Annotated in this window: 57 protein-coding genes, 1 tRNA gene and 1 pseudogene (1 of these 59 only partly in view); 43 read left to right on the top strand and 16 right to left on the bottom strand. The window is 72.2% G+C overall.

Annotation, left to right across the window (positions count from 1 at the left end):
* Positions 1-1144, top strand: partial view of a cellulose binding domain-containing protein gene (locus tag ACFVU9_RS09880; RefSeq protein WP_387591780.1) — the 3' portion only. 437 nt of this gene lie to the left of the window's left edge; 1144 of the gene's 1581 nt are visible here — the last part of the coding sequence; its start codon lies beyond the left edge, outside the window; its stop codon occupies positions 1142-1144.
* Positions 1145-1317: 173 nt separating this feature from the next.
* Entirely contained in the window at positions 1318-2715 is a 1398-nt protein-coding gene (locus tag ACFVU9_RS09875; RefSeq protein ID WP_387591777.1) for a glycosyltransferase 87 family protein, read from the top strand.
* 107 nt (positions 2716-2822) lie between these two features.
* Here ACFVU9_RS09875 and ACFVU9_RS09870 read toward each other — a convergent pair whose 3' ends face one another.
* Positions 2823-3239, bottom strand: a complete 417-nt coding sequence (locus ACFVU9_RS09870) for an SsgA family sporulation/cell division regulator (protein WP_380435124.1) — start codon at positions 3237-3239, stop codon at positions 2823-2825.
* Positions 3240-3651: 412 nt separating this feature from the next.
* Here ACFVU9_RS09870 and ACFVU9_RS09865 point away from each other — a divergent pair, with 412 nt between their 5' ends.
* Together ACFVU9_RS09865 and ACFVU9_RS09860 are read left to right on the top strand one after the other, a co-directional pair.
* Complete coding sequence (locus ACFVU9_RS09865) at positions 3652-5187, top strand: RDD family protein (protein ID WP_387591774.1); 1536 nt, start codon at positions 3652-3654, stop codon at positions 5185-5187.
* Between the two features lie 125 nt (positions 5188-5312).
* The gene (locus ACFVU9_RS09860) at positions 5313-6068 is read left to right on the top strand and encodes an RDD family protein (RefSeq protein WP_387591771.1); all 756 of its coding nucleotides are present in this window, start codon (positions 5313-5315) and stop codon (positions 6066-6068) included.
* A gap of 42 nt (positions 6069-6110) precedes the next feature.
* Here the strand turns inward: ACFVU9_RS09860 and ACFVU9_RS09855 are convergent, their stop codons facing one another.
* Positions 6111-6341, bottom strand: a complete 231-nt coding sequence (locus ACFVU9_RS09855; protein WP_380435127.1) for a hypothetical protein — start codon at positions 6339-6341, stop codon at positions 6111-6113.
* Positions 6342-6562: 221 nt separating this feature from the next.
* On the opposite strand from ACFVU9_RS09855, the gene ACFVU9_RS09850 reads away from it, so the two are divergent.
* The 5 genes from ACFVU9_RS09850 (at position 6563) to ACFVU9_RS09830 (ending at position 10979) form a co-directional block, all read left to right on the top strand.
* Positions 6563-7261 (top strand): endonuclease V, encoded by a 699-nt coding sequence (locus ACFVU9_RS09850; RefSeq protein WP_387591768.1) that lies wholly within the window; start codon positions 6563-6565, stop codon positions 7259-7261.
* A gap of 77 nt (positions 7262-7338) precedes the next feature.
* Positions 7339-7815 carry a hypothetical protein gene (locus ACFVU9_RS09845; protein ID WP_380435129.1) on the top strand — a complete coding sequence of 159 codons (477 nt, stop codon included), beginning with the start codon at positions 7339-7341 and terminating at the stop codon, positions 7813-7815.
* A gap of 20 nt (positions 7816-7835) precedes the next feature.
* Positions 7836-9065, top strand: coding sequence for a WXG100 family type VII secretion target (locus ACFVU9_RS09840; protein WP_387591765.1), 1230 nt, complete (start codon positions 7836-7838; stop codon positions 9063-9065).
* Positions 9066-9149: 84 nt separating this feature from the next.
* Positions 9150-10340, top strand: coding sequence for a S8 family serine peptidase (locus ACFVU9_RS09835; protein WP_387591762.1), 1191 nt, complete (start codon positions 9150-9152; stop codon positions 10338-10340).
* A gap of 78 nt (positions 10341-10418) precedes the next feature.
* Positions 10419-10979: a DinB family protein gene (locus tag ACFVU9_RS09830; protein WP_380435132.1), complete on the top strand. Its 561-nt coding sequence runs from the start codon at positions 10419-10421 to the stop codon at positions 10977-10979.
* Positions 10980-10983: 4 nt separating this feature from the next.
* Here ACFVU9_RS09830 and ACFVU9_RS09825 read toward each other — a convergent pair whose 3' ends face one another.
* Both ACFVU9_RS09825 and ACFVU9_RS09820 read right to left on the bottom strand, forming a co-directional pair.
* Positions 10984-11559, bottom strand: coding sequence for an RNA polymerase sigma factor (locus ACFVU9_RS09825; RefSeq protein ID WP_387591758.1), 576 nt, complete (start codon positions 11557-11559; stop codon positions 10984-10986).
* A 467-nt stretch (positions 11560-12026) separates the two neighbouring features.
* Positions 12027-12566, bottom strand: a complete 540-nt coding sequence (locus ACFVU9_RS09820; RefSeq protein ID WP_380435134.1) for a hypothetical protein — start codon at positions 12564-12566, stop codon at positions 12027-12029.
* Positions 12567-12822: 256 nt separating this feature from the next.
* Between ACFVU9_RS09820 and ACFVU9_RS09815 the strand changes: the two genes are divergently transcribed.
* The gene (locus ACFVU9_RS09815) at positions 12823-13827 is read left to right on the top strand and encodes a hypothetical protein (protein ID WP_380435135.1); all 1005 of its coding nucleotides are present in this window, start codon (positions 12823-12825) and stop codon (positions 13825-13827) included.
* 33 nt (positions 13828-13860) lie between these two features.
* Here ACFVU9_RS09815 and ACFVU9_RS09810 read toward each other — a convergent pair whose 3' ends face one another.
* Both ACFVU9_RS09810 and ACFVU9_RS09805 read right to left on the bottom strand, forming a co-directional pair.
* Positions 13861-14448 carry an isochorismatase family protein gene (locus ACFVU9_RS09810; protein WP_380435136.1) on the bottom strand — a complete coding sequence of 196 codons (588 nt, stop codon included), beginning with the start codon at positions 14446-14448 and terminating at the stop codon, positions 13861-13863.
* A 262-nt stretch (positions 14449-14710) separates the two neighbouring features.
* Complete coding sequence (locus ACFVU9_RS09805) at positions 14711-16027, bottom strand: nicotinate phosphoribosyltransferase (RefSeq protein ID WP_380435137.1); 1317 nt, start codon at positions 16025-16027, stop codon at positions 14711-14713.
* A 152-nt stretch (positions 16028-16179) separates the two neighbouring features.
* Here ACFVU9_RS09805 and clpS point away from each other — a divergent pair, with 152 nt between their 5' ends.
* The 7 genes from clpS to ACFVU9_RS09770 all read left to right on the top strand — a co-directional run bounded on the left by clpS (position 16180) and on the right by ACFVU9_RS09770 (position 21019).
* Entirely contained in the window at positions 16180-16473 is a 294-nt protein-coding gene (clpS, locus tag ACFVU9_RS09800) for an ATP-dependent Clp protease adapter ClpS (protein WP_387591753.1), read from the top strand.
* A gap of 93 nt (positions 16474-16566) precedes the next feature.
* Positions 16567-17139 (top strand): DUF2017 domain-containing protein, encoded by a 573-nt coding sequence (locus ACFVU9_RS09795; RefSeq protein WP_387591750.1) that lies wholly within the window; start codon positions 16567-16569, stop codon positions 17137-17139.
* 224 nt (positions 17140-17363) lie between these two features.
* Complete coding sequence (locus tag ACFVU9_RS09790) at positions 17364-18818, top strand: amino acid permease (RefSeq protein ID WP_380435139.1); 1455 nt, start codon at positions 17364-17366, stop codon at positions 18816-18818.
* Between the two features lie 54 nt (positions 18819-18872).
* The gene (locus ACFVU9_RS09785) at positions 18873-19304 is read left to right on the top strand and encodes a Mov34/MPN/PAD-1 family protein (RefSeq protein ID WP_380435140.1); all 432 of its coding nucleotides are present in this window, start codon (positions 18873-18875) and stop codon (positions 19302-19304) included.
* 150 nt (positions 19305-19454) lie between these two features.
* A complete protein-coding gene (locus ACFVU9_RS09780) occupies positions 19455-19574 on the top strand; it encodes a putative leader peptide (RefSeq protein WP_327677307.1) in 120 nt (39 codons plus the stop codon).
* 114 nt (positions 19575-19688) lie between these two features.
* Positions 19689-19967 carry a MoaD/ThiS family protein gene (locus ACFVU9_RS09775; protein WP_218200404.1) on the top strand — a complete coding sequence of 93 codons (279 nt, stop codon included), beginning with the start codon at positions 19689-19691 and terminating at the stop codon, positions 19965-19967.
* 83 nt (positions 19968-20050) lie between these two features.
* Complete coding sequence (locus tag ACFVU9_RS09770; RefSeq protein ID WP_359960476.1) at positions 20051-21019, top strand: cysteine synthase; 969 nt, start codon at positions 20051-20053, stop codon at positions 21017-21019.
* A 31-nt stretch (positions 21020-21050) separates the two neighbouring features.
* Here ACFVU9_RS09770 and ACFVU9_RS09765 read toward each other — a convergent pair whose 3' ends face one another.
* The gene (locus tag ACFVU9_RS09765) at positions 21051-21545 is read right to left on the bottom strand and encodes a type II toxin-antitoxin system PemK/MazF family toxin (protein WP_387591745.1); all 495 of its coding nucleotides are present in this window, start codon (positions 21543-21545) and stop codon (positions 21051-21053) included.
* Positions 21546-21735: 190 nt separating this feature from the next.
* On the opposite strand from ACFVU9_RS09765, the gene ACFVU9_RS09760 reads away from it, so the two are divergent.
* From ACFVU9_RS09760 to ACFVU9_RS09750, 3 genes are all read left to right on the top strand, one after another.
* On the top strand, positions 21736-21921 hold the full coding sequence (locus tag ACFVU9_RS09760; protein WP_380435142.1) for a helix-turn-helix transcriptional regulator: 186 nt from the start codon (positions 21736-21738) through the stop codon (positions 21919-21921).
* A gap of 220 nt (positions 21922-22141) precedes the next feature.
* A complete protein-coding gene (locus ACFVU9_RS09755; RefSeq protein WP_380435143.1) occupies positions 22142-22888 on the top strand; it encodes an MBL fold metallo-hydrolase in 747 nt (248 codons plus the stop codon).
* 237 nt (positions 22889-23125) lie between these two features.
* Entirely contained in the window at positions 23126-24064 is a 939-nt protein-coding gene (locus tag ACFVU9_RS09750) for an LAETG motif-containing sortase-dependent surface protein (protein ID WP_380435144.1), read from the top strand.
* Between the two features lie 92 nt (positions 24065-24156).
* Here the strand turns inward: ACFVU9_RS09750 and ACFVU9_RS09745 are convergent, their stop codons facing one another.
* Positions 24157-25434, bottom strand: coding sequence for a PTS transporter subunit EIIC (locus tag ACFVU9_RS09745; RefSeq protein WP_380491270.1), 1278 nt, complete (start codon positions 25432-25434; stop codon positions 24157-24159).
* Positions 25435-25968: 534 nt separating this feature from the next.
* On the bottom strand, positions 25969-27258 hold the full coding sequence (locus tag ACFVU9_RS09740; RefSeq protein ID WP_387591738.1) for a PTS transporter subunit EIIC: 1290 nt from the start codon (positions 27256-27258) through the stop codon (positions 25969-25971).
* 374 nt (positions 27259-27632) lie between these two features.
* On the opposite strand from ACFVU9_RS09740, the pseudogene ACFVU9_RS09735 reads away from it, so the two are divergent.
* The 4 genes and pseudogenes from ACFVU9_RS09735 to rdgB form a co-directional block, all read left to right on the top strand.
* Positions 27633-27893, top strand: a pseudogene (locus ACFVU9_RS09735) (glucose PTS transporter subunit EIIB); the annotation flags it as partial.
* A gap of 115 nt (positions 27894-28008) precedes the next feature.
* Positions 28009-28734 carry a ribonuclease PH gene (rph, locus tag ACFVU9_RS09730; RefSeq protein ID WP_380435147.1) on the top strand — a complete coding sequence of 242 codons (726 nt, stop codon included), beginning with the start codon at positions 28009-28011 and terminating at the stop codon, positions 28732-28734.
* Positions 28735-28876: 142 nt separating this feature from the next.
* Entirely contained in the window at positions 28877-29269 is a 393-nt protein-coding gene (locus ACFVU9_RS09725; protein ID WP_380435148.1) for a hypothetical protein, read from the top strand.
* Positions 29270-29310: 41 nt separating this feature from the next.
* Positions 29311-29916 (top strand): RdgB/HAM1 family non-canonical purine NTP pyrophosphatase, encoded by a 606-nt coding sequence (rdgB, locus tag ACFVU9_RS09720; RefSeq protein WP_387591734.1) that lies wholly within the window; start codon positions 29311-29313, stop codon positions 29914-29916.
* Between the two features lie 66 nt (positions 29917-29982).
* Here rdgB and ACFVU9_RS09715 read toward each other — a convergent pair.
* Positions 29983-30057 (bottom strand) — tRNA-Leu (locus ACFVU9_RS09715).
* A gap of 64 nt (positions 30058-30121) precedes the next feature.
* Positions 30122-30982: an HNH endonuclease gene (locus ACFVU9_RS09710; RefSeq protein WP_387591731.1), complete on the bottom strand. Its 861-nt coding sequence runs from the start codon at positions 30980-30982 to the stop codon at positions 30122-30124.
* Between the two features lie 272 nt (positions 30983-31254).
* Here ACFVU9_RS09710 and ACFVU9_RS09705 point away from each other — a divergent pair, with 272 nt between their 5' ends.
* On the top strand, positions 31255-33717 hold the full coding sequence (locus tag ACFVU9_RS09705; protein WP_387591728.1) for a chitinase C-terminal domain-containing protein: 2463 nt from the start codon (positions 31255-31257) through the stop codon (positions 33715-33717).
* 79 nt (positions 33718-33796) lie between these two features.
* On the opposite strand, the gene bcp is transcribed toward ACFVU9_RS09705, so the two are convergent.
* Entirely contained in the window at positions 33797-34270 is a 474-nt protein-coding gene (bcp, locus tag ACFVU9_RS09700; protein WP_380435151.1) for a thioredoxin-dependent thiol peroxidase, read from the bottom strand.
* A gap of 146 nt (positions 34271-34416) precedes the next feature.
* Between bcp and ACFVU9_RS09695 the strand changes: the two genes are divergently transcribed.
* The 4 genes from ACFVU9_RS09695 to ACFVU9_RS09680 all read left to right on the top strand — a co-directional run bounded on the left by ACFVU9_RS09695 (position 34417) and on the right by ACFVU9_RS09680 (position 36821).
* A complete protein-coding gene (locus ACFVU9_RS09695; RefSeq protein ID WP_380435152.1) occupies positions 34417-34758 on the top strand; it encodes a DUF3618 domain-containing protein in 342 nt (113 codons plus the stop codon).
* A 182-nt stretch (positions 34759-34940) separates the two neighbouring features.
* Positions 34941-35243, top strand: coding sequence for a co-chaperone GroES (locus ACFVU9_RS09690; RefSeq protein WP_329929219.1), 303 nt, complete (start codon positions 34941-34943; stop codon positions 35241-35243).
* Between the two features lie 41 nt (positions 35244-35284).
* Positions 35285-35596, top strand: coding sequence for a hypothetical protein (locus ACFVU9_RS09685; RefSeq protein WP_387591724.1), 312 nt, complete (start codon positions 35285-35287; stop codon positions 35594-35596).
* Between the two features lie 46 nt (positions 35597-35642).
* Positions 35643-36821 carry a winged helix DNA-binding domain-containing protein gene (locus tag ACFVU9_RS09680; protein ID WP_387591721.1) on the top strand — a complete coding sequence of 393 codons (1179 nt, stop codon included), beginning with the start codon at positions 35643-35645 and terminating at the stop codon, positions 36819-36821.
* A gap of 25 nt (positions 36822-36846) precedes the next feature.
* Here the strand turns inward: ACFVU9_RS09680 and ACFVU9_RS09675 are convergent, their stop codons facing one another.
* Positions 36847-39186 (bottom strand): transglycosylase domain-containing protein, encoded by a 2340-nt coding sequence (locus tag ACFVU9_RS09675; protein WP_387591718.1) that lies wholly within the window; start codon positions 39184-39186, stop codon positions 36847-36849.
* 312 nt (positions 39187-39498) lie between these two features.
* Between ACFVU9_RS09675 and ACFVU9_RS09670 the strand changes: the two genes are divergently transcribed.
* The 11 genes from ACFVU9_RS09670 (at position 39499) to ACFVU9_RS09620 (ending at position 50950) form a co-directional block, all read left to right on the top strand.
* Positions 39499-40311: an ABC transporter permease gene (locus tag ACFVU9_RS09670; protein ID WP_380491288.1), complete on the top strand. Its 813-nt coding sequence runs from the start codon at positions 39499-39501 to the stop codon at positions 40309-40311.
* Complete coding sequence (locus ACFVU9_RS09665) at positions 40304-41158, top strand: ABC transporter permease (RefSeq protein WP_380501533.1); 855 nt, start codon at positions 40304-40306, stop codon at positions 41156-41158. The genes ACFVU9_RS09670 and ACFVU9_RS09665 overlap by 8 nt, the downstream gene beginning before the upstream one ends.
* Positions 41159-41185: 27 nt before the next feature.
* Positions 41186-42145 (top strand): ATP-binding cassette domain-containing protein, encoded by a 960-nt coding sequence (locus ACFVU9_RS09660; protein WP_380435158.1) that lies wholly within the window; start codon positions 41186-41188, stop codon positions 42143-42145.
* A 234-nt stretch (positions 42146-42379) separates the two neighbouring features.
* Positions 42380-43612, top strand: coding sequence for a glycosyltransferase (locus ACFVU9_RS09655; protein WP_387591713.1), 1233 nt, complete (start codon positions 42380-42382; stop codon positions 43610-43612).
* 35 nt (positions 43613-43647) lie between these two features.
* Positions 43648-44943: a nucleotide sugar dehydrogenase gene (locus tag ACFVU9_RS09650; RefSeq protein ID WP_387591844.1), complete on the top strand. Its 1296-nt coding sequence runs from the start codon at positions 43648-43650 to the stop codon at positions 44941-44943.
* Between the two features lie 111 nt (positions 44944-45054).
* Complete coding sequence (locus ACFVU9_RS09645) at positions 45055-46350, top strand: DUF445 domain-containing protein (RefSeq protein WP_380501529.1); 1296 nt, start codon at positions 45055-45057, stop codon at positions 46348-46350.
* A 176-nt stretch (positions 46351-46526) separates the two neighbouring features.
* Positions 46527-47594 carry an adenosine deaminase gene (locus ACFVU9_RS09640; RefSeq protein ID WP_380435161.1) on the top strand — a complete coding sequence of 356 codons (1068 nt, stop codon included), beginning with the start codon at positions 46527-46529 and terminating at the stop codon, positions 47592-47594.
* A gap of 169 nt (positions 47595-47763) precedes the next feature.
* Complete coding sequence (locus ACFVU9_RS09635; protein ID WP_380435162.1) at positions 47764-48321, top strand: hypothetical protein; 558 nt, start codon at positions 47764-47766, stop codon at positions 48319-48321.
* A gap of 105 nt (positions 48322-48426) precedes the next feature.
* The gene (locus ACFVU9_RS09630) at positions 48427-49263 is read left to right on the top strand and encodes a DUF4097 domain-containing protein (protein ID WP_380501527.1); all 837 of its coding nucleotides are present in this window, start codon (positions 48427-48429) and stop codon (positions 49261-49263) included.
* On the top strand, positions 49263-50189 hold the full coding sequence (locus ACFVU9_RS09625; protein WP_387591708.1) for an ATP-binding cassette domain-containing protein: 927 nt from the start codon (positions 49263-49265) through the stop codon (positions 50187-50189). Before ACFVU9_RS09630 ends, ACFVU9_RS09625 begins: the two co-directional genes overlap by 1 nt.
* Complete coding sequence (locus ACFVU9_RS09620; protein WP_380501523.1) at positions 50186-50950, top strand: ABC transporter permease; 765 nt, start codon at positions 50186-50188, stop codon at positions 50948-50950. Before ACFVU9_RS09625 ends, ACFVU9_RS09620 begins: the two co-directional genes overlap by 4 nt.
* Positions 50951-51008: 58 nt before the next feature.
* Here ACFVU9_RS09620 and ACFVU9_RS09615 read toward each other — a convergent pair whose 3' ends face one another.
* Both ACFVU9_RS09615 and ACFVU9_RS09610 read right to left on the bottom strand, forming a co-directional pair.
* The gene (locus ACFVU9_RS09615) at positions 51009-51377 is read right to left on the bottom strand and encodes a hypothetical protein (RefSeq protein ID WP_380435166.1); all 369 of its coding nucleotides are present in this window, start codon (positions 51375-51377) and stop codon (positions 51009-51011) included.
* A gap of 218 nt (positions 51378-51595) precedes the next feature.
* Positions 51596-52447 (bottom strand): helix-turn-helix domain-containing protein, encoded by an 852-nt coding sequence (locus ACFVU9_RS09610; RefSeq protein WP_387591704.1) that lies wholly within the window; start codon positions 52445-52447, stop codon positions 51596-51598.
* 163 nt (positions 52448-52610) lie between these two features.
* On the opposite strand from ACFVU9_RS09610, the gene ACFVU9_RS09605 reads away from it, so the two are divergent.
* The 3 genes from ACFVU9_RS09605 (at position 52611) to ACFVU9_RS09595 (ending at position 53868) form a co-directional block, all read left to right on the top strand.
* Positions 52611-52973: an ATP-binding protein gene (locus ACFVU9_RS09605; protein WP_380435167.1), complete on the top strand. Its 363-nt coding sequence runs from the start codon at positions 52611-52613 to the stop codon at positions 52971-52973.
* Complete coding sequence (locus tag ACFVU9_RS09600; RefSeq protein ID WP_380435168.1) at positions 52970-53233, top strand: hypothetical protein; 264 nt, start codon at positions 52970-52972, stop codon at positions 53231-53233. Before ACFVU9_RS09605 ends, ACFVU9_RS09600 begins: the two co-directional genes overlap by 4 nt.
* A gap of 89 nt (positions 53234-53322) precedes the next feature.
* On the top strand, positions 53323-53868 hold the full coding sequence (locus ACFVU9_RS09595; protein ID WP_387591700.1) for a hypothetical protein: 546 nt from the start codon (positions 53323-53325) through the stop codon (positions 53866-53868).
* A gap of 15 nt (positions 53869-53883) precedes the next feature.
* Here ACFVU9_RS09595 and ACFVU9_RS09590 read toward each other — a convergent pair.
* Positions 53884-54285 (bottom strand): transposase (locus tag ACFVU9_RS09590; RefSeq protein WP_387591697.1); only part of this gene is annotated, 402 nt, incomplete at its 5' end.

The following is a 54285-nucleotide window of genomic DNA, read 5'->3' as shown; positions in this document are numbered from 1 at the left end:
GTCCTGCAAGGGCGGCGACGGCAGCGTGCCCACCCCCTCGGGCCGTCCGACCGCGACGGCCACGGCGACTCCCACCGCGACGGCCACCCCCACGGTGACGGCGACCGCCACCGCGACCGCGACCGCCAAGCCCAGCCCGACCGCGACAGCGACGGCGACCACGAAGCCGACCACCCCGGCCCCCACCCCCACGGCGACCGGTGTGCCCGTGCCCCCGCCCGCCGCCGGGGCCGGCTTCGCCCCGTACGTCGACACCTCGCTCTACCCGCCGTACGACCTGGTCGCCACCGCCAAGGCCACCGGCGTGAAGAACTTCAACCTCGCGTTCGTCGTGTCCGGCGGCGGCTGCACCCCCAAGTGGGGCGGCGTCAGCGACCTCTCCACCGACGCCGTGGCCGCCCAGATCGGCGCGCTGCGGGCGGCCGGCGGTGACGTCCGGGCGTCCTTCGGCGGCGCCAACGGCACCGAGCTCGCCGCCGCGTGCTCCTCCGTCGCCGACCTGGCCGCCGCCTACCAGAAGGTCGTCGACGCGTACGGCCTCACCCGGCTCGACTTCGACGTCGAGGGCGGCGCGATCGCCGACGCCGCCGCCAACGGCCGGCGCGCCCAGGCCATCGCCCAGCTCCAGCGGACCGCCGCCGCCAAGGGCCGGTCCCTGGACGTCTCCTTCACCCTGCCCGCGCTGCCCTCCGGCCTGACCCAGGACGGCGTCGACCTGGTCGCCGGCGCCAAGGCCGCCGGCGTCGCGATCGGTGCCGTCAACATCATGGCGATGGACTTCGGCGACGGCGTCGCCCCGAACCCGCAGGGCCGGATGGGCACGTACGCGATCGCCGCGGCCACCGCGACCCAGGCCCAGGTGAAGAGCGTGCTCGGGCTGGACGACGCGGCCGCCTGGCGCAAGGTCGCCGTCACCCCGATGATCGGCGTCAACGACGTCGCCAGCGAGGTGTTCACCGTCGCCGACGCCAAGCAGCTCGCCGACTTCGCCGCCGGCAAGCACCTGGCCTGGCTGGCGATGTGGTCCGGCACCCGGGACAAGGCCTGCGACGGCGGTGCGAAGGCCTACGCCGACGCGAGCTGCAGCAGCATCGTCCAGCAGCCGCTGGACTTCACCCGGGCCTTCGGCGCCTACACCGGCTGACCTCGGGCCGGACCCGCTTCCCCTCCTCGCGCCCGGGCCGGGCGTGCTCCGATCCGCGACGGAGCACACCCGGCCCGGGCCTTTCGTCACCCTGCGTGACCGTTCGTGGCCGGGCCCGCCCGGCGGCCATCCGGTATCGTCGCTGGTTGGCCGAGCGGTGGACGGAGTGGACAGTGACAGCGGTGCAAGACGAGCGCAGCCCGGTGCGGACCGCACCCGACCCCTCGCCCGGCCCCCTGTCGGAACGGCTGAAGCACGCGTTCGGCGCACCCGTCCGCTCCCTGCGCGAGGCCCCCCGCCGGCCGCTGCTGGCCGTCTCGGCCGTGGCGTTGCTCTCCCTGGTCGTGTACGCCGTGGTCCGCCACTTCGTGCACACCTCGATGGTCGACATGATCGTCTACCGGGCCGAGGGCGCCGCCGTCGCCAACGGCACCGACCTGTACGCACTGCGCGTCACCGAGTGGAACCTCCCCGCGACCTACCCCCCGTTCGCGGCCATGCTGTTCGTCCCCACGACCTGGTTCCCGGTGCCGTTCCTGCGGGTGGCGATCACTCTCGGCAACCTCGGGCTGCTGGCGCTGCTCACCCACCTGTCGTTCAAGCTGGTCGGCTGGCCGCGCAGGGAACTGCGGCCGCTCGGCGTGATCCTGGTGACCGGCTGCGGCGTCTGGCTCGAACCGGTGTTCACCACGCTCCGCTACGGCCAGATCAACCTCGCGCTCGCCTGCCTGATCCTCTGGGACCTCACCCGCCCGGACGCCCGCCGCAGCAAGGGCGTGGCGATCGGCATCGCCGCCGGCCTCAAGCTCACCCCCGGCCTGTTCGCCGTCTACCTGCTGCTCACCGGCCGGATCCGGGCCGCCTTCGTGGCCGGCCTCACCTTCCTCGGCACCTTCCTGATCGGCGCGGTCGCCCTGCCCGACGCCACCTGGGGCTTCTGGACCAAGTACCTCTACGACTCGTCCCGGGTCGGCAAGACCGAGATCGTCGACAACCAGTCGCTGCGCGGCGCCTTCGCCCGCCTCCTGCACACCGCCGACCCTGGCACCCTCGCCACCCTCGGGGCCGGCGCGGCCGCCGTCGCCGGGCTCTTCGTCGCGGCCTGGGCCGCCCGCAGCTCCCGCTGGCTGCCGCGCGCCGAGGCCTGGGGCGTGTGCTGCGCCGCCGTCACCGCCGTGCTGATCTCCCCGATCAGCTGGACCCACCACTGGGTGTGGTGCGTGCCGGTGCTCGTCCTGCTCGCCGCCGAGGCCTCCGTCGAGCACGCCCGCCCGGCGGCCGTCCGCAGGGTCCGCTGGCGGGCCGCGTTCTGGGCCACGCTCCTCGCGTTCTTCTCCTTCGCGATGTGGGCCGCCAAGCCGCAGGGGCCGGCCGTCCTGCACATGGGGCCGCTGCGCCAGCTGCCCACCTCCGTCTACCCGTGGGTCGGGCTCTGCTTCCTGCTCGCCGCCGCCATCCGGATAAGGGCCCGGCGGCGGGCCGGCGGCGCACCGGTCGTCCGGCTGCCCGGGCAGCGCGACGGCGGACCCGGCGCCGCGCGCGAGCGTCAGCAGGCCCCCGCGGCCCGCTGAGCCGCGCCGGGCCCGGCCCGGCGTCGGGTCGGGTGCGGGCCGGTGGTGGGCCGGGTGCCGCTGCGGCCGGTCCCCGTCCGGCCGGGTGCCCCCGTCGGGGCGGATCCTCACGCGAGCAGCTCGGCGAGCGAGCCGTCCATGTCCAGCGCGGCCAGCTCGCTGCCCGGGGGGACGAGCCGGTGCGCCCGCTCCAGCCAGGCCGCGACGACCGGCAGCGGCGCCTCCAGCAGCGCGTCCCCGGCGGGGGAGCTCAGTGCCAGGCACAGCACGCTGCGCCGGCCCGAGCGGGTCGGCCAGATTCGCACGTCGCCCTGGCCGCACGGGCGGAACGTGCCCTCGACGAGCAGCTCGCGGGCGAACACCCAGGTCACCGGGGAGCCGGAGTCCAGGTGGAAGGTGATGTAGACCGCGTACGGGTCGTGGCTGCCGTACGACAGGCGGGCCTGGACGGGGACGCTGTGTTCGGGGGAGAGCACCAGGTTGAGCTCCAGCTCGTGCTCGACCACGCTGACGGGGCGATCCATGATCGTCTTCCTCTCTGCCTTCGGTTCGTGCCCGGTTTCGGGCCCTGTGACCTTTGAGAGAGCGGTCCGCACCGGCTCTTACTCGTGTTTCCGGAATTTCTTCGGGAAGTTCGGCCCGGGGTTGTGAACGGATGGGGCGAGGGCGCGCGACCGCATTCGCGCGCCAGGGGGCGGCGCGGCCGGATCCCATACCCCGGGCGGGCTCCCGGTGTCCGGTGATTCGCCAACTTCCCGTCACCGGTCCGCCGAGGTACTACCCTTTGTGACTGCCCGGCGACTGTCCGCCCTTCCGGTGATGCCCCCGCACGCACCGACCGCGTAGCCGCCCGCCGCGCCCCGGGCCGCCCGCGGGCCCGCCGGGCGGGCGTGCCGCGGTGGCGCCGCCGGGACCTGCCAGGAAAGAAGACCCTGCATGACGGACCAGTCCTTCGCCGGCGGCGCGGACACGGCGGTCGGGCCCGAGCCGGGCTACTACCCCGACCCCTCGATCCCGGGCTTCGTCCGGTACTGGGGCGGCTCCGCCTGGGTGCCGGGCACCAGCCGGCCCGCCCCGGCGGAGGGCGAGGTGCTGGAGCCGCCGCGTTTCGCGGCCCGGCGGCCGGGGGCGGGGGCCGGTGCCGGTGCCCTGGCAGGGGTGCGGCCGGTGCCGCCGCCCGCGCCCGCCCGGGAACCGGAGCCCGCCGCGTCGGACGGCGGGGGCGGCGCCGGGGAGCGCGCCTCCGGGGACACCGGGCCGGTGTACCTGGACCAGACGGAGGGCGGGGCGTCGTTCGTCGTGGGGCCGCGGATGGAGCCGGTCGTGGAGCCGGCAGTGGAGCCGGTCGTGCAACCGGTCGGCGGGCCGGTGTTCCGGACGGGCGGGGAGGAGGCCGGTGGTCCTGGTGTCTCCGGTGTCTCCGGTGAGCCGTCGATGGCGGTGGACGCGTCCGGGTGGCAGGTCGATCCTCGGGCGCAGCGGGGGCTGATGGAGCCGGGCGGGGCGCCGCGCTGGGTCTCGTGGGGGGTGCTTCCGGAGGCGCCCGGGGAAGAAGAGGGGCGCGCGGGCGAGGGGCGTACTCCGGTTGATGAGGCGGCGGCGGTCGACGCCGATCCGGTGGCGGTCGGCGCGGCCGGCGGCCCTGCGGCGGTGCTCGTCGCGGGCGTTCCGGCTGCGCCGGCTGCCACGACTTCCACGACTGCTCCGGCTTCTCCGGCCTTTCCGGGGTCCTCGGCTTCTCCGGCTTCTTCGGATTCTCTGGCTTCTTCGGCTTCTCCGGTTTCTTCGGTGGCGGTGCGGGCGCCGGTGCGGGCGACGGTGGCAGAACCGGTTCTCGCCGTATCCGCCCCCGCTTCGGAAGAGCCCGGCAAGGCTGCGGAGGCGGGGGCGGCCCAGGCCCCGGCCCCGGCGCCGACCCCCGCCGCCCGTCCGCAGCGGCAGGCCGCCAAGCGCCGCCGCCCCGCCCCCGCCCCGCCCGCCGGGCTCGGACGGCGTCTCGCCGCGCGCGCCGTCGACACCGCCGTCCTCGCGGTCGTCGCCACCGCGGCCGGGATCCCGCTCGGCAACTCCGTGTCCGACCACATCCAGCAGAAGCTCGACCAGGCCCGGATGGCCAGCGCCCTCAGCCGCCACGAGGTCCAGGTGTGGCTCGTGGACGACGTCGTGGTCGGCAAGATCGCCGTCCTGCTCGGCATCCTGCTCTTCGTCAGCCTGCTCTACGAGGTGCTGCCGACCGCCCGCACCGGCCAGACCTTCGGCAAGCGGCTCACCGGGATCCGGGTGGCCGACGCGGCCGCCTCCCCGAGCGCCGCCGTCCGCACCCGGCTGAGCCTCGGCCGGTCACTGCTGCGGTGGGTCGTCAGACAGCTCTCCCTCTTCGTCCCCGTCGCCCTGCTCTGGCCGCTGCTCGACCGCTCGGCCCGGCGCGGCTGGCACGACCGGGCGGCGCGCACCCGGGTCGTCCGCGACTGAGTGGCGGAGTTCGGCCGCTCCCTGCCCTCACCGCGTTCACCGCCCTCACTGCCCTCACCGCCCTCACCATGCAAAACGGACTGAATATCCCAAACCCTGAGAATGTGTGATGTTCTACTCGGGGCATGAGTACCCACGACCCCTCAGGCCCTCAGCCGGAGGGGGGCGGCAAGCCCTCCTTCGACAAGCAGTCCCCGCAGCCGGGCGGCGGCACGCCGGAAGGCACGCCGTCGGACCCGTACGGAAGCCCGCCGCCCGCCGACACCCCCCAGGACCGCCCCGGCGCGTACGGCGGCACGTACGGTGGCACGCCCCAGGACGCACCCGGTTACGGGCAGGCCCCGTACGGGCAGCAGACCTACGGCCGGCCGCCGTACGGACAGGATCCCTACGGCCAGAACCCGCCCGGCCACGACCCGAACGCCTACGGATCCCCCGGCGCCGGACCCGTGCCCGGGATGCCGCCCATCGGCAGCTGGCCCAACCGGATCCTCGCCCGGATCATCGACTACCTGCTCGTCCAGGTGGTCGGCGTGCTCCTCGTCCTGCCCTTCGCGAGCCTCGGCGACCGCTCCGGCGAGACCGGCGCGTTCTGGCTCGCCTGTGCCCTCTACCTCGTCTACGAGGGCCTCATGCTCGGCCGGGACGGCCAGACCCTCGGCAAGAAGGCGATGAAGGTCCGCGTCGCCATGCTCATCGACGGCAACTCGCCCACCCAGTCGGCCGCCTGGACCCGCGCCGCCGTCTACATCCTCCCCGCCGTGCTCTGCTGCGCCGTCCTGTGGTGGATCATCGACGGGCTCTTCGGCGTCTTCGACAAGCCCTACCGCCAGTGCATCCACGACAAGGCCGCGAAGACCGTGGTGGTCTCCACGGCCTGACCGGTGGAGCGGCGACGCCCGAACGGGACGCCCGGCGGCGGATCAGCGCTGCCGGGCGTACTCGTGCCCGGCCGGCGCCGGCACCCGGGCCGTCCGCCCGGACCTCGACGGCAGGGGCAGCAGCGCCACCAGCGTGCCGAGCGCCAGGGCGAACCCCACCAGCACCGCGACCTCCAGGACGCCCGAGGCGCCCGAGACGGCCAGCAGCGCCACGGTGGTGGCGACGACGGTGAACGTACCGAGGAACAGCTGGGCAGCGGACGGACGCGGCATGGCGGGGTCCTTCGCACGTCGGGGGAAACGGGCGGTCGGGGGGATCTGGCCGGCGTGGTGGTGCAGGCCGCCAGGAGTCCTACCCGGAACAGGAGTTCGGTAAGTCCAGGCTAAGCCGGCGGCCCCGGGGCACGGGGGGCGCACGGGCTCACCCCGGGGTCGTCCGGGCCCCTCGGTACGGTGATCGGGACCGACCCTTCACTCTTCAGGGGGAACCGCCCGTGCCCATCCCCGCCGACTGGCCCACCACCGAGGCCGAGGCCCGCGCCGAACAGGAGCGCCTCCGGCCGCTCGTCCAGGCCCACGACGACCCGGACGCCGCCGCCGTACGACTCGTCGCCGGCGTCGACGTCGCCTACGACGACGACCGGGACCTCGTCGTCGCGGCCGCCGTCCTCTTCGACGCCGACACCCTCGACGTCGTCGAGCAGGCCACCGCCGCCGGGCGGATCCCCTTCCCGTACGTCCCCGGACTCCTCGCCTTCCGCGAGATCCCCGCCGTCCTCGACGCCCTCGCCGGCCTCACCCGCACCCCCGACCTCGTCGTCTGCGACGGCTACGGCCTCGCCCACCCCCGCCGCCTCGGCCTCGCCAGCCACCTCGGCGTCCTCACCGGCCTGCGCACCCTCGGCGTCGCCAAGACCCCGTTCACCTTCGACCACGACGCCCCCGACACCCCGCGCGGCTCCACCAGCCCCCTCACCGACCCCGCCACCGGCGAGGAGGTCGGCCGGGCCCTCCGCACCCAGCCCGGCGTCAAGCCCGTCTTCGTCTCCGTCGGCCACCGCATCGGCCTCGACGCCGCCGTCGCCACCACCCTCCACCTCGCCCGCCGCTACCGCCTCCCCGAAACCACCCGCCACGCCGACCACCTCTGCCGCGGAGCGCTGACGGCGGCGCAGGCGGCGTCAACGAACTGATGCCACAACGGGTTTGGTGCGGCGCACGTGTGTTAGACATGGCCTAGTCAAACGGACGTACCGGGGAGGCGCCGCCGATGGCCGCGGGCACTGGCACGGGAACAGGCACGGGCACGGGCACGGGGTCCAAAGGCGCCGCGGGGCGGGGCTACCGGGTCGAGGTCGAACAGCTCCGCGCCTTCGCCGCCCAAGTGCGGCTCCTCCTCACCGAGTTCCAGCACCGCGCCGACGGCACCACTACCCACGGCCAGAGCACCATCGGCCGCACCGCCCTCGGCACCTTCGCCGAGGCCACCGAACTCCACGGTCGCTACGACACCATGCGCGACGCGCTCCGCGACATCCTCAACCAGCTCCAACAGGCCGTCGACGAAGCCCAGAAGAAGGCCGAGCTCACCGCCACCACCTACGAGGAACACGAACGGCACACCGCGGGCACGCTCCAACTCGCCTCCGACGGCTGGTCCGTGGCCGCCCCCTCCGCCACCAGCCAGGCCGCCTACCAGCGGACCACCGCCCCGCCCGCCCACCACGGCGGCAAGTCCGACCGCTGACGAACGGAGGCGAATCGCCCGTGGCCTACACCGACTTCGGCACGTACAGCCACACCCAGCTGCGTGCCATGGTCCACGCCCTCAACCCCGGCGAGGTCATGGCCGCCGGCGACCCCTGGCGCCGCGCCGCCGACACCCTCAAGGCCATCCGCACCACCCTCACCCGCGCCAGCACCGAAGCCGCCACCACCTGGGAAGGCACCACCAGCGACGCCTTCCACACCCGCATGCTCCACCTCGCCGAGCGCATCAACCACGCCGCCGCCTACGCCAACGACGCGGCCAACACCCTCCACCACGTCGCCGACGCCATCGCCAAGGCGAAACGCGACATGCCCGAAGAACCCGGCAACTGGGCCCAGTTCAAGGACGCCGTCACCACCTTCACCGACGACGACCCCACCCCGCTGGCCGCCCGCAAGAAGGCCGAAGCCGCCACCGTCATGCAGACCCTGGCCATGCACTACCGCACGGCAACCCCGATGCTGAAGGCGCCACAGGGCCTTCCCGACCTGGGGAAGCTGGAGGAGGCTCGTGATGTCACGCCGCAGGACCAGCCTGTGGCAGCTGCCGTAGTGCTGCCCGGAACGGCCGTGGGTGCCTCGCGGACATCTGAGCGGCCGGCGAGCGGTTCTGCTCCGCGACGACCGGGCAGGGTGGAGCGGTCAGCAGCCGGCGCCACGGCACCGAAGGTCGCTTCGGTGCCCACCGGCTTGGGGATCGAGGGAAGCGCGGTGCCTGGTCCCGTGGGGCCGGTGAGCGTTGGTCCGAGTACCGGCCTGGACGGGGCTTCCGTGCCGAATCCGGGACGGTTCGGGAGCGTTGCGGCGGCTGCTGTCGCGCAGCCACCGCCGAGTGCCGGCCCGACCCCTTTGGGCGCCTCCAACAGTCGGCAGCTGGGGAGTGGCTGGGTGGCGGGCATTTCCGGCGTGGTCCGGTCTGGAGAGTCGACGGGGCGAGGCGGGAGGGGCGCCGGAGGCGGGGTTGTCGGCGGGATCGCGCAGCCCGGGTCGGGATCCCGAGGCAAGCAGGCCTTCACCGAAGGCGGTTCAGGGCTGGGCACAAGGGGGCGGATGAGCGGCGTAGCAGGCCCTGCCGCCACGGGCGGAGTGGCACCGGGCGTGCCGCTTGGCGGCGGCCGGCACGGGCGGAAGGACGGAGAGCGCGCGGGGAAGCGGCCCGACTACCTGATCGAGGATCCGGAAACGTGGGAAGCGGATAAAAGGGTCAATCCGAACGTGGTGGAATGAGCCCGTCCGCAGACGGACGGGTGATCTGACCGCGTCCCGCGGGCCGTGAACTGCGGGACGCCTCGCCGATTGGGGTGACCGGGATTGACGAGCAGTCGGGCGGGGCGCGCGGCGGCGATCGTCGCCTCGGGTGCGTTGATCTGGGGAGCGTCCGTGCCGCCGGCATCGGCGGACCAGATCCGCGACAAGCAGTGGGCACTCGGGACGTTCGAGGCCGAGACGAAGGTCTGGCCCGTCAGCCAGGGCAAGGACGTGGTCGTCGGACTCGTCGACACCGGTGTGAATCAGGACCACCAGGACCTGACCGGGCAGGTCCTGCCGGGCGGAGACTTCACCGGGACGGAGACGGACGGCCGGGCCGACGGCGATGGGCACGGCACGGCCATGGCGAGTCTGATCGCGGGCCACGGGCACGGCAGGCTGGCCGGTGTCATGGGGCTGGCGCCGATGGCGAAGATCATGCCGGTCAAGGTCCGGATGAACGGTGAGACCCCCAACTACCAGCAGAACGAGCTTGCGGGGGCGATTCGGTTCGCGGTGGACCACGGCGCGAAGGTGGTCAACATGTCGGTCGGAGGCACGTCCCGGTTCGACTCGCAGACCCGACAGGCGGTGGCCTATGCGGTCTCCCGCGACGTCGTGCTGGTGGCGGCCACCGGAAATGGTGGCGCCGGCTTGGGCGGGGTGCAGTATCCGGCCGCATTCCCGGGCGTAGTGGCTGTTGCGGCCGTGGACTCCGCCGGCAGCGTGTGGGAGCGATCGACGCCGGGTGCAGAAACGACGATGGCGGCACCGGGGGTGGACATCTACCAGGCCTCGGCCAAGTCGACGTCGAGTTACGGGGTCGGGGACGGGACCTCCGCGGCCGCTGCTTACGTGTCCGCCACGGCTGCGCTCATCCGGTCCGCGGATCCCGGACTCTCCGCCGGGCAGGTGATCGATCGGATGATCAAGACGGCGTCCCGGCCCGTTGACGGTTCCGCCGTGCCGAATGACCGGTACGGCTATGGAATCGTGGCGCCGGCACGGGCATTGGCGGCGGACCCTCAAGTGGATGGTGGGCCCAGGGAGAATCCGCTGCTTTCCCGAGAGGAGTCACAGGGGGCGCCGCCTTCGGCGGCTGCGGATGAGCCGACCGACACCCCCGGGCCCGTCGTTCCCCGGGCTGCTGCGTCGGCCGGGTGGTACTGGGTCGTGTGGGGGCTCGTCGGGGGTGGGGTTCTGCTCGTCGGGGGGCTTGCCGGGTGGGTGTGGTGGCGGGTGCGGCGGGGGTAGGTGCCGTGGCGGCAATTCGGTGGGTGTTGGCGGCAATGGTGCTGGTCGGGGCTGTGTGCCGGGTTCCATGCTGGGGGCATGAGTGATTCGGGGAACACCGCCGCCATCGTGCCGGACGTCAAGGACTGGACCTGGGTGCTGGAGCGCGCCTGTCCGGAGTGCGGGCTGGAGACGCCGGCCGTCGTCCGGGAGGACGTCGCGGGCATGATCCGGGCGAACGCGGCGGGTTGGGTGGCGCTGCTGGGGGCGGACGGGGCCGCGGTGCGCCGGCGGCCGGCGCCGGGGGTGTGGTCGGCGCTGGAGTACGCGTGCCACGTGCGGGACGTGTTCCGGCTGTTCCACGTGCGGCTGGGGCTGATGCTGACGCAGGACGGGCCGCTGTTCGCCAACTGGGACCAGGACGAGACGGCCGTCGCCGAGCGGTACGGGGAGCAGAGCCCCGCCGTGGTGGCGGAGGAGCTGGTGGCGGCGGCCGAGGTGCTGGCGGCGGCGTTCGACGCGGTGGCGGGGGAGGAGCAGTGGCGGCGGACCGGGAGCCGGAGTGACGGGGCGCGGTTCACGGTGGAGTCGTTCTCCCGCTACCTGGTCCACGACCCGGTGCACCACCTGTTCGACGTGACCGGCGTGCGGCACGCGTAGTGCCTCACCAGCCGGAGGCCTCGCGGTGCATGGTGCGGCGGAGCCGGCCGGCCACGCTGGCGGTGTCGGTGCCGATGACGTCGGCGATCTCGGGCGCGGCGAGGCCGACGACGTAGTGGAGGATCGCCAGGTCGTCGTCGGCGGGGTGGCGCTGCGGGGTGGCGGGCACGGGTCGGCGCGTGTGTTCGGCGACGGTGCCGCGCAGGATCTGCCAGGCGTGTGCGGTGGGGTTGGCGGTGCCGAGCAACTCGCGCCAGTGGACGGCGATTTCGGCGAAGGCCTGCTGGACCGCGGTGGCCGCCTCGGTGCGGTCGGGGAGCCAGACCCGGGCGTAGCTGAGGTACCGCGGGCGGTGGAGTTCGCAGAAGGCGGCGAAGTCCACCGGCACGTCCGCAGGCAGGACGAGCGGAAGGTCGACGGCCAGGTCCGCGGGCAGGTCTGCGGGCAGGTCCGCGGGCGTGCGCGCGGAGGCGCCCGCAGACCTGCCCGTGGGCGCGTCGGCCGGTGCCCGGCCCGGTGGGCCGGCGGGTTCGCCGGGCCTCGGGGGCGGCTCGGCGGAGCTCGGGTGGCGGTTGGTCATCTCGGCTTCTCGGCAAGGGAGATGGGTGTCTGACGGTCGATCATCTGTGCTCACTCTACGGTAGGCCCTCGGTGCGCTGGGTGACCAATCGGATGGAATGCCCGGATCCCGCCGCCGCTCGGCCGGTTCCCGTGCCGGCGGGTGCGGCGCGGTGCGGGCGCGGCCGGTGCGGCGGCGGCGGGGGGATCGGCGGGAGGGTGGTGCGCAGTGCCGCTGGGGCGTGGGGGTGAGCGTGTCGAGGCTGGTCAGAGGTGTGCGGGGGCGTGCTGTCGGTGAGGTCGGCGTGGGTCGCGCGGCGGTTGATGTGCCACCGTAGGCCTTGTGGCGGCCTGCGTCCACGCCTACGGCGCGAAGGCGTGCGCGCGCAACCGCACGCACGACCGGGGCGCCCGATTCCCGGCGTCCGGGGGTGGTGCGGCCACGCCCCGGGGGCATGCTGCCCGGGGCGTGGAGAGGTTGACGGTCCATCAGTGATGCGGGCGGGCCTCCACGGGGGAGATGCGGTCGTCCGCGGCGGTGCTGCGTTCGGTCTGGGCGGGGAAGGTTTCGATGGCCCGTCGGCGGGCGAGCTGTGCGGCTGCCGCGGCGGCGGCTCCGGCGGCGCTCGCGGCGGCGGCGGTCGTGCCCGCGCTCTCCTCGCAGGGGTGGGTGGAGTGCGCGCCGGTGACGCGTCGTCGGCGGCCGAGGGCGGTGCGTGCGGCGTGCTCCTCGGCCGCCTGTCTCGCCGCCAGGTAGGCCTGGACGGCGGCCATGCCGTAGACGGGCTGGATGAGCTGGTGGCCCTTGAAGAAGGGTCTGGCGGGGGCGAAGCCGGCGGCGACGACGAGGTCGCGGATCTCCGCTATCTCGGCTTCGCTGCGGGCGGTGAAGCGGACCTCCCACCCCTTCTTGTACGTATGGCCCTGTTCGCCGCTGCGGCGGGCCGGGTCCGGGCGGCGGACGTATCCGGGCAGGCGGCCGAGGCGGAGTTGGGCCGCGCGGAGGCCTGCGGTCTCGTCACGTGACATGACGTAAGCCTAGGCAATCCGGCGGGCGGGAGTGACGCCTGGAGGGTGTCTCGCCGTATGCCTTTGGTCACCCTCGGTCAGACGACCTGGTCGGTGATCGTTTTCGATCAGATAGGACAAGCATATTGGCATCCATTACTCCGAAAGAGTGAGGGTATGGGGACTTTAGTGCGGGCTGGTCCCGGTTTCGCGACGGTTGGGTAACAGTGCGTCAGGCGGTGGCTCGCAGGTCCGGGCGGTTGGGGATGGTGTCGGCATGACCTACCGCATCCCCTCGCCGCCGCCGTCCCTGGAGGAGCTGGCGAAGCGTCAGCAGAACGTCGTCACCGCTAGCCAGCTGCGCGCCCGGGGCGTGCCGGCTCGTCTCATCACCGAGCACTGCCGCCGGGGCGGCCCCTGGCAGCGCGTCCTGCCCCGGGTGTACCTGCTGCAGGTCGGGGAGCCCACGCCGGAGCAGCGGATGTGGGCCGCGCTGCTGTACGCGGCGCAGAACGGCCGCGAGGAGGGCCGCCGCGAGGGCGCGGTGATCACCGGCACGGCGGCGCTCGCGCTGTACGGCTTCGCCGCCGTGCCGCGGCTGCCGGCCGTCACCGGGGTGGACGTCCTGGTGCCGCGTCAGCGCCGCCTGAAGGACGTCGGCGAGGTGCGGATCCGGCGCACCGAACGGGAGTTGGTGGCCCGCTCGGTGCACGGCCTGGCCTGTGCGCCGGTGGCCAGGGCGGTGGCCGACGCGCTGTGCGAGTGGACGGCGGACGGGATGGCCCCGGCGCCGGTCCGGGCGGTGCTGCGGGAGGCCGTGTCGCGGCCCGAGGGCCGGTGCACGGTGCGGGAGTTGGCGGCCGAACTGGCCGAGTCGGGGCTGACCTCCGAGCCGCGGGTGCGGGCGGCGCTGGACGAACTGCTGGCCGCCGAGCGGGAGTCGGTGCTGGACCGGCTCGGCGGGCTGGTGGACGAGTGGCTGCTGCCCGTCCCGCTGGCCGGCCCGGAGCTGCGGATGCGCGGCGGCACGTACATCGCCGTCCCGGACCTGTACTGGCCGGAGCGCGGCGTCGCGGTGGAGGTGGACTCGGACCTGCGCTGCGTCAGCGAGGGGGAGGCCGCGTGGGTGCGCGGGGGCCAGCACCGGATGGAGTACCTGGGGATCCGGGTGGTCTACGTCAGCGGGGCGCGCCTGGCCGCCGACCCGGAGGCCGTCGGCGGCGAGCTGCGCGAGGCCTTCCGGGAGGGCGGGACGGACGTGGTGGAACTGCTCCTCGCCTAGCTCCTCGCCTAGTGCCGTGGCACTGGCGGTGCCTCAGCGCACCACGGGAGCGCCCACCAGCTCGACCCCGGCCGCCCGGAGCTCCTCCAGTGCGGCGGCGGTGGTCCCCGCCGCGACCCCCGCGGTGAGCTCCAGCAGGACGCGGGTGGTGAAGCCGGCCCTGGCCGCGTCCAGCGCGGTGGCCCGGACGCAGTGGTCGGTGGCGATGCCGACCACGTCGACCTCGTCGACCTGGCGCTCGCGCAGCCACTCGACCGGCCCGCGCCCGTTCTCGTCCAGCCCCTCGAAGCCGCTGTACGCGGCCGAGTGGGCGCCCTTGTCGAACACCGCCTCGACCGCGCCGGAGATGACGGCGGGCGCGAAGTTGGGGTGGAAGCCCACGCCCTCGGTGCCGGCGACGCAGTGCACGGGCCAGCTGGTGACGTAGTCCGGCTCGGCGGAGAAGTGGTCGCCCGGGTCGATGTGGTGGTCGCGGGTGGCGAGGATGTGGTGGTAGCCGGCGGAGGACTCGGCGATCAGGTCGGTGATGGCGGCGGCCACCTCGGCGCCGCCGGCGACGGCCAGGCTGCCGCCCTCGCAGAAGTCGTTCTGCACGTCGACGACGATCAGTGCCCGGTGCATGGCTCGCATCCTCGAAATGTGGGGGGGCGTCCGGTGGAAGCGGGTGCCCCGGTGGTGGTGGTCCCCGGGAGCGCCCGGCCCGCGGGCGGGTGAGCGCGCGCGGATCGTTTGCGGGCCGGGCGCTCCGCCGTCCGGCTCGGCCGGTCGTCACGGTGTACGCGGGGAGTTCCCGGGGACTCCATGGGAACTCTACGGCTGACTCTAGGGAGTGGCGCGCGGAGGCGGAAGGCCCGTGGAGCCGTCCGCCACCCGCGCCCGGTGCTCAGAGGTGCAGTTCGGTCGGCAGGACCGGGTCGCCCTTGGAGAGCTGAGTGGCCGACAGCGGCAGCGCGGCCCGGGCGCGGACGTGCCGGTCGCGCGCGGCGCCGAGCGGTTCGCGGCCGACCGTCTCGCCGGCCAGGACGAGCGGCACCTGCGTCAGGTGCGGCTCCAGCTCGGCCGGGACGGGCCCGGTGCCGACCACCTCGGCCTCGGCCACGCCGTCCGCGTCGGGCCGGCGGGCGGCCCACTTGCGGCCGCCGATGCTGGTCTTGCCGCCGGCCGCGCGCTTGGCGACGGGCACCAGCGGCCCGTCCGGGGTCTCGGCGCGGGCGACGAGCTTGTAGACCATGGCGCAGGTCGGGTGGCCGCTGCCGGTGACCAGGCTGGTGCCGACGCCGTACCCGTCGACGGGGGCGGCGGCGAGCGCGGCGATCGCGTACTCGTCGAGGTCGGAGGTGACGATGATCCGGGTGTTCTCGGCGCCGAGCTCGTCGAGCTGGCGGCGGACGCGGTGGGCGAGCAGGGTGAGGTCGCCGGAGTCGATCCGGACGGCGCCGAGTTCGGGCCCGGCCACCTCGACGGCGGTGCGGACGGCCTCGCGCAGGTCGTAGGTGTCGACCAGCAGGGTGGTGCCCTTGCCCATGGAGGCGATCTGGGCCTGGAAGGCGTCCCGCTCGCTGTCGTGGACGAGGGTGAAGGCGTGCGCGGCCGTGCCGGTGGTGGGGATGCCGTGGGTGAAGCCGGCCTCCAGGTCGGAGGTGGCGGCGAACCCGGCCACGTACGCGGCCCGGGCGGCGGAGACGGCGGCCCGCTCGTGGGCCCGGCGGGCGCCCATCTCGATGACGGGGCGGCCGGCGGCGGCGGCGGTCATCCGGGAGGCGGCGGCGGCGATCGCCGAGTCGTGGTTGAGGATCGAGAGGATGACGGTCTCCAGGATCACCGCCTCGGCGAAGGTGCCGGTGACGGTGAGCAGCGGCGAGCCGGGGAAGTAGACCTCGCCCTCGGGGTAGCCGTGGATGTCGCCGGTGAAGCGGTAGTCGGCGAGGTAGCGCAGGGTGTCGTCGTCGACGACGCCCTGGCCGGCGAGCCAGTCCAGCTGGGCGGGCGTGAAACGGAAGTCCTCGACCGCGTCGAGCACCCGGCCGGTGCCGGCCATCACCCCGTAGCGCCGCCCGTTCGGCAGCCGCCGGGTGAACACCTCGAAGACGGAGCGGCGGTGCGCGGCCCCGCTGCGCAGGGCGGCCTGCAGCATGGTGAGCTCGTAGCGGTCGGTGAACAGCGCGGTCGAGCCGGCCGCGCGCACTGAAGTGGCGTCCATGAGGATGATGCTACTACCACTTAGCGTCAGTTTGACGATTTCTCATGACCGGGCCGGGGCGAAATCGCCTGGGGGTCCCCCGGATGGCAGCATGGGCACTGGAAGCGCATGGACGTCGAGCGCGGGGAACGCGCAGCGAGGAGGACCCGGCGGTGAGTGTCGCGCCCGTGGAGATCGAGCGCCCGGAGGTCGAAGGACTGCCGGTGACGGAGCCCGACACCCCCTGGGTGACCATCGTGCACAACGACCCGGTCAACCTGATGAGCTACGTCCAGTACGTTTTCCAGGCCTACTTCGGGTACCCGAAGGACAAGGCGCGGAAGCTGATGATGGACGTCCACACCAAGGGCCGGGCGGCCGTCTCCAGCGGGTCCCGCGAGGAGATGGAGCGCGACGTCCAGGCGATGCACGGCTACGGCCTCTGGGCCACGCTGCAGCACGACTGACCTCAAGGGCTCCCGGCGGATCCCCGCTGTGCGGCCGGCGTGCGGCCGATGTGCGAACGACGAGTGACGACGAAGACGGGCTGACCGATACAGATGGCTGGGTTGTTCGAGAGCACCGGTGGCGGGAGCGCGGCGATCGCGCTGGACGAGGTCGAGGCCTCCATCCTGCGCTCGCTGGAAGTGCAGATGCTGGAGCTGATCGGCCCCGGCCCGGGCGGGGAGGCCGCCGACCCGCTGGCGGTGCTGTTCGCCGAGGGGCCGACCGAGGCGCCCACCGATCCGGCGCTGGCCCGGCTCTTCCCGGACGCCTACGGGGATCCGGCGAAGCCGGCGGACGCGGAGGCCGAGGCGGCTGCCGCGGAGTTCCGCCGCTACACCGAGCTCGACCTGCGGGCCCGCAAGAGGGATGACGCGCTGTCCGTCGTCCGGTCGCTGGACGGCCTCGGCGGCGGTGGCGTGCTCAAGCTGCCCGCCCCGGACTGCCTGCGCTGGCTGGGCGCGCTCAACGACCTGCGGCTGACGCTGGGTGCCCGGCTGGAGGTGACCGAGGAGGACGAGCAGGGTCTCTACGACCTGCCGGACGGCGACGAGCGCAAGCCGCTGGTCATGGCGTACCTGTGGCTGGGCGCGCTCCAGGAGTCGCTGCTGGAGGCGATCGCGGACTGAGGCCCTTGCGCCGCCCCGGTCGTCCGCCTGCGGTCGATCGTGCCTGATCACGGGCGTGCCCCGGTTGATTTGTCCAGGATGTGGACGATCAGCCGGGGCATTCCCGTTCAAATCGGGCGAACCATACCAGGTCATGCTCAAATAACGCTCAGATGAACACCGCTCTCCGAACCCTGCGTGGTACGACTTCTCCACCCCACGAGACCCACCCAGGACGGTGCGCCATGGCCGAGCAGCAGTACGACCAAGTGGTCGACGCCACACCGGACGAGGAGGGCTACGAGCGGGGACTCGGCAGCCGCCAGATCCAGATGATCGCGATCGGCGGCGCCATCGGCACCGGCCTGTTCCTCGGCGCCGGGACGGCGATCTCCAAGTCCGGCCCGAGCCTGATCCTCTCCTACGCCGTCGCCGGCGTGGTGATCTTCGCGATCATGCGGGCCCTCGGCGAACTGCTCACCTACCGCCCGGTGTCCGGCAGCTTCGCCGAGTACGCGCGCGAGTTCCTCGGCCCCTTCGCCGGCTACGTGACCGGCTGGACGTACTGGCTGTTCTGGGTCGTCACCGGCATGGCGGAGACCACCGCCGCCGCGGTGTACGTGAAGTTCTGGGCGCCCGGCTTCCCGCAGTGGGTCAGCGCCCTGTCCTTCCTCGTCATCCTCTACGCGGCCAACCTGATCTCGGTGAAGCTGTTCGGCGAGATCGAGTTCTGGTTCTCGATGGTCAAGGTCACCGCCATCATCGGCATGATCCTGATCGGCATCGGCGTGCTCACCCTCGGCTTCAGCAAGGCCGGTGACACCGCGTCGATCACCCACCTGTGGCAGGACGGCGGCTTCTTCCCCAAGGGCATCGGTGCCACCGTGATGACCCTGCAGATCGTCATGTTCGCCTACCTGGGCGTCGAACTCGTCGGCGTCACCGCGGGCGAGAGCGAGAACCCCGAGAAGACCCTGCCGCGCGCCATCAACACCCTGCCCTGGCGCATCGCGCTGTTCTACATCGGCGCCCTCGTGGTCATCCTCTCCCTCGTACCGTGGACCGAGTTCCAGCCCGGCGTCAGCCCGTTCGTCGCCGCCTTCGGCAAGATCGGCATCCCCGCCGCGGCCGGCATCATCAACTTCGTCGTGCTCACCGCCGCACTGTCCTCCTGCAACTCCGGCATGTACTCCACCGGCCGCATGCTGCGCGACCTCGCGCTGCGCGGACAGGCCCCCGGGCAGCTCACCAAACTCAACTCCCGCCGCACGCCGGCCTTCGCGATCACCCTGTCCTGCATCCTGATGGGCGCCGGCGTGGTGCTCAACTACCTCGTCCCGGCCCGGGCGTTCGAGTACATCACCTCCGTCGCCACGGTCTGCGGCCTGTGGACGTGGGCGATGATCCTGATCGCCCAGATCCGCTACCGCAAGGCCTGGCGGGCCGGCCACCTGCCGGCCCCCACCTTCAAGGCGCCCGGCGGCGCGTGGGTCAGCTGGGCCGCGCTCGCCTTCCTCGTCCTGGTCGTCATCCTGATCGGCTTCGACGAGGACAACCGGATCTCGCTGTACGTCTTCCCGGTCTGGGCCGTCGTGCTCGTGGTCGGCTACCAGGTGCTCAAGAGCCGCCGCCCCGAGGCCGTCCACGGCGTCGCGCACGACCACCTGCACGCCCCGGCCGGCGCCGACGAGACCCGCTGACCGCTCCCCGGACGCCCCGGCGGACAGCCGCCGGGGCGTGGCTATCCTGACCGCATGCTGACCATCACCCGAGAACTGCGCGACCGGATCGTCGCCCACGCCCGCGCCGACCACCCGGACGAGGCCTGCGGCGTGGTCGCCGGACCGGCCGGCAGCGGCCGTCCCGAGCGGTTCGTCCCGATGCTCAACGCCGCCCGCTCGCCCACCTTCTACGAGTTCGACTCGGGCGACCTGCTCAAGCTCTACCGCGAGATGGACGACCGCGACGAGGAACCCGTGATCGTCTACCACTCGCACACCGCGACCGAGGCCTACCCGTCGCGCACCGACGTGAGCTACGCCTCCGAGCCCTTCGCCCACTACGTCCTGGTCTCCACCGCCGAGGGCAACGGACCCGAGGACGCCTACCAGTTCCGCTCGTTCCGCATCGTGGACGGCGAGATCACGGAGGAAGACGTCCAGGTCGTCGAGGCCTACCCGGCCTGACCCGCACCCGCCCGGGCACGGCCCGCCGACCGTCACCGGACGGGCGGCGGGCCGCCGTCATCCCCGGCGAGTCTCACCAGAGGGAACGAAAACATCCGGATCCCGAGACGGACGTGTCGGAGCGGGGCCGGGAATCTATACGATGAGCCCATGCGTTCCGTCGATGTGAGCACCCAGGCCCCGGGCACCCGCCTCGTGGCGCGCCTGCACGTCGACCTGTGCCGGCTCGCCAGTGCGATCTGTCCCGGCACGCCCGCGCGCTCGCGCTGAGCCGCCCACGCCCCACCGGGCCCGCCGCCGCAGGCCGTGCCGCGCCCCGGAACCCGCCACCCCGCCGCGCCCGCTGCGGCCCACCCACCTCACGACTCGCACAGGAGCGCACCCATGGCCATCGAGGTCCGCATCCCGACCATCCTCCGCACCTACACCGACGGCGCCAAGGCCGTCGAGGGCACCGGCAGCAACCTCGGTGAGCTGTTCACCGACCTCGACGCCCGCCACCCGGGCATCGCCGCCCGCCTGCTGGAGGGCGGTGAGCTGCGCCGCTTCGTCAACGTCTACCTGAACGACGAGGACGTCCGCTTCCTGGAGGGCATCTCCACCGCCGTCGCCGACGGCGACAGCGTCACCATCCTGCCCGCCGTGGCCGGCGGCGCCCGCTGATCCCCGGCCCTGCCGGCCCGCCCGCGCGGGCGGGCCGGCAGGGCCACCTTCCCGACCCTCACCGCCGTGGCCGGAGGCCTCCCTTGCGTTACGACAGTCCGCTCGAAGCCGTCGGCAACACCCCGCTGGTCCGCCTGCCGCGGCTGTCCGCCGCCGTTCCCGGCAACGCGGAGGGCCTCGTGACCCTCTGGGCCAAGCTGGAGGACCGCAACCCCACCGGCTCCATCAAGGACCGCCCGGCGCTGCACATGATCGAGCGGGCCGAGGCCGACGGCCGGCTCACCCCCGGCTGCACCATCCTCGAACCCACCAGCGGCAACACCGGCATCTCGCTCGCCATGGCCGCCAAGCTCAAGGGCTACCGGATGGTCTGCGTCATGCCGGAGAACACCAGCGAGGAACGGCGCGAACTGCTCCGCATGTGGGGCGCCGAGATCATCTCCTCCCCGGCCGCGGGCGGCTCCAACACCGCCGTCCGGATGGCCAAGGAGATCGCCGCCGAGCACCCCGACTGGGTGATGCTCTACCAGTACGGCAACCCCGACAACGCGGGCGCCCACTACGCCGGCACCGGCCCCGAGATCCTCGCCGACCTGCCGACCGTCACCCACTTCGTGGCCGGCCTCGGCACCACCGGCACCCTCATGGGCGTCGGCCGCTACCTGCGCGAGAAGGTCCCCGGCGTGCGGATCGTCGCCGCCGAACCGCGCTACGACGACCTCGTGTACGGGCTGCGCAACCTCGACGAGGGCTTCGTCCCCGAGCTGTACGACGCCGAGGTGCTCACCACCCGCTTCTCGGTCGGCTCCGCCGACGCCGTCCGGCGCACCCGCGAACTCCTCCAGCAGGAGGGCATCTTCGCGGGCGTCTCCACCGGCGCCATCCTGCACGCCGCGATCGGCGTCGGCCGCAAGGCCGCGGCGGCGGGGGAGCGGGCCGACGTCGTCTTCGTCGTCGCGGACGGCGGCTGGAAGTACCTGTCCACCGGCATCTACACCGCCGAGTCCACCGAGGCGGCCGTCGAGGCGCTGCAGGGCCAGCTCTGGGCGTAGGGCGCCTCGCGCGGCTCCTGGCGCCGTGGCCCTAGCTGCCCTGCAGGGCCCGCTGGGCGCGGTTCCAGACCTGACGGTCCACCGTGCCGGCCCGGCGGCGGAAGGCCGACAGCGGCACCCGGCGCAGTTCGTCGGTCTCCAGCCAGCTGGTCCGGCCCTGGCTGTCGCCCACCGAACCGGGCGGCAGCGGCAGCACCCCCGGGCGTTCGGCGTGGTGCTTGCTGGTGATCTTCGCGACGGTCGCCGTCCGGCCGTCCACCCGCAGCACCAGGCACGGGCGGTCCTTCGAACCGGGGCCGTCCTCGAACGGCACCTCGGCCCACCAGATCTCCTGCGGCGCCGGCCCGGAGCGGCCCGAACCCGCCGGGCGGGGCCGGGGCCCGGCCGGTCCGGCGGGGCGCGGGGCCGGGCGCGTCGCGGGCCGGGAGGCCGGCCGTGGCCGCCGCACCAGCGCCGACGCGACGGCCGCGAGGACGGCGACGCCCACGACGGCCAGGACCACCCAGATGCCAGTAGTGCCGTTCATGCGGCGAACCGTACCGGCCCGTGGTGAACCCCACCACTGTGAGCGCTGTGACAGTTGAGTATTTGTCCGCGCGTTGCTCCCGGTTCGTCACGGATCGACCACCGCGCCCGATCTGTACCGGGCCGCCGGGCGAGGATTGGAGAGGCTGCGCTCACGAACGTCCGCCCCCGCCCCATCCGGAGGTGCCATCGTGAGTAAACAGCTGTGGTCGTACGCCGAGGTCGCGCACCACATCAACGTCCAGCCCGAGACCGTCCGCAACTACCGCCGCCACGGGCTGCTGCCCGAGCCGGACGTCATCGACGGCAGCGGCCACCCCCGCTGGTACCCCGAGACCATCCGCGCCTGGGCCCGCAAGCGCCCCGGCCACCGCTGATCCGACCGCCGCCGCGACCCGGTTCCGCAGCCGAACCGTAGCCCCCGCCCCGAGCCCCGGCGTTCTGGTGATTCCAGCCACAGCCCGGCACGGGGACGGGGGCAAAGTGCCGCTCCGCCCTTACCCTCGACAACGCGAACGCAGTGCTACCGGCCGGTTCTCCGGTCTGTCCTGCCATTTTCCAGCAGCAGCCAGGACGTGTCGGGGCGGAGGGGCTCGGATGAAACTGACCGTGGTGGGGTGCTCGGGGAGCTTCCCGTCCGCCGAGTCCGCGTGCTCCAGCTACCTCGTCGAGGCCGACGGCTTCAAGGTCGTGCTCGACCTCGGCAACGGTGCGCTGGGCGCCCTGCAGAAGTACACCAGCCTGTACGACGTCGACGCCGTCCTGCTGAGCCACCTGCACGCGGACCACTGCGTCGACCTGTGCGCCTACTGGGTCGCCCGCAACTACCGCGCCGAGGGCTGCCCCGACCCGATGCCCGTCTACGGCCCGGCCGGCACCGCGGAGCGGCTCGCCCGCGCCTACGACATGCCGGAGAACCCGGGGATGAAGGAGGTCTTCGACTTCCGCACCCTCACCCCGGGCGTCTTCGACCTCGGCCCGTTCCGGATCGGCGTCGCCCAGGTCGCCCACCCGGTGGACGCGTTCGCCTTCCGGCTCGAACACGGCGGCCGGTCCCTGGTCTACTCCGGCGACACCGGCGAGAGCGCCGACCTCGTCGAACTCGCCCGGGACGCCGACCTCTTCCTCTGCGAGGCCGCCTACGTCGACGGCCGCGACACCTACCTCGGCGTCCACCTCAACGGCCGCGAGGCCGGCGAGCACGCCACCGCCGCCCGCGCCCGCCGCCTCGTCCTCACCCACATCCCCCCGTGGACCGACGCCGAGCACAACCGCCGCGACGCCGCCGCCGCCTACCCAGGCCCCGTCGACCTCGCCCGCCCGGGCGCCGTCTACGAGATCTGAGCAGGTCGGCGGGCGTTTTCCGGCGGCCGGCGGCCGGCGTTCCCGGGCGCGCGGAAATCTCTGCGAATCCACCTGCAACCTTCCGGCCCCGAACACGTCCTTGTAAGTGAGCGGCTGGGGAGGCCGCTCTCGACCGGTCGGGCCCGTCGGGCCGGCCGTCCACACACCACGCACGCTTGATTTGTGCTGCCCGGAACCGGCCGTGCCGGTCGGGGAGCAGTCCATGGGGGGATTCCAGTGCTTCAGCTCAACCGCGCCCTGCGCCGCGTCCGTTCGACCGTCGTGCCCGCGCTCGTGCTCACCGCCGGGCTCGTCGCCGGCGGCGCGGCGACCGCCGGGCCGGCCTTCGCCGACGCTTCCGGCCCCCTCTCCTTGTCCGTCGACACCCCGGGCTCGATCGCCGTGGGCAAGCCGGTGGAGTTCACCGAGACCATCACCAACTCCGGGACCGTCGGGTGGGCCCTGGTCGTGGAGCTGCGGGCCGACGCCGGCCCCGACGTCTCCGCCGACGCGGTCGGCCTGACCTGGCGCGACGACATGGGCGGCAACCACGACAACTGGCAGGACCTCAAGCCGGAGATCAAGACCGTCGGGGGCAAGCGGGTCGTCGCGGCGGACGCGGGCAAGATCATCGTGCCGGCGGGCGAGAAGACCGAGGTGCACTTCCGGATCGGCGTCACCCGGGGCGGGGGCGACGGCGGCGCCGGCCCGGTCATCGCGCTCCGCTCCGAGCTCAAGGGCTGGCGGCTGCAGTTCCCGGTCGACCCGCCGGTGTCCGACACCCACCGGATCAAGGTGACCGGGGTGGCCGACGCACCGAAGCCCTCGACGTCGGCTCCCGCTCCGTCGTCGTCGCCGTCGCCGTCGAAGGCCAAGCCGAAGCCGACGCAGGAGCCGTCGGCCAAGACGTCCGCGCCGGCCACCGGGTCCACCACGTCCGCCCCGGCCACGACGTCCGCCCCGGCCGCCGGGACGACCTCGACGGAGACGCCCGCTCCGACCGCCTCGACCAGCGCCACCAGCGCGACCGGCGCGACCGCGTCGGCGCCGGCCGGGCAGCTGGCCTCCACCGGCTCGGACGGTGACCACACCGCCCTGATCGCGGGCGGCGCCGCGCTGCTGGTCGGTGCCGGCGCCGGCACCCTCCTCCTGGTCCGTCGCCGCAGGACGCACTGACCGGGCTCGAACCGGGTGCGGGAACGACTCCGCCCCGCCGCTCACGGGGGTGGCGGCGGGGCGGAGTCGTTGCTGCGGGACGGTTGCGGGCCTCAGGCCTTGGTGACGTCCTCGATCTCGTCGTCGTCCTCGCGACCGGGGGTCTTGAGGTCGAACTTGGCGATCGCGAAGCGGAACAGGAAGTAGTACAGCGCCGCGAAGGCGAGGCCGATCGGGATGATCAGCCACGGCTCGGTGGCCTTGTTCCAGGCGAGCACGTAGTCGATCAGGCCGCCGGAGAAGGTGAAGCCGTCGTGCACGCCGAGCGCCCAGGTGACGGCCATCGACACGGCGGTGAGGAGCGCGTGGATGACGTACAGGGCCGGGGCGATGAAGACGAAGGCGAACTCGATCGGCTCGGTGACACCGGTGACGAAGGAGGTCAGGGCCAGCGACATCATCATGCCGGTGATGGCCTTGCGGCGGTGCGGCTTGGCGGCGTGGGCGATGGCCAGCGCGGCGGCGGGCAGCGCGAACATCATGATCGGGTAGAAGCCCGACATGAACTGTCCGGCGGTCGGGTCGCCGGCGAAGAAGCGGGTCAGGTCGCCGTGGACGACGGTGCCGTCCGGCTTGGTGAAGTCACCCGTCTGGAACCAGGCGAAGGAGTTCACGAACTGGTGCATGCCGACCGGCAGCAGACCGCGGTTGACCAGGCCGAAGGCGCCCGCACCGAGCGCACCGGCGCCGATCAGGGTGTCGTTCATGCTCTTGATGGCGTCGCCGATCGGGCCCCAGGTCAGGGCGAAGAGCACGCCGACGGCGGTGCCGACGAAGGCCATCAGGATCGGCACCAGGCGGCGGCCGTTGAAGAAGCCGAGCCAGTCGACCAGCTTGGTGCGGTGGTACTTCTGCCACAGCACGGCGGCCAGCAGACCGATCACGATGCCGCCGAGGACGCCCGGGTTCTGGTAGGTCGGGGCGACCCACTTGCCGTCGGCGATGTGGCCCTCGGTGATCGGGAACGCGGTCAGCACGTTCTTGTACACCAGGAAGCCGACCAGCGCGGCGAGCGCGGTCGAGCCGTCCGCCTTCTTCGCGAAGCCGATCGCGATGCCCACCGCGAACAGCAGCGCCAGGTTGTCGAAGACGCCGCTGCCGGCGGTGTTGAACACCGCGGCGACCTTGTCCCAGCCGAGGCCGTCCTTGCCGAACACGTCGTCCTGGCCGAGGCGCAGCAGCAGGCCGGCCGCGGGGAGAACGGCGATGGGCAGCTGGAGGCTGCGGCCGATCTTCTGCAGACCCTGGAGGAGGTTCTGGCCGAACTTCTTGGCGGGGCTTGGCGTGGCCGGAGCCGTGGCGGGCGCCGGTGCCTGCGCAGACTGACTCATGGGGGTGGCTTCCTAACGGCATGGCGGGTCGGTCGGGGGGACGGTGCACAGGGGGGCCGAACCGCGAACTGGTCTACACCACGTGTGGTGTAGACCAGTTTTGTAGCACGGGTGGGGAAGTGGTGGAACCCCGGAAAGCGGTGCCGCCGGGAAGCGCTATGAAATCGAAACCTACTTTCGGAAGGTCGATCATGATTACCCGCCGGGAGCGGGATTTTGGCTAATTGCGCAACAAAAAGCTCCGGCCCGGTCGGGGCGGGCCCGGCGGCCGGTCCAGTGAGGGTCCGGTGCCGGATCCGTGCCGACCCGGAGCCGGAGAGTGAACGAACGGCCACGGGGGCTCCGCGCGGGTGTGCTGCGACGTCCGTCACGGCGGTCGGGAGCGCCGGCGGCCGGTCGGTCCCGCCGGGTCGTCGCCGAACGCGTATCGGAATTGTTTTGCCGTCCGGGTATTAGGTCCTTTCCCGATATGCCGAAGGCCTCCGGACCGACGGGTCCGGAGGCCATTGCGGGTGAGCCCGAGTCACGCCCTGTTCAGGCCTTGGTGACGTCCTCGACTTCGGTCTCGTCCTCCCGCCCCGGCGTTTTCAGGTCGAACCTGACGATGATGAAGCGGAAGAGCGCGTAGTACACCGCGGCGAAACAGAGACCGATGACGATGATCAGCCACGGTTTCCTGGCCAGCCCCCAGTTGATGACGTAGTCGATCAGGCCGGCCGAGAAACTGAAGCCGTCGTGCACCCCGAGCCCCCAGGTGACGGCCATCGAGGCGCCGGTCAGCAGCGCGTGCACGCCGTACAGGGCCGGGGCGATGTAGGCGAAGGAGTACTCGATCGGCTCGGTGACGCCGGTGACGAAGGAGGTCAGGCCCACCGAGAGCATCAGGCCGTAGATTTCCTTGCGGCGGTGCGGCTTGGCCGCGTGCGCGATCGCGAGCGCGGCGGCGGGCAGCGCGAACATCATGATCGGGAAGAACCCGGACTGGAATTGCCCGGCCGTCGGGTCGCCGGCCAGGAAGCGCGGAATGTCGCCGTGCACGATCGTGCCGTCCGGCTTGGTGAACTCGCCGAACTGGAACCAGACGAAGGTGTTCAGCAGCTGGTGCATGCCGATCAGCAGCAGCGCGCGGTTGAAGAGGCCGAAGATACCCGCGCCACCCGCGCCGAGGTCGGCCAGGTTCTGGCTGAAGTCGTTGAGCCCCCGGCCGATCGGCGGCCACACCCACAGCGCGATGACCGCGGTGAGCATGCCGACCAGCGCCGTGATCATCGGCACCAGCCGGCGGCCGTTGAAGAAGCCCAGCCAGTCGACCAGCTTGGTGCGGTGGAAGCGCACCCACAGCCAGGCCGACATCAGGCCGATCAGGATGCCGCCCAGCACCCCCGGGTTCTGGAACGTCGCGGCCGCCGCCTTCGCCGACCCGTAGTCCACGCACTGGTCGCTCACCAGCACCGTCGGCGGCTTGCAGTGCTCCGGGAAGGCGTGCAGCACCTTGTAGTAGACGAGGAAGCCCACCACGGCCGCGAGCGCCGTCGAGCCGTCCGCCTTCTTCGCCATGCCGATCGCGACGCCGATGCAGAACAGCAGCGGCAGGCCGAGCGCGGAGTCCAGCAGCGCGCCGCCGGCCGCGGCGAAGACCTTGGCGACGTCCGTCCAGCCGAGGCCGTCCGAGCCGAAGACGTCGGGCTGCCCGAGTCGGTTGAGGATGCCCGCCGCCGGGAGCACCGCCACCGGGAGCTGGAGGGAGCGGCCCATCTTCTGGAGGCCGCCGTAGAAGGTGTGCCACCACACGGTCTGCGGGGCCGTGGCGCCTGCCGAACTCATGCTTCGTCCTCCGGGAGCAGTTGCCGACCGCCGACCCCCTGCGGGAGCCTCGGGCGGAGCCCTGGAACACCCGGGGTCCTTCCCGCGTTCATCGGAGTACACATATATTGGTGTAGACCACTGAAGGACGCAGGCCGCACGCCGGGACGGGAACCCCGCTGATCGCCATCCTCGGGCGAAGATCCGCGACGGTGCGCGCCGGACTGGGCCAAAAGTGGACTAACGTGGCGGACCGGACCGACCCGGGTGATGCTGGTCGCGCTGCCCAGCAGCACGACCACCGCTGAACCCGCGTCAGCCCCCGGCAGCGACCTCACCGGCCCCGGCCGGGTGGTACCAGCACAGCGCAGGACGGCGCCCGGCAGAGCAGCCGGCGGGCCGAGACAAAGGGAGAGAATCAGATGGCCAGCAAGGCTGAGAAGATCGTCGCCGGTCTGGGCGGCATCGACAACATCGAAGAGGTCGAGGGCTGCATCACCCGCCTGCGCACCGAGGTCAAGGACGCCTCCCTGGTCGACGAGGCCGCCCTGAAGGCCGCCGGCGCCCACGGCGTCGTCAAGATGGGCACCGCGATCCAGGTCGTCATCGGCACCGACGCCGACCCGATCGCCGCGGACATCGAGGACATGATGTGAGCTGAGCCACCCAAGGCTCACCACCGCCCGGCCCGCCCCTCCCCAGGATTCCCGGGAGCACGGCGGGCCGACGCGCATCCGGAACACCCCGCCCGAGCGACTACTCTCGGTGCTTATGTCACGCATCGACGGCCGCACCCCCGACCAGCTCCGCCCCATCACCATCGAACGGGGCTGGAGCAAGCACGCCGAAGGCTCCGTCCTCATCTCCTACGGCGACACCAAGGTGCTGTGCACCGCCAGCGTCACCGAAGGCGTCCCGCGCTGGCGCAAGGGCAGCGGCGAAGGCTGGGTCACCGCCGAATACTCCATGCTCCCGCGCGCCACCAACACCCGCGGCGACCGCGAAGCCGTCAAGGGCCGCATCGGCGGCCGCACCCACGAGATCAGCCGCCTCATCGGCCGCTCCCTGCGCGCCGTCGTCGACCACCGCGCCCTCGCCGAGAACACCATCGTCCTCGACTGCGACGTCCTCCAGGCCGACGGCGGCACCCGCACCGCCGCCATCACCGGCGCCTACGTCGCCCTCGCCGACGCCGTCGCCTGGGCCCGCGACCGCAAGCTCCTGCGCGCCAAGGGCCAGCCCATCACCGGCGGCGTCAGCGCCGTCAGCGTCGGCATCATCGACGGCCTCCCCATGCTCGACCTCCAGTACGAGGAGGACGTCCGCGCCGAGACCGACATGAACATCGTCTGCACCTCCGACGGCCGCTTCGTCGAGGTCCAGGGCACCGCCGAAGGCGCCCCCTTCGACCGCGCCCTCCTCGACCGCCTCCTCGACCTCGGCACCCTCGGCTGCGCCGAGCTCGACGAGATCCAGCGCAAGGCCCTCGAAGGCTGAGCCCCGTTCGGGTACGTCAGCCTGTACACGCCGGGCCCGCAGCCCGTACGGTTCCCGCAGCACCCCGTTGCGGGAACCGTGCCCCGGCCGGCACACGTCCTCCCGTACGGAACCCGCGCCCCCGCGCCCCCAGGAGGACCGGATGCCGTCCAGCATCGCCCGTCCCGCCGCCCTCGCCGTGGCAGGACTGATCATCATCCTCCCCCTCAGCGCGGTCAGTTGCTCCGCCGCCCAGAAGGCCCTCGACTGCGGCACCACCGCCGCCCGCGTCACCACCGACATCGCCGACGTGACCAGCGCCTACGGCAGCACCAGCAACGACTCCGGCACCGCCCAGGGCAAGGCCCTGCAGAAGCTGCGCACCGACCTCGACCAACTCGGCAGGAACTCCAAGAACACCGACGTCGTCAAGGCCGTCAACGACCTGCGCACCCAGGCCGACAAGGTCCAGCAGGCCGCCGACCGCAAGGAGGCGCCCGACCTCAAGCCCCTCGCCGACGCGGCCGGCAACCTCGGCTCCGTCTGCACCGGCTGACGACCCGCCGGTGCCGGACGGCGCCCGATAGGGTGGGCGATATGTCCACCCGATTGATCCTCGCCACCCGTAACCAGCACAAGGTCGCCGAACTCCGCGCCATCCTCGGCGAGGCCGGCCTGGACGTCGAACTCGTCGGCGCCGACGCCTACCCCGAGATCCCGGACGTCCCCGAGACCGGCGTCACCTTCGCCGAGAACGCCCTCCTCAAGGCCCACGCCCTCGCCCGCGCCACCGGCCTGCCCGCCGTCGCCGACGACTCCGGCCTGTGCGTCGACGTCCTCAACGGCGCCCCCGGCATCTTCTCCGCCCGCTGGGCCGGCAAGCACGGCGACGACCGCGCCAACCTCGACCTGCTCCTCGCCCAGCTCTCCGACATCGCCGAACCCCACCGCGGCGCCCACTTCTTCTGCGCCGCCGCCCTCGCCCTCCCCGACGGCACCGAACGCGTCGTCGAGGGCCGCCTCCTCGGCACCCTGCGCACCGCCCCGGCCGGCGACGGCGGCTTCGGCTACGACCCGATCCTCCAGCCCCTCGGCGAAACCCGCACCTGCGCGGAGCTCACCGCGGCCGAGAAGAACGCCATCAGCCACCGCGGCCACGCCTTCCGGGCCCTGGCCCCGGTGGTGAAGGACCTGCTCGCCTGACGGCCCGCAGAAACGGCGATGGCCCGTTTCCCTTCGAATCGAAGGGAAACGGGCCATTTTGCTCGGTACGCCCGGTGGGACTCGAACCCACGACAACATGCTCCTAAGGCATGCCCCTCTAGCCAGCTGGGGTACGGGCGCACATCGGCACAAGCCTACCGGCTGGCGGTCCCCGCTGTGGTCACTTTCGGTGGACCCGGAGGGTTCAGGCGGCGGCGTCCGATCGAGTGCCGCTGCGATTCATGTTCCGGCCGCAGTAAGTCGGCGTGATGGAGTGGCAGTTGGGGCAAAGCAGGCGGAGGTTCTCCCGCCTGTTGTCGAGCCAGTCGCCGTTGATGTGGTCCACCTCCAGGGTCATCGGCTTACCCAGCCAGGTCGGGGGAGTGCCGCACAGTTCGCAGACGTCGGGGTGCCCGATGTGCACGAGCATGGTGCGGAGCCGCTCGCCCGGCACACGCTGGCTTCCCGGCGGGCGCAGCACCAGCAACTCGTCGGCCGTGCGCCGGGGTCCGGTCTTCTGCCCTTTGTTGTGCGCCTGTCCGGTGAAGTGGCTGGTGTCGAGCCGGTGGTGGTCGATGGCCTCCCGTACCAAGGTCCGCGAGTTGCCGCAGTCGATCATCCCAAGGGCGAGGATCACGGCGCGGTAGCTCCGGTGGGCGGCCACGGCCTGCGCCAGCGCGTCCTTGGGGATGGCTTCCGCCCTGTTGCGGACGTCGCCCCGGAGGGTGAAGTGGCTGGTGTCGATGCCGAATTCGGCGAGGCGCTTCTTCATGTACGAGTAGAGGCTGTCGTACGGCGTGACGCCGAGGTACGCCATCATTCCGTTGATGCTGTCGCTGTTCGCGGCAGCCTCGGCCAGGACCTCCCGCGGGTAGCGGCGGCGGCCGTAGTCGGGCCGGCCCTCGTTGAAGTGCGAGGTGTCGATGCCGTAGTGCCGGAGCCGCCTGCTCAGGTAGCTGTGCGTGCCGCCCGCCATCGGCACGCCGAGCTTGCGCATCATCTCGTTCACGCTGCTCGACTCGGCGGCGAGTGAGGCGAGCAGTTCGCGGGTGTACTTGACCGGCATGTTCGTTCCCCATTCGGGCTGGTGTGCGCCCGTCCCCCGGTATGCGAACGACCGAGTGGGGAGTTGGTTACGGTCTTTCGGGATGTTTGGGAGTTGTTTGCCAATTGGTACAGACCTATTGACCTGTCTGGTTCAGACCACATAGCTTCGGCGCCAATTGGAATCCCCCACGTGCGTGCTCCCCCACAGGCACGCGCCGACACTCTCTCCTGGAGGACCGAGTGTTGATCCGAAGCATGGCGGAGCGGCGTCCCACCGCAGGCGTCCGTCGTATGAGTGCCCGGGCCGGGTTCGCCTCGGTGGCCGCGGCCGGGCTGGCCGGGCTGTTGATGGCGACGCTGGGTGCGGCGCCCTCGCAGGCGTCGGCGGCCGTCGACAATTCGGCCTGTCGTCCCGACGGCATGTACCAGACGCCCGGGGTGGACGTCCCGTACTGCTCGGTGTACGACACCGGCGGCCGCGAGAAGATGGGCGCGGACCATCAGCGCCGCATCATCGGGTACTTCACGGGCTGGCGCACCGGCAAGAACGGCGACCAGCCGTACCTGGTGAGCGACGTCCCGTGGGACAAGGTGACCCACCTCAACTACGCGTTCGGGCACGTCGGCGGCGACAACAAGCTGTCCGTCGGCACGGACGGCCCGACCAACCCGGCCACCGGGATCGACTTCCCGGGCGTGCCGGCCGCGCAGCTGGACCCGACGCTGCCCTACAAGGGGCACTTCAACCTGCTGACGAAGTTCAAGAAGCAGTACCCGAACGTCAAGACCCTGATCTCGGTGGGCGGTTGGACCGAGACCGGCGGCTACTTCGACGACAGCGGTTCCCGGGTGAACACCGGCGGCTTCTACTCGCTGACCGTCAACCCGGACGGCAGCGTCAACCAGGCCGGCATCGACACCTTCGCCGCGTCGTCCGTGGACTTCATCCGCAAGTACGGCTTCAACGGCGTCGACATCGACTACGAGTACCCGACCTCGATGAAGGACGCCGGCAACCCGCTGGACTGGCAGCTCGCGAACGCCAAACGCGGTTCGCTGGCCAAGGGTTACGCGGCGCTGATGAAGACGCTGCGCGAGAACCTGGACCGGGCGGGCGCCGCCGACGGCAGGCACTACCTGCTCTCGGTCGCGGCCCCGTCGTCCGGCTACCTGCTGCGCGGCATGGAGACGTTCCAGGTGACCCAGTACCTGGACTACGTCAACATCATGTCGTACGACCTGCACGGCGCCTGGAACAAGTACGTCGGCCCGAACGCCTCGCTCTACGACGACGGCAAGGACGCCGAGCTGGCGGCCGCCAACGTCTACGGCACCTCGCAGTACGGCGGCATCGGCTACCTCAACGCGGACTGGGCGTACCACTACTTCCGCGGCGCGATGCCGGGCGGCCGGATCAACGTCGGCCTGCCGTACTACACCCGCGGCTTCAAGAACGTCTCCGGCGGCACGAACGGCCTCTGGGGCACCGCCTCCGCGGCGACCTGCCCGGTCGGCTCGGGCCTGACCTCGTGCGGTGACGGCGCGGTCGGCATCGACAACATCTGGAACGACAAGGACGACGCGGGCAAGGAGTCCCCGGCCGGGTCGAACCCGATGTGGCACGCGAAGAACCTGGAGAAGGGCATCCTGCCCGACTACCTCGCCAAGTACGGCGTGGCGGACACCGCGCTGCAGGGCACCTACAGCCGCAACTACAGCGACAGCCTGGTCGCGCCGTGGCTGTGGAACGACACCAAGAAGGTGTTCCTCTCCACCGAGGACGAGCAGTCGGTGGGCGCGAAGGCGGACTACATCGTCAACCAGGGCGCCGGCGGCGCGATGATCTGGGAGCTCGCGGGCGACTACAAGTGGGACCCGGCGGCCAACGGCGGCAAGGGCGAGTACGTGCCCGGGTCGACGCTGACCTCGCTGATGTACGACAAGTTCAAGGCGGCGTCGCCGTACGGCGCGGTCCGTTCGACGGTCGCGCTGCCGCAGCAGACCCTGCCGATCGACGTGTCGTTCACCAACTTCGCGCTGGGCGACTCGAACTACCCGATCAACCCGAAGATCCACATCGTCAACAACTCGACGGTGACCCTGCCGGGCGGCACGGAGTTCCAGTTCGACTACTCCAACTCGGCGCCGGGCAACGCCAAGGACCAGTCCGGCTTCGGCCTCCAGGTGATCCGCCAGGACAACCCGGGCCCGGGCAACGCCGGCGGTCTGAAGGGCACCTACAACCGGGTGTCGGTCAAGCTGCCCGGCTGGCAGTCGCTGGCCCCGGGCGCTTCGGTGGACATGGACTTCGTCTACTACCTGCCGGTGTCGACGCCGTCGAACTGGACGGTCAACGTGGGCGGGACGCTGTACGGGATCAAGGGTGACCTGACCCGGGGCGCGGTGGACGGGGGTGGCCAGACGCCGACGCCCACCCCGACGGTGACGCCGACCTCGACCCCGACGGCCACGCCCACCGCCACGGCCACGCCGACCTCGACTCCGACCGCTACGGCTTCCCCGACGGCGACCGCGACGCCCACCGCCACGCCGACGGCGACCGCGACGCCCACCGCCACCCCGACCGGGGGCGCCTGCACGGGCGCGCCGGGCTGGGACGCGGGCACCACGTACGCCTCGACCACCAAGGTGTCGTGGAAGGGCCACTACTACCAGAACAAGTGGTGGACCAAGGGCGACGACCCCGCGGCGAGCGGCGCGTGGGGCGTCTGGAGCGACCTCGGCGCCTGCTGACGACAGCGGCCCGCCGGGGTGACGGACGGCGGTGGCGGTGCACCCGGTCGGGGGGTGTGCCGCCACCGCCTCTTCGTCCTTAGGCCTCGACCTTGAGGTCGCGCAGGAGCTTGGCGACGTGCCCGGTCGCCTTGACGTTGTAGAGGGCGTGCTCGACCTTGCCCTGCTCGTCCACGATCACGGTGGAGCGGATGACGCCGGTGACGGTCTTGCCGTACAGCTTCTTCTCGCCGAACGCGCCGTAGGCCGTCAGCACCTCCTTGTCCGGGTCGGACAGCAGGGTGACCTTGAGGTCCTCGGTCTCGCGGAACTTGCCGAGCTTCTCCGGCTTGTCCGGCGAGATGCCGATGACGTCGTAGCCGGCGCCCGCGAAGGCCTCCAGGTTGTCGGTGAAGTCGCAGGCCTGCTTGGTGCAGCCGGGGGTGAGGGCGGCCGGGTAGAAGTAGACGATCACCTTGCGGCCGAGGTGGTCGGCCAGCGAGACCTGCTTGCCGTCGGCGTCGGGCAGGGTGAAGGCGGGCGCGTTGTCGCCGGGCTGGAGACGCTCACTCACGGTCTGACTCTCCTGTTGCGTGGACGGGGTCGTACCACGGCAAACTTACCTCTGATGGTGGGTGGGGCCGCGCGGCGCTGCCCGGCAACTGACAGACTGGGTCAGTCGCACAGGACAGCATCAGTGAAGTGAATGGGGTGGCCCGAGTGGGCGAGGCGAGCACGCAGGACAAGTCGGCGCGGACGACCGCCCAGATCGAGGCGGACATCGCCCGGACCCGCACCAAGCTGGCGGAGACCCTCGACGAGCTCGCCATGCGCGTCCACCCGACGACGATCAGTGCCCAGGTGAAGGCCAAGGCCGTCGCCGCGGTCGAGGAGAAGACGGCCCGCGCTTACGTGGCGGCCAACGGCGCGGTGGAGAAGCTGCGGGCGCAGTTCGTGGACGAGAAGGGGCAGCCGCGCAAGGAGCGGATCGTTCCGGTGGCGCTGGTCGGCGTGGGCGTGGTGCTGCTGCTGGCCTCGGCGCGGAAGCGCCGCAAGGGCTGAGCGGAGTTCGTCGACGGGCCGGGCGCGGTTGAGCGCCCGGCCTTCCGCATGCCGGGCCAGCGTCACGCCGTCCGCCCGGGGGCGGTACCTTCGGGATCGTGAGTACGAACGACGAACCGACCGCCAGGACCACCCTCGACGTGCCCCGGCACGACCGCCTGGGCGAGAAGCTCCCGATCAGGATGCTGCACGACCGCGTCCTGGTGAAGCTGGACAGCGGTGAGGGCGAGCGCCACTCCACCGGCGGGATCATCATCCCGGCCACCGCGGAGCTGTCGAAGCGGTGCGCGTGGGCGGAGGCCGTCGCGGTGGGCCAGAGCGTGCGCGCGGTGGAGCCGGGTGACCGCGTCCTGTACGACCCGGAGGACAAGCTGGAGGTGGAGGTCCGCGGCGCCACCTACGTGCTGCTGCGCGAGCGCGACCTGCACGCCGTCGCGGCGATGCGCTTCGGTGACACCGAGGGCTCGACCGGCCTCTACCTGTGAGGCTTCCGAGACCCTGGAAGCGTGCGGGGAGGCGTCCGGCCGTGGTGCGGCTGCGCTACTTCTTCGAGGCGGGCGTCGACGTGCCGCTGTGGCCCGACGACGTCGACAGTCCGTACGGGCACCCGATCGAGCTCGACCGGCTGCCGATCGGTGCGGAGCTCGCGGCGGAGCTGGGCGGGCTGTCCGACTGGTTCCAGTCCTCGATCGACTGGGACTACCCGCCGGACCCGTCCCCGTGGCCGGCGGAGGAGAAGGCGCGCTTCAACGCCCGCGCCCGGGCGGCCCTGGACGCGTTGCGCCGGGAGCTCGGTGCGGGCTGGGAGGTCGAGGACCGGTTCCGGCCGGTGGACTGACGCGTCCCGGCCGTGGATTGTCGGTGCCGGGCGGTACGGTCCGGGCATGACGACGCGTGTGCCGGTGATCGGGGACGACGAGCGGCGGGCCCGGGTGGGGTGGCGGCACCTGCTGGCGCCGTCCGCCCGCGTGGCGTGGGTGGAGGAGGCGGCGGACGCGGTCGTCGGGCTGCACGCGACGGACGCCGCGACGGTGTACCTGTCGGCGTGCGCCCGGTTGCTGGAGCCGTCGGCGGCCGAGGTGGAGCGGGCGCTCTACGAGGACGTCTCGCTGGTGAAGCTGCTGTCGATGCGGCGGACGATATTCGCCGTGACGGAGGAGTTCGCGCCGTACGTGAGTTCGTCGACGGCGCGGGCGATCGCCGCGAAGGAGCGGGCGACGCTGCTGAAGCACCTGCGGGACCACGCCGAGGGCTGGGACGAGGCCCGGCTGGCGGCGGCGGAGCGCGCGGTGCTGGCCGCGCTGGCGCGCCGTGGCGAGGCGACGACGCAGCAACTCGGCGAGGACGTGCCGGAGTTGCGCGAGCAGATGCTGATGTCGGCGGGCAAGCCGTACGAGGCCAAGCAGAGCGTCGGCAGCCGGCTGCTGCGGCTGCTGGCGGCGGACGGGCACGTGCGGCGCGGCCGTCCGCGGGGGTCGTGGCTGAGCAGCAGCTACCCGTGGGCGCCGGTGCCGCAGTGGCCGGACGTGCCGGTGCGGGAGGCGAAGGCGGAGGTGGCGCGGCGCTGGCTGGCCTCGTACGGGCCGGCCACGGTCGAGGACGTGAAGTGGTGGACGGGCTGGACGCTGGGGGACACCCGCAAGGCGCTGGCGGACGTCGGAGCCGAGGCGGTGGAGCTGTCCGGCGGGGTGCCCGCACTGGTCCTGCCGGGGGACGCGGAGCCGGTGGGCGGGCCGGAGCCGTGGGCGGCGCTGTTGCCGGGGCTGGATCCGACGGTGATGGGCTGGCGCGGGCGGGACTGGTACCTGCGGCCGGAGGACGTCCCGGCGTTGTTCGACCGGGCGGGGAACGCCGGTCCGACGGTGTGGTGGTGCGGCCGGGTGGTCGGCGGCTGGGCGCAGCGGGCCGACGGTGAGCTGGTGTGGCGGTTGTTCGGGGACGTCGGGGCGGAGGCGGAGACGGCGATCGCGGGGGAGGCGGCGCGGTTGGCGGGTTGGCTGGGGGAGGTGCGGGTGACGCCGCGGTTCCGGACGCCGTTGGAGCGGGAGTTGGTGGCGGGGTAGCGGCGGTGGGCCGGAGCCGTCCGCGTCACGGCGCCGCGGGCTGTGTCGCCGCGCCCGTGGGCGGCGCGGTGGCGGAGGCCGGAGGCGTGGGCTTGGGCTGGTGCGTCTGGCTGGGGCGGGGGGTGGCGCTCGGCTGGTCCTGGGTGGGGGTGGGTGCGGGCGCCTGGGGGCTGGGTGCGGCGGGGCCGGGTGTCGGCTCGCCGGGGGTGGCCGTGGGCCGGGCCGGTGCGGCGGCGGTGGGGGTGGGTGCGGGCGCGGTGCCGGGGGGCGTGGCGCCGGGGGTGGGAGTGGTGCCGGGGCTGGGCGTGGTGCTCGCGGGGGCGCTGCTGGTGGGCCAGTTGTACTGGCCGCCGCCGTTGCCGTGTCCGGTCTGGAGGTCGAAGTGCTTGACCTCGGTGCCGTCGAGGGCGTCGGTCATGTAGGCGGTCCAGATCTTGGTGGGGAAGGTGCCGCCGTTGATCCGGGTGAGGCCGGCGGTGCCGGCCAGCGGCTCCTTGGCGTGGGTCTTCGGGTTCTCCCGGAACAGGCCGACGGTGGTGGTGAGTTGGGGGGTGAATCCGGCGAACCAGGCGGAGAGGTTGGAGTCGGTGGTGCCGGTCTTGCCGGCGGCGGGCCGGCCGAGGTCGAGGGCGGCGTTGCCGGTGCCGCGGGTGACGACGTCGCGCAGGACGTCGGTGACGGTGTCGGCGGTCTGCCGGTCGAGGGCGTCGGTGGCGGCGTGGTCCGGCATCTTGGGTACGTCGATGGATCCGGAGCCGGTGTTGAGGCGTTCGAGTTTGAGCACGGACCACGGGGTGTGCGCCTGGCCGTGGTTGGCGAGGGCGGCGTAGACGCCGGCCAGGTCGAGGGCGCTGGGGGTGGCGGTGCCGAGGGTCATCGAGGTGTTGGACGGGTCCATGCCGGGGACGTTGTCGGGGATGCCGAGCTTGACGGCGGTGTCGCGGACGCGGGCGAGTCCGGCGTCGACGCCCTCCTGCGCGTACACGGAGTTGACGGACTTCACCATGGCGTAGCGCAGCGTGATGTTGCCGTAGTCGATGTCGTCCTCGTTGGGCGGTGCGTACGGGGTGGGGCCGCCGGTGACGTGGCGTTCGCTGGTGCCGTCGTAGCGGGTGTCGGGGGTGATCGGGTGGCCGTCGGGGGCGTGCTGGGCGAGGAGGCCGGCGGCGAGGTCGATGGGCTTGAAGGTGGAGCCGATCTGGTTGTCCTGGCGCAGCGCGTCGTTGTAGGGCTGTTTGGCGTAGTCGGGTCCGCCGTAGACGGCGACGACGCGGCCGGTGGCGGGTTCGACGGAGGCGCCGGCGACGCGGACGTCGGTGTCGGTGGTGGGTCGGCTCTTGGGGTCGAGTTCGTCGGTGAGTTCCTGTTGGACGGCCTTGGTGAAGGCGTCCTGCTTGGGCCTGTCGAAGGTGGTGGTGATGCGCCAGCCGCCGGCCTTGAGGGTGGCGGCGTCGATGATGCCGGCGGAGGTGAGGTAGTCGTCGGCGACGCCGACGAGGTAGCCGGCCTGTCCGGAGAGTCCGGTGGTGGGCTGGGGGTCGATGGGTTCGGGGAAGGTCTCGGCGGCGCGGTCGGCGGCGCTGAGGAAGCCGAGTTGGACCATGCCGTCGAGGGTGTAGTTCCAGCGGGCGATGGCCTTGTCGCGGTTGGCGGGCTTGGCGGTCTTGACGTCGTAGGAGCTGGGAGCCTGGAGGAGCGCGGCGAGGTAGGCGCCCTGGGCGGGGGTGAGTTCGGAGACGTCGGTGCCGTAATAGGCGTGGGCGGCGCTCTGGATGCCGTAGGCGCCGCGGCCGAAGTAGCTGCTGTTGAGGTAGCCGGCCAGGATCTCGTTCTTGTCGCGCTGCTGGTCGACCTTGAGGGCGATGAACAGTTCGCGGCCCTTGCGGGCGATGGTCTGGTCCTGGGTCAGGTAGTAGTTCTTGACGTACTGCTGGGTGATGGTGGAGCCGCCTTGCGTGCCCTTGCCGATGAGGGTGTTCCAGCCGGCGCGAAGCATGCCCTTCAGGTCGATGCCGCGGTTCTGGTAGAAGGTGCGGTCCTCGGCGGAGACGACGGCGTGCTGGGTGTCGAGCGGGATCTTGTCGATGGTGACGTCGGTGCGGTTGACGGCGCCGGTGCGGGCGATCTCGGTGGCGCCGTCGGAGTAGAGGTAGATGTTGTTCTGGGCGACGGCGTGGGCGTTGGGGTCGGGCACCGGGACGATGACGTAGAGCACGGCGAAGGCGGCGACGGCGGTCATCAGCAGGGTGACGACGGTGCCGAGGACGACTCGCCAGGTGGGCAGGAGTCGGCGCCAGAGCGGGAGGGCGCGGCGGGCCTGGCGTCGCAGGGCCCGTTTGGCCTGGCGGCGGGTGCTCACGGTCATGCCGAGATTATGTGCTATTTGACTGGCGCTCAGGTGTCGTCGGCCTCTGGCGGGCGTGTGCTCGCGGCGAGTTCGTCGGGCGCGGGGGTGATGGGAGCCCGGTCCGGGGGTCGGTCAGGGCGCCGGTGAAAACCGGGTGCGGGGCTCGGGGCCCGGCGGTACGGTGAAAGGTGCAAACCACATAGCGCACCCGGTTCTGGCAGCTCCGCCCGATCGGCCCGGTACCCCCGGGTCCGGCAGGTCGGAGCCACTGGGGCGTGCGCGGACGCCTGCGGGCCGTCCTGTGCCCGTATTTGTCGACAAGGAGACAATATGCCGAATGCGCCCGGGCTCTACGCCGCCGTCGCGCGCGGATCCTTCCGCCGCTACTCCACCTACCGGGCCGCCACCCTGGCCGGCACCTTCACCAACACCGTCTTCGGCATCATCCTGGCCTCCTCCTTCCTCGCCCTCTGGCAGGCCCGCCCCAGCCTCGGGGGCTACGACCAGAGCCAGGCCGTCACCTACATCTGGGTCAGCCAGTCCCTGCTGGTCACCGTCGCCGTGTGGGGCGGCGGCTTCCAGGACGACGTCCAGGACCGCTTCCGCAGCGGGGACATCGCCGTCGACCTCTACCGTCCGGTCGACTTCCAGGGCTGGTGGCTGGCCACCGACCTCGGCCGGGCCGCCTTCCAGCTGCTCGTCCGCGGCACCGTGCCGCTGCTGGTCGGCGGGCTGGTCTTCCGGATCCGGCTGCCCGAACACCCGCTGACCTGGGCGGTCTTCCTGCTCTCTGCGCTGCTCGCGACCGTGGTCAGCTTCGGGCTGCGCTTCCTCGTCTCGATCACCGGCTTCTGGCTGCACGACTCGGAGGGGGTGCGCTCGGTGATGCTCGTCGTCTCGATGTTCTTCTCCGGGATGCTGCTGCCGATCGCGCTCTTCCCCGGCCCGCTCGGCACGCTCGCGCACGTCCTGCCGTGGGCGGCGCTGATCCAGGCGCCGACGGACGTCTTCCTGGAGCGCCGCACCGGCGCCGGCCTGCTCGGCCCGCTCGGCTTCCAGCTCGCCTGGGCCGTCGTGCTGCTCGCCGCCGGCCGCGCGGCCCAGCTGCTGGCGACCCGCCGGGTGGTGGTCCAGGGTGGCTGAGACCCTCGCACCCGCCGTACCCCGGGACGGCCTGGCCGTCCGCACCGCCTGGGCCGTCCGCTCCTGGTGGATGTGCGCCTCGATGTGGATGCGCTCGACGATGGCCTACCGGGCGTCGTTCGCGCTGAACCTCGGCGCGAGCCTCGTCACGCACTCGCTCGACTTCGTCGTCCTGGTGCTGATGTTCCGCCACACGAACCAGCTCGGCGGCTGGACCCTGCCCGAGCTGGCCTTCCTCTACGCCACCGCCACCTTCTCGCTCGGCGTCGCCAACCTGCTGGTCGGCTCGGTCGACGGCCTCGGCCAGCGGATCGTCAACGGCACGCTGGACACCATGCTCATCCGGCCCGCCCCGGCCCTCGCCCAGCTGTGCGCCGAGCGCTTCTCGCTGCGCCGCCTCGGCCGCCCGGTCCAGGCACTCGTCGTGCTCGTCTGGTCGCTGGCCGAGCTGCACGTGACGTGGACCTGGGACCGCGTGCTGCTGGTGCCCGTCCTGCTGGTGTGCGGCTGCGTCATCTTCGGCGCGATCTGGATCGGCACGGCGACCGTCCAGTTCTGGTGGGGCGAGGCCAAGGAGATCCAGAACTCCGTCACCTACGGCGGCGCCACGCTGCTCCACTACCCGCCGACGATCTTCGCGAAGGAGCTCGTCGCCGGCGTCGTCTTCGGCGTCCCGCTGGCCTTCGTCAACTGGCTGCCCACGCTGCGCATCCTCGATCGCCCGGACCCGCTCGGCCTGCCCACCGCGTTCCAGTACGCCTCCCCGGTGGCCGCCGCGCTCTGCACCGCCGCCGCCGGCCTCGCCTGGCGCGCCGGGCTGCGGGCGTACCGCGGGACCGGCAGCTGAACCCCACCACTTCGTAAGGAACTCCCCATGGCACTGATCGAACTCGAAGACGTCCGCCGCACCTTCACCGTCCGGGCCCGCACCGGCCGGTTCAGCCGGGTGAAGCGCGAGGTGCGCGCGGTGGACGGGCTCACCTTCGCCGTCGAGGCCGGCGAGTGCGTCGGCTACATCGGCCCGAACGGGGCCGGCAAGTCGACCACCATCAAGATGCTCACCGGCATCCTCGTCCCCAGCGGCGGGCGGCTGCGCGTCGCCGGGGTGGACCCGGCCCGCGAGCGCGTCGCGCTGGCCCGCCGGATCGGCGTGGTCTTCGGCCAGCGCACCACGCTCTGGTGGGACCTCCCGCTGCGCGACTCCTTCGAACTCGCCCGCCGGATCTACCGGATCCCCGATCCGAGGTACCGCGAGAACCTCGCCCGCTGCGTCGAACTCCTCGACCTGGCGGCGCTGCTGGACACCCCCGTGCGCCAGCTCTCGCTCGGCCAGCGGATGCGCGGCGACCTCGCCGCCGCGCTCCTGCACGACCCGCAGGTGCTGTACCTGGACGAGCCGACCATCGGCCTGGACGTGGTCAGCAAGAGCAGGGTGCGCGAGTTCCTCCGCGAGGTGAACCGCGACCGCGGCACGACCGTCCTGCTCACCACCCACGACCTGACCGACATCGAGCAGCTCTGCGACCGGGTGATGGTCATCGACCACGGCCGGGTCGTCTACGACGGCGGGCTGGCCGGCCTGCACGACGCGGGGGAGAGCGAGCGGACGCTGGTCGTCGACCTCGCCGAGGCCCGCCCGCCGATCGAGGTGCCCGGCACGCGGGTGGTCAGGGTCGAGGGCCCGCGGCAGTGGCTGGCCTTCCCCGCGAAGGAGAGCGCCGCGCCGCTCGTCGCGGCGGTGGCGGCGCGGTACCCGCTGGTGGACCTGTCGGTGCGAGAGCCGGCGATCGAGGACGTGATCGCGCGGATGTACGCGGAGGTCGCGATCGGCTGAGAGCGGTTGAGAGTGACTGAGGGCGGCTGAGAACGGCCGGGATCTCGCAGGGTGAACCGCCGGCCGTCCGGTTGACCGCCGTCGCCCGTCCGGGGAGTTCCGTGACTCCCCGGCGGGTGCGCGGGTTGAGCCTGCGTCGACGTGCGCACCACGCACCGCGCACGGCGGACCCGATCGCCCACCGCACACCCCGACCGCCCACCGCACCGAGCACCCGAGGGGCAGCACGACCCGATGACCGGACCCGACGTGACCGTGGTGGTCGCGGTCTACAACACCATGCCCTACCTCACCGCCTGCCTGGACTCGCTGGTCGCCCAGACCCTCGCCCCCGGCCGGTTCGAGGTCGTGGTCGTCGACGACGGCTCCACGGACGGCGGCGAGGCCGTGCTGGACGACTACGCGGCCCGCCACCCCGGCCTCTTCCAGGTGGTGCACCAGCGCAACTCCGGCGGCCCGGCCGCCCCCACCAACCGGGCCCTGGCGTTGGCCCGCGGCCGCTACGTGCTGTTCCTCGGCGCGGACGACTGGCTCGGCGGCGAGGCCCTGGAGCGGCTGGTGACGGCGGCCGATGCGTGGGATTCGGACGTCGTCGTGCCCAAGCACGTCGGGGTGAACGGCCGGCTGGTGCCGCAGGGGATCTTCCACGCCAGCGCCGAGTCCGTCGGCTTCGCCGACTCGGCGCTCGCCTGGGCCCTGTCCGACACCAAGCTGTTCCGCCTCGACCTCATCCGGCGGCACGGGCTCTGCCGCGACGAGGGGCTGAAGGTCTTCTCCGACCAGCCGTTCACCCTGGAGGCCTGCCTGCGGGCCGGGCGCGTCTCCGTCCTCGCCGACTACGACTGCTACTTCCTCGTGCTGCGCGAGGACCGCGGCAACGTCACCGAGCGCGCCTCCGTCCTGGACCGGCTGCGCGGCATCGCCGCCCTCCAGCAGGTCGCGGCCGACCTCGCCGAACCGGGGGAGGAACTCGACGCGATCCGCGCCCGCAGCTTCGCGTGGGACGTGCCGCGCCTGCTCCGGGACGGCTTCCTGCTCCTCGACGACGACGTGCAGCACCGCGTCTGCGCCGAGGTCGGCCGCCTGGTCGACTGCTTCGGCGCCCGCGAGGTCTTCCACCGGCTGCCCGTCCCGGACCGGCTGCGCCTCGAACTGGCCGCCGCCGGACGGCCGGAGGCGCTGCGCGACCTGATCCGCTACGAGGCGGCGCACGGCGAGCCGCCGGCGGTCGTCGAGGGCCGCCGCCACTACGCCGGCTACCCGGCCTTCCGGGACGGCCAACTCGGGCTGCCCGACGAGCTGTTCCTCCTGCGAGAGACGGCCGAGACGGCGGACCCTGCGCCACCGCCGCCCAACCTCGCCCAGCAGCTGTGGCGCGGCATCGTCCCGGAGCACCTGCGCCGCGGCCTGCGGCGCTCTCCGGTGTGGCGCCGGCTGGCCAACTCGGTGAACGGAGGCCGGGGATGAGCGGGACCGGGCAGGGCGGAACGGGGCAGGGCGGGCTGGACGTCTGCGTGGTCGGCCTGGGCAAGCTCGGCCTGCCGCTGGCCGTGCAGTTCGCGCTCAAGGGCCACCGGGTGACGGGCGCCGACATCGCGCCCCGGGTGGTCCGGTCCGTCAACCGGGGAGTGCCTCCGTTCCCCCGTGAGGAGGGTTTGGACGAGGCCCTGAAACGGGTCGTCGCCGAGGGGCTGTTGACCGCGACGACCGACACCACCACCGCCGTCGCCGGGGCGGAGGCCGTCGTCCTGGTGGTCCCCCTCGTCACCGCGGCCGACGGCACGCCGGACTTCGCCCTGCTCGACGCCGCCACCGACGCCGTCGCCGCCGGGCTGCGCCGGGGCACGCTCGTCAGCTACGAGACGACGCTCCCGGTCGGCGTCACCCGCGGCCGCTGGGCGCCCCGCCTCGCGGCCGGCTCCGGGCTGGCCGCCGGGGCGGACTTCGCCCTGGTCTTCAGTCCGGAGCGGGTGCGCACCGGCCGGGTCTTCGCCGACCTGCGGCGCTACCCCAAGCTGGTCGGCGGCGTCGACGCGGCGTCCACCCGGCGCGGCGCCGAGTTCTACCGCGCCGTGCTGGACTTCGACCCGCGCCCCGACCTGCCCCGGCCCAACGGCGTCTGGGAGCTGGCCTCGGCGGAGGCGGCCGAGTTCGCCAAGCTCGCCGAGACGACGTACCGGGACGTCAACATCGCGCTGGCCAACCAGTTCGCGCGGTACGCGGACCGGATCGGCGTCGACTTCGCGGCCGTCGCCGACGCGTGCAACTCGCAGCCGTACAGCCACCTGCACCGGCCGGGCATCGCGGTCGGCGGGCACTGCATCCCGGTCTACCCGCGGCTGTACCTGTGGAACGACCCGACGGCGACGGTCGTCCGGGCCGCGCGCGCGGCCAACCTGGAGATGCCCGGGTACGCGGTCGGGCTGCTGGACGGCGCGCTCGCGGGCGGCGTGGCCGGGCAGGGCGTGCTGGTGCTCGGCGCGTCGTACCGGGGCGGCGTCAAGGAGACGGCGTACTCGGGGGTGTTCCCGCTGGTCGAGGCGCTGGCGGCGGCGGGTGCGCGGCCGTACGTCGCCGATCCGCTGTACGACGGGGACGAACTGACGGCGCTCGGGCTGCCCCCGCACGCCGGGGAGCCGGTGGCGGCGGCGGTGCTGCAGGCGGACCACCCGGAGTACCGGGAGCTGGGGCCGGAGAACCTGCCGGGGGTGCGGGTGCTGCTGGACGGGCGGCGGTGCACGGATCCGGAGCGGTGGGCGGCACCGGGGGTGCGGCGGATCGTGCTGGGCGGGGCGTGAGGGGGCCGGGTGGGGCGTGAGGGGGCCGGGCGGGGTGTGAGCTCAGCCGTCGGGGGCGCGTGATCGCGGGGCGCGCCCCCGCTCGCGCTGCCCAGCGGGCAGACTGGCGGGGTGAGCGACGAAGCCTTCAGCGGGACCGGCCCCGGGGTCAGGTTCACCGCGGCCGATGAGGAGAAGAGACGCGGCGTCCGCCGGATGAAGACCATCGCGACCGGCCTGCTGGCCTTCGCGACCCTGGTCTTCGCCCTGTCCACGTGGGCCAAGGCGGCCGGCGCGGGCGCCTGGGCCGGGTACGTGGCCGCCGCCGCGGAGGCGGGCATGGTCGGCGCGCTGGCCGACTGGTTCGCGGTGACGGCGCTGTTCCGCCGCCCGTTCGGCCTGCCGATCCCGCACACCGCGATCATCCCGACGAAGAAGGACGCGTTCGGCCGCTCGCTCGGCGACTTCGTCGGGGAGAACTTCCTCTCCGGCCAGGTGGTCCGCGGCCGGCTCGCCGCCCTCGGCATCGGCCGCCGGCTGGGGGAGTGGCTGGCCGCGCCGGGCAGCGCCGAGCGGGTCACCAAGGAGGCGTCGGCGGCGCTGCGCGGCGTGCTCGCGGTGCTGCGCGACGACGACGTGCAGGCGGTCGTCGGCGAGGCGGTCACCAGGCGGGCGGCGGCCACGTCGGTGGCCGAACCGATGGGCCGGATGCTGGGCAAGGTGGTCGCGGACGGCGGGCACCACGGCGTGGTCGACCTGGTGGCCGTCCGCGCGCACGGCTGGCTGACGGCCAACCACGAGGAGGTCGTGCAGCGGGTCACCCAGAAGACGCCGGGCTGGACGCCGAAGTTCATCGACCACCAGGTCGGCGAGCGGGTCTACAAGGAGCTGATGCGGTTCGTCACCGACATCAGGGACGACCAGGACCACCCGGCCCGCGGCGCGATCGACAAGTTCCTCGCCGACTTCGCCACCGAGCTCCAGACGGACCCGGAGACCATCGCCCGGGTCGAGCGGGCCAAGGTCGAGATGCTCGCCCGCCCCGAGGTGCAGGACCTGATCGCCTCCACCTGGGCGGCCGTCCGCACGCTGGTGCTGAACGCGGCGGAGGACGAGGACAGCGAACTGCGCCGGCGCATCCGCGACGGCGTGCGGCGCCTCGGCGCACGCCTGGCCACGGACGCCAAGCTCCAGGCCAAGGTGGACGGCTGGCTCCAGGACGCGGCCCGGTACCTGGTCGACACGTACCGCACGGAGATCACCTCGCTGATCTCCGAGACGGTGGCGGGCTGGGACGCCGACGACGCGTCGCGCAAGATCGAGGCCAACGTGGGCCGCGACCTGCAGTTCATCCGCATCAACGGCACGGTGGTCGGAGCCCTGGCCGGCCTGCTGATCCACACGGTGGCGGTGTCCCTGGGCGGCTGACCGGGGACCTTCCCGCGCTCCGCCCAGGCCCCGTGCCTCTCCTCGGCTCCAACCTCGCGTTCCTCTTCCCCCTCACCTCGGTCTCCCCGCAGCCCTCCGGCCCTTCCCGCCGACGGCCCCCTATCCTTGGCGACACAGCGAACGCGCGTAGAGCAGCAGGAAAGAAGGGAACGACCGTGGTCCAGCCGGACGGAAGTCGGATCGGAAACCCCACCGGGGCCCGGGGCATCGAGGCGTTCATCGCCGGCATGCCCAAGGCGGAACTGCACGTCCACCACGTCGGCTCGGCCTCGCCGCGGGTCGTCGCCGAACTGGCCGCCCGCCACGCCGGGCAGTCGAAGGTGCCGGCCGATCCGGCGGCGCTCGCCGAGTACTTCACCTTCACCGACTTCGCGCACTTCATCGAGGTGTACCTGAGCGTCGTGGACCTGGTCCGCGATGCCGAGGACGTCCGCTCGCTCACCTACGGCGTCGCCGAGGACATGGCGCGCCAGAACATCCGGTACGCCGAGCTGACGATCACCCCGTATTCCTCGGTGAAGCGCGGCATCCCGGAGGTCGCCTTCATGGAGGCGATCGAGGACGCCCGCTTGCGCGCCGAGAAGGAGCTCGGCGTCGTGCTGCGCTGGTGCTTCGACATTCCGGGCGAGGCGGGCCTGGAGGCCGCCGAGGTCACCGCGCGGCTCGCGACGGAGCTGGCGCCGGAGGGCCTGGTGAGCTTCGGCCTGGGCGGTCCGGAGATCGGTGTGCCGCGCCCGCAGTTCAAGCCGTACTTCGACCGGGCGCGCGCGGCCGGTCTGCGCTCCGTCCCGCACGCCGGTGAGACGACCGGCCCGGAGACGGTGTGGGACGCGCTCCGGGTGCTGGGCGCCGAGCGGATCGGCCACGGCACGCAGTCCGTGAAGGACCCGGCGCTGCTGGACTACCTGGGCGAGCACCGGATCCCGCTGGAGGTCTGCCCGACCTCGAACATCGCCACGCGCGCGGTGGAGCGGATCGAGGACCACCCGATCAAGCAGATGGTGGACGCCGGGCTGCTGGTCACGATCAACAGCGACGACCCGCCGATGTTCGGCACGGACCTGAACACCGAGTACGCGGTGGCGGCGCGGCTGCTGGGCCTGGACGAGGCGGGCGTGGCCGGGCTGGCGCGCAACGCGGTGGAGGCGTCGTTCCTGGACCAGGCCGGCAAGGCGCGGCTGGCCGGCGAGATCGACGCGTACCTGGCGGGGTGGCAGGGCTAGTTCCCCGCGTTCTCCCTGCGTTTCCCCTGGTGAACCGCCCCGTCGGCCTCGGTCGGCGGGGCGGTTCCGCGTTGTTCGGCGCCATGTTTCCGGGGGTGGTGCTTACATGGCGCCAAAGTGGTGCCATTAATCGCTCGACATGGCGCCACCCCCGTGCCATAGTTGAGCCATGGACCTCACGCCGTACGTCGAAAACCTTCGGAACGAGCTCGCGGTGGCCGCGGGCACGGGCGGGGAAGAAGCCCGTGCGCTGGCCGAGCGGCTGACGCTGCCGCTGGAGTCGGCCGTGCGGCTCACGCTGCTCAACGCCCTGTCGGCCGCCACGAGTGAGATCACCCGTGAGCTCGCGCCGGGCTCGGTGGACGTGCGGCTGCGCGGCACGAACCCCGAGTTCGTGGTGAGCGTGCCGCCGAGCAGTGACGCCTTCCCGCACGAGGTGGAGCCGGTCGCGCCGCCGATGGCGCCATCACTGGCGCCACTGGCGCCGCCCGTGGCGTCGGAGTCGGACGAGGGCGGCACTGCCCGGATCAATTTCAGACTCCCGGCCCACCTCAAGACGAGGGCCGAGGATGCCGCCGGGCAGGAGGGCCTGTCGCTCAACGCCTGGCTGGTCCGGGTCGTGGCGGGCGCGCTGGAGGGCGGCGAGCCGGTCGCGAGGCCGGCCGTCCAGCCCCAGCCGCAGTCCCGGCGCGGCCGGGGGCAAGGGTTCACCGGCTGGGTCCGGTAACGCTTCTCCGCACCACCCGTACGGCCTGCACTGCTTCACACCATCAACGTCACCCCCGCTCCGACCAGCGGGAACAGCCTTCGAAGCCAAGAGGACGGGACAGCCATGCCCACGTACGAGACCAACGGCCCGATCACCGCCGTCATCGAGTTCGACATCGCCTCGGTGCGGATCCGCGCCGGCAAGCGCACCGACGTCGTCGCCGAGGTGACGCCGTCCAACTCCGCCGTCGAGCTGGACGTCAAGGCCGCGCAGCAGACGAAGGTCGACTTCGCCGGGGGCCGGCTCACCCTGAAGGGCCCCCGCAAGCGCAACGTGTTCGGCCGCGTCGGCTCGGTCGACGTCCTGATCGAGCTGCCGGCCGGCTCGGAGGTCGACGGTGACGCCCCGCTGGCCACCTTCGTCACCGAGGGCCCGCTCGGCGACTGCCGGGTGAAGACCTCGCTCGGCCGGATCCACGTGGACAGCGCGGCGAACGTCTGGCTCAAGACGGACAGCGGGGACGTCCGGCTGGGCTCGGCCGACGGCGACGCGGAGGTCTCCGGCCTCGGCCGGATCGAGATCGGCACGGTGCTCGGCGCGCTGACGGTCAAGAACAGCACCGGCGACACCGAGGTCCGCGAGGTCCACGGGGAGCTCAAGGCCAACGCCTCCTTCGGCCGGATCGAGGTCGGCACCGCGCACGCCGGGGTGGACGCCAAGACGGCGCACGGCCCGATCCGGATCGGCCGGGTGGAGCGCGGCCTGGTGTCGCTGCAGACGGCCCTCGGGGAGCTGGAGGTCGGCATCGCGGAGGGCACGGCGGCCTGGCTGGACGTGCACAGCAAGCACGGCCGGCTGCGCAACGAGCTGGGCGCGACGGAGGGTCCGGGCGAGGCCCGCGAGACCGTCGAGGTCCGGGCGCAGACCGAAATGGGCGACATCACCGTCCGGCGGGCGTGATGGCGGCGATCTCGGCGGTCGGACTGACCAAGGCGTACGGGGAGAAGGTCGTGCTGGACGGCATCGACCTGGAGATCGCGGCGGGCACGGTGTTCGCCCTGCTGGGGCCGAACGGCGCCGGCAAGACGACGACGGTGGAGATCCTCTCCACACTGATTCCGGCGGACGGCGGGGTGGCCCGGGTGGCCGGGCACGACGTCGTCCGCGAGGGGGACGGAGTCCGGGCGGCGATCGGGGTCACCGGGCAGTTCTCGGCGGTGGACAACCTGCTGACGGCCGAGGAGAACCTGATGCTGATGGCGGACCTCAACCACCTCCGCCGTCGGGAGGGGCGGAGGCGGGCGGAGGAGCTGCTGCGGCGGTTCGACCTGACGGAGGCCGCGCGGAAGCCGGTGTCCACCTTCTCGGGCGGGATGAGGAGGAAGCTCGATCTGGCGATGACGCTGGTCGGGGATCCCCGGGTGATCTTCCTGGACGAGCCGACGACGGGGCTGGATCCCCGCAGCCGGCGCACGATGTGGGAGATCATCCGGGGGCTGGTGGCGGACCACGGGGTGACGGTCTTCCTCACCACGCAGTACCTGGAGGAGGCGGACCGACTCGCCGACCGGATAGCCGTGCTGGACGGTGGCCGGATCGTGGCGGAGGGCACGGCCGAGGAGCTCAAGCGGATCGTTCCGGGCGGGCGGATCCGGGTGCAGTTCGCGGACGCGGGCCAACTCGATGCGGCGGCGGAGCTGTTCGACTACGCGACGGCGGACGCCGAGGGGCTGCGCCTGGACATCCCGGGCGACAACTCGGTGGTCACGGTGAAGGCGGTGCTGGACGCGCTCGACAACGCGGGCGTGCGGGCGGAGTCGCTGGTCGTGGAGACGGCGGACCTGGACGACGTGTTCCTGACGCTGACGGGGGAGGGCGCGCGATGAGTGCGACGTACGTGATGAGCGACTCGCTCACGATGCTGCGGCGGAACCTGAAGCACGCGCTGCGGTACCCGGCGATGACGTTCTCGGTCGTGCTGATGCCGGTGATGATCCTGTCGCTGTTCAACTACGGGTTCGGCGGGGCGCTGGGCGCGGGGATCGGCGGTGGGAACTACATCGACTACGTGGCGCCGGGGATCGTGCTGATGACGGCGACGGCGGGGTCGGTGGCCACGGCGGTGGGCGTCTGCGTGGATATGACCGAGGGGATCGTCAACCGTTTCCGGACGATGGCGATATCGCGGTCGGCGTTCCTGGCCGGGCACGTGGTCGGGAGCGTCATCCAGACGATGGTCGCGCTGGTGCTGGTGATAGGCGCGGCGCTGGCGATGGGGTTCCGGCCGCACGCGGGGTTCGTGGAGTGGCTGGCGGCGGCGGGGCTACTGGGGTTCGTGACGCTGGCGCTGACGTGGATATCGGCGGGGATCGGGCTGGTGTCGAAGACGCCGGAGAGCGCGAGCAACACGCCGCTGCCGCTGACGTTCCTGCCGTTCATCGGGAGCGCGATCGTCCCGCCGGATTCCATGCCGACGGTGCTGAGGTGGTTCGCGGAGTACCAGCCGTTCACGCCGATCATCGAGACGCTGCGGGGGCTGCTGATGGGGACGGAGATCGGCAGCAGCGCGTGGAGTGCGCTGGCGTGGTGCACGGGCCTGACGGTGGTCGGGTTCGTGTGGTCGAAGAAGGTGTTCTACCGGAGGTGACGGGGGTATCGCCGGTACGGCCCGGGTGACGGAGACGTCACCCGGGCCGGGGGCGTTGCTACCAGCGGTCGATGCCCATGGTGTTGGCGGCGCTGTGGATGGCGTTGTAGTGGGGGATGGACATGTCCGACTTCTTGTCCTTGGGCGGGAGGTTCTTGTCCTTGGCGCGGAACTCGTCCCGGGCGGAGGCGAGGAGCGAGGTGCCGTAGGAGACGGGGACGTCGGGCTTGCCGTGGACGGGGTGGGACTTGGCGGCCGTCTGGCTGCCGGCGTTGGCGAGGATGTTGCGGGCCTGGTTGTAAGCGGCGGCCTTGACGGTGGAGGGGTTGCGGGTGGAGGAGGAGACGGAGGGGGTAGCGGAGGCCACCGGGGCAGCGACGACACCGAGGGCCGCGATGGTGGCGAGGGAGACGAGAACGTTTCGCATGGTCGTGTTCATGATGGCGTCGCTACCCCGTGGTTAGAGGTCGAACTCCCCGGATCGGATCGCAGCGACCAGATCCCGCCATTCGGCGGTGGTGAGTTGGGCGATGCCATCAGGAACCAGACTGCTCCGCACATAGACGGTGTCTGAGGAGACCGCTATCTCAGGGCAGCTCGCTCCATCCGGGCACGCTTCCGGCCGCTTCCAGTGAAGTGTTTCCATCAGATCTCTTTCTTGATCAGCCGTATGACATCGCGAGACTGGGCCTCCGTCAGTGATCGCTCTGTCATCGTGTTGATGATGTGGCGGTAATTCTCCAGCTGCTTCTGCTCGTGGAGGAAAGCTGGTCCGCCGACCGCGTCGAGCTGGACCGTGTCGAGTCGAGGCACCGGTCCCATCGCGTAGATGATGCCTTGCCCGGCGCCCATGAAGCCGTTGGAGCTGAAGCTGACCACCCGCAGCGTCACGTGGTCCAACTCCGAGTACTCAAGCATCTTGTCCAGCTGGCGCTTTGCTGCGTCACGTCCGCCGAACAGCATGCGCAGAGCAGCCTCGTGCACCAAAGCCGAGTAGGGCCGAGCTCCTTCGCCCATCACCAATGCCGACCGTCGAACCCGATGCTCGACACGGGCCTCCAGGAGGCGCGGTGAGAGCGGCGGGTAGAGATCCTTGAAGATTGCTCTCCCGTACTCCTCGGTCTGCATCGCTCCTGGCACATGCGAGACCTGGTACGTGCGCATTCCTCTGGCGAAATGCTCCATCTCCGCGATGTCGAGGAATCCCGTCGGCACAGATCCTCGGAACTCCTCCCACCAGCCCCGATGGCGTTCCTCGGCCATGACCCCAAGCGCCTCCACGTACTCGGCATCGCCCTCCTCGAACTCGGAGGCGAGCATGCGTACGCGGTCGGCGCTGATCGGGTAGTTCCCCTTCTCGATCTGCGTGATCTTCGTTCTGGCGAAGCCGAACAGCGCGGCAGCTTGGGCGGTCGTGCGGCCAGCGCAGTCGCGCATCTTCCGCAGCTCGGTTCCTACCCGTTCCTGCCTTGCTGATGGGGTAGTTCGTGGTGGCATGCCCCAAGCATCCATCGCGACCCATCGGAGGGTCCAGCAATCCACCGATCGAGTGAAGGCTGGTGGTAGAAGTACCCCAACATGTACCACTCATGCTCTACAGTCGGTGCTGCGCCGATCACTCGCTGGCGCGTCAAATCCCTTACACCGCTGGGAGAATCCCATGCGTAACCTCAACTCGCCCTCCCTCACGATCTCCCGTGAGGCCCTCCGCGAAGCGATGGCCAGGGCCGGATGGCCGCCCTCCGCCATCGCCGACGCCGAACTCGCGCTCGTCGAACTGATCGTCAACGCCTGGCGTCACGGCGAGACGACGTCGCCCGTCGTCCTGATCGTCTTCCTCCGCAACACCCTCCGGGTCACCGTCGCCGACCGCAGCGCGACGCTCCCTGAACCCCGGAACCCCTCCGCCCTCTCCGAGACCGGCCGGGGCCTCCAACTCGTCAAGGGCCTCACCCACCGCTGGGGCGTGGAGCCCCAGAAGCTCGGCAAGACGGTCTGGTTCGAGCTGGACGGTGCCGCGTGAACGCCCTGCATCCGATCCACCCCTCCGACCCCGCGATCCGGCACCTCACCACCCGCCAGATCATCGAGCTGATCGTCGAACTGCGATCCGAGAGCCGCGAATTCGGCCTTCTCTGGCCCTCCGCCAAACCCGGCGAGACCGCGATGAACGGCCGCGTGCTGGTGAACCTCGGCAACATCCCGGCCAGCACGCTCATCAATCTGCTGGCGCTGCTGCGCGACTACAACCGTCACCGGGGCCACCGGTGCTCGGACTGCTGATCCTGATCATCCTGGCGGCCGTCGTCGGGGCGGTCTGCGAAGCCCGGACCCGAAAGGTCCGCAGGGGCCGGTGAGGCATCCTGGTCGCCGTGAACCTCTCCTTCGCCCCGCCGCCCCCGTACGACCTCGGCCCGGACCCGGACCTCCACCTCTGGCTCGCCGAGTGGGTCGAGCTGATGCCCGACCGGATCGTCCACCTCGGATCCGACGACGGCCGCAGCCACGGCCGGTTGTGCTGGGACGTGTTGGAGCCGACCGGCCTGCTCCACCCGCACTGTGGACACTGCAAGCACGGGCACGGGGGTCCGCAGGATGTGCGGGCGATGGAGGCCGCGCTGGCGATCGTGGTGTCGCCGGAGGAGGCGCCACCGTGGATCGCCGGCACCCTCATCCGGGACCTCGTGTACCGGGGCGGGGACGGCCCGATGCGACCGGTGGCCGACGCGATCGGCCTCGGGCTGGTGTCACTGCTGGGCCCGGATGCCCAGTGGCGGGCCAACGGCTCGACGGCGTACGGAGAAGGGCCGCGGGGGCGCGTGTCGTGGCGTTCGGTCACCGAGGCGACGTTCGACGCGGCGATCGTCGGGATCGGCAACGGTCACGCGGTGGTGATCGCAGCGACGGGGGAGGACTAGGTTCTGTACGGCGGATCATCGTCGGAGCCAGAGTCGGATTGATGCGACGGTGACGGTGCCGTGGAAGACGTAGGCGCGCTTGTCGTACCTGGTGGCGACCGCTCGGAAGCCCTTGAGGCGGTGGATTGTGCGCTCGACTTCGTTGCGCCTCTTGTAGGTCTCCTTGTCGAATCCGGTGGGCCGACCGCCCCGGCTGCCGCGCCGCAGGCGGTTGGCCCGCTGGTCGCGGGGCTCGGGGATGGTGTGGCTGATTGCGCGTCGGCGCAGGTAGGCGCGGATGCGGCGCGCGCTGTAGGCCTTGTCCGCGGTGACGTGGTCCGGCCTGGTGCGCGGCCGGCCGCCGCCCGGTCGCGGGACCCTGATCCGTTCCATGACGGCCTCGAACTGTGTGGAGTCGCCGGTCTGGCCCGGTGTGAC

It is taken from the genome of Kitasatospora sp. NPDC057936 (assembly GCF_042887525.1).
Taxonomy (GTDB): Bacteria; Actinomycetota; Actinomycetes; order Streptomycetales; family Streptomycetaceae; genus Kitasatospora.
The sequence above is the reverse complement of the archived record's forward strand: the minus strand, read 5'-3'. Positions and strand labels throughout refer to the sequence as shown.

What these genes read in the sequence shown, in the direction of transcription:
- ACFVU9_RS09870 (WP_380435124.1), bottom strand. Translation starts at nt 3,239, where the DNA reads ATGGATCGCCCCGTCAGCGTGGTCGAGCACGAGCTGGAGCTCAACCTG.
- ACFVU9_RS09865 (WP_387591774.1), top strand. Translation starts at nt 3,652, where the DNA reads ATGACGGACCAGTCCTTCGCCGGCGGCGCGGACACGGCGGTCGGGCCC.
- ACFVU9_RS09860 (WP_387591771.1), top strand. Translation starts at nt 5,313, where the DNA reads ATGAGTACCCACGACCCCTCAGGCCCTCAGCCGGAGGGGGGCGGCAAG.
- ACFVU9_RS09855 (WP_380435127.1), bottom strand. Translation starts at nt 6,341, where the DNA reads ATGCCGCGTCCGTCCGCTGCCCAGCTGTTCCTCGGTACGTTCACCGTC.
- ACFVU9_RS09845 (WP_380435129.1), top strand. Translation starts at nt 7,339, where the DNA reads ATGGCCGCGGGCACTGGCACGGGAACAGGCACGGGCACGGGCACGGGG.
- ACFVU9_RS09830 (WP_380435132.1), top strand. Translation starts at nt 10,419, where the DNA reads ATGAGTGATTCGGGGAACACCGCCGCCATCGTGCCGGACGTCAAGGAC.
- ACFVU9_RS09825 (WP_387591758.1), bottom strand. Translation starts at nt 11,559, where the DNA reads ATGACCAACCGCCACCCGAGCTCCGCCGAGCCGCCCCCGAGGCCCGGC.
- ACFVU9_RS09820 (WP_380435134.1), bottom strand. Translation starts at nt 12,566, where the DNA reads ATGTCACGTGACGAGACCGCAGGCCTCCGCGCGGCCCAACTCCGCCTC.
- ACFVU9_RS09815 (WP_380435135.1), top strand. Translation starts at nt 12,823, where the DNA reads ATGACCTACCGCATCCCCTCGCCGCCGCCGTCCCTGGAGGAGCTGGCG.
- ACFVU9_RS09810 (WP_380435136.1), bottom strand. Translation starts at nt 14,448, where the DNA reads ATGCACCGGGCACTGATCGTCGTCGACGTGCAGAACGACTTCTGCGAG.
- ACFVU9_RS09805 (WP_380435137.1), bottom strand. Translation starts at nt 16,027, where the DNA reads ATGGACGCCACTTCAGTGCGCGCGGCCGGCTCGACCGCGCTGTTCACC.
- ACFVU9_RS09795 (WP_387591750.1), top strand. Translation starts at nt 16,567, where the DNA reads ATGGCTGGGTTGTTCGAGAGCACCGGTGGCGGGAGCGCGGCGATCGCG.
- ACFVU9_RS09790 (WP_380435139.1), top strand. Translation starts at nt 17,364, where the DNA reads ATGGCCGAGCAGCAGTACGACCAAGTGGTCGACGCCACACCGGACGAG.
- ACFVU9_RS09785 (WP_380435140.1), top strand. Translation starts at nt 18,873, where the DNA reads ATGCTGACCATCACCCGAGAACTGCGCGACCGGATCGTCGCCCACGCC.
- ACFVU9_RS09780 (WP_327677307.1), top strand. Translation starts at nt 19,455, where the DNA reads ATGCGTTCCGTCGATGTGAGCACCCAGGCCCCGGGCACCCGCCTCGTG.
- ACFVU9_RS09775 (WP_218200404.1), top strand. Translation starts at nt 19,689, where the DNA reads ATGGCCATCGAGGTCCGCATCCCGACCATCCTCCGCACCTACACCGAC.
- ACFVU9_RS09765 (WP_387591745.1), bottom strand. Translation starts at nt 21,545, where the DNA reads ATGAACGGCACTACTGGCATCTGGGTGGTCCTGGCCGTCGTGGGCGTC.
- ACFVU9_RS09755 (WP_380435143.1), top strand. Translation starts at nt 22,142, where the DNA reads ATGAAACTGACCGTGGTGGGGTGCTCGGGGAGCTTCCCGTCCGCCGAG.
- ACFVU9_RS09745 (WP_380491270.1), bottom strand. Translation starts at nt 25,434, where the DNA reads ATGAGTCAGTCTGCGCAGGCACCGGCGCCCGCCACGGCTCCGGCCACG.
- ACFVU9_RS09740 (WP_387591738.1), bottom strand. Translation starts at nt 27,258, where the DNA reads ATGAGTTCGGCAGGCGCCACGGCCCCGCAGACCGTGTGGTGGCACACC.
- rph (WP_380435147.1), top strand. Translation starts at nt 28,009, where the DNA reads ATGTCACGCATCGACGGCCGCACCCCCGACCAGCTCCGCCCCATCACC.
- ACFVU9_RS09725 (WP_380435148.1), top strand. Translation starts at nt 28,877, where the DNA reads ATGCCGTCCAGCATCGCCCGTCCCGCCGCCCTCGCCGTGGCAGGACTG.
- rdgB (WP_387591734.1), top strand. Translation starts at nt 29,311, where the DNA reads ATGTCCACCCGATTGATCCTCGCCACCCGTAACCAGCACAAGGTCGCC.
- ACFVU9_RS09710 (WP_387591731.1), bottom strand. Translation starts at nt 30,982, where the DNA reads ATGCCGGTCAAGTACACCCGCGAACTGCTCGCCTCACTCGCCGCCGAG.
- ACFVU9_RS09705 (WP_387591728.1), top strand. Translation starts at nt 31,255, where the DNA reads ATGAGTGCCCGGGCCGGGTTCGCCTCGGTGGCCGCGGCCGGGCTGGCC.
- ACFVU9_RS09690 (WP_329929219.1), top strand. Translation starts at nt 34,941, where the DNA reads ATGCTGCACGACCGCGTCCTGGTGAAGCTGGACAGCGGTGAGGGCGAG.
- ACFVU9_RS09680 (WP_387591721.1), top strand. Translation starts at nt 35,643, where the DNA reads ATGACGACGCGTGTGCCGGTGATCGGGGACGACGAGCGGCGGGCCCGG.
- ACFVU9_RS09675 (WP_387591718.1), bottom strand. Translation starts at nt 39,186, where the DNA reads ATGACCGTGAGCACCCGCCGCCAGGCCAAACGGGCCCTGCGACGCCAG.
- ACFVU9_RS09670 (WP_380491288.1), top strand. Translation starts at nt 39,499, where the DNA reads ATGCCGAATGCGCCCGGGCTCTACGCCGCCGTCGCGCGCGGATCCTTC.
- ACFVU9_RS09660 (WP_380435158.1), top strand. Translation starts at nt 41,186, where the DNA reads ATGGCACTGATCGAACTCGAAGACGTCCGCCGCACCTTCACCGTCCGG.
- ACFVU9_RS09655 (WP_387591713.1), top strand. Translation starts at nt 42,380, where the DNA reads ATGACCGGACCCGACGTGACCGTGGTGGTCGCGGTCTACAACACCATG.
- ACFVU9_RS09635 (WP_380435162.1), top strand. Translation starts at nt 47,764, where the DNA reads ATGGACCTCACGCCGTACGTCGAAAACCTTCGGAACGAGCTCGCGGTG.
- ACFVU9_RS09630 (WP_380501527.1), top strand. Translation starts at nt 48,427, where the DNA reads ATGCCCACGTACGAGACCAACGGCCCGATCACCGCCGTCATCGAGTTC.
- ACFVU9_RS09625 (WP_387591708.1), top strand. Translation starts at nt 49,263, where the DNA reads ATGGCGGCGATCTCGGCGGTCGGACTGACCAAGGCGTACGGGGAGAAG.
- ACFVU9_RS09620 (WP_380501523.1), top strand. Translation starts at nt 50,186, where the DNA reads ATGAGTGCGACGTACGTGATGAGCGACTCGCTCACGATGCTGCGGCGG.
- ACFVU9_RS09615 (WP_380435166.1), bottom strand. Translation starts at nt 51,377, where the DNA reads ATGCGAAACGTTCTCGTCTCCCTCGCCACCATCGCGGCCCTCGGTGTC.
- ACFVU9_RS09610 (WP_387591704.1), bottom strand. Translation starts at nt 52,447, where the DNA reads ATGCCACCACGAACTACCCCATCAGCAAGGCAGGAACGGGTAGGAACC.
- ACFVU9_RS09605 (WP_380435167.1), top strand. Translation starts at nt 52,611, where the DNA reads ATGCGTAACCTCAACTCGCCCTCCCTCACGATCTCCCGTGAGGCCCTC.